The 57340-nt window shown below is 69.5% G+C and carries 53 protein-coding genes and 1 riboswitch (1 of these 54 cut by a window edge); of the genes, 27 read left to right on the top strand and 26 right to left on the bottom strand.

Annotated elements, in window-relative coordinates:
- Positions 1 to 748, top strand: the 3' portion of a protein-coding gene (locus GT030_RS29320; protein ID WP_161203668.1) for a hypothetical protein. Its footprint begins 113 nt before the window's first position; 748 of the gene's 861 nt are visible here — the last part of the coding sequence; its start codon lies off the left edge, out of view; its stop codon occupies positions 746 to 748.
- 24 nt (positions 749 to 772) lie between these two features.
- Here the strand turns inward: GT030_RS29320 and thiC are convergent, their stop codons facing one another.
- The gene (thiC, locus tag GT030_RS29315) at positions 773 to 2578 is read right to left on the bottom strand and encodes a phosphomethylpyrimidine synthase ThiC (RefSeq protein ID WP_161203667.1); all 1806 of its coding nucleotides are present in this window, start codon (positions 2576 to 2578) and stop codon (positions 773 to 775) included.
- A riboswitch (TPP riboswitch) is annotated at positions 2571 to 2743 on the bottom strand. Its footprint overlaps the gene before it by 8 nt.
- A gap of 71 nt (positions 2744 to 2814) precedes the next feature.
- Here thiC and GT030_RS29310 point away from each other — a divergent pair.
- Entirely contained in the window at positions 2815 to 4263 is a 1449-nt protein-coding gene (locus GT030_RS29310; RefSeq protein ID WP_161203666.1) for a YibE/F family protein, read from the top strand.
- 101 nt (positions 4264 to 4364) lie between these two features.
- Here the strand turns inward: GT030_RS29310 and GT030_RS29305 are convergent, their stop codons facing one another.
- From GT030_RS29305 to GT030_RS29290, 4 genes are all read right to left on the bottom strand, one after another.
- Positions 4365 to 4802 carry an SsgA family sporulation/cell division regulator gene (locus GT030_RS29305; protein ID WP_030806138.1) on the bottom strand — a complete coding sequence of 146 codons (438 nt, stop codon included), beginning with the start codon at positions 4800 to 4802 and terminating at the stop codon, positions 4365 to 4367.
- Positions 4803 to 4899: 97 nt separating this feature from the next.
- Complete coding sequence (locus GT030_RS29300; protein WP_202460701.1) at positions 4900 to 5757, bottom strand: IclR family transcriptional regulator C-terminal domain-containing protein; 858 nt, start codon at positions 5755 to 5757, stop codon at positions 4900 to 4902.
- Between the two features lie 215 nt (positions 5758 to 5972).
- Positions 5973 to 6185, bottom strand: coding sequence for a DUF5326 family protein (locus GT030_RS29295; protein ID WP_161203665.1), 213 nt, complete (start codon positions 6183 to 6185; stop codon positions 5973 to 5975).
- Positions 6186 to 6315: 130 nt separating this feature from the next.
- Positions 6316 to 6633, bottom strand: a complete 318-nt coding sequence (locus GT030_RS29290; RefSeq protein WP_161203664.1) for a cupin domain-containing protein — start codon at positions 6631 to 6633, stop codon at positions 6316 to 6318.
- Between the two features lie 60 nt (positions 6634 to 6693).
- On the opposite strand from GT030_RS29290, the gene GT030_RS29285 reads away from it, so the two are divergent.
- The 5 genes from GT030_RS29285 to GT030_RS29265 all read left to right on the top strand — a co-directional run bounded on the left by GT030_RS29285 (position 6694) and on the right by GT030_RS29265 (position 10396).
- On the top strand, positions 6694 to 7071 hold the full coding sequence (locus GT030_RS29285; protein WP_161203663.1) for a phage holin family protein: 378 nt from the start codon (positions 6694 to 6696) through the stop codon (positions 7069 to 7071).
- A 7-nt stretch (positions 7072 to 7078) separates the two neighbouring features.
- The gene (locus GT030_RS29280; protein WP_161203662.1) at positions 7079 to 7570 is read left to right on the top strand and encodes a low molecular weight protein-tyrosine-phosphatase; all 492 of its coding nucleotides are present in this window, start codon (positions 7079 to 7081) and stop codon (positions 7568 to 7570) included.
- Positions 7567 to 8724, top strand: coding sequence for a cystathionine gamma-lyase (locus tag GT030_RS29275; protein ID WP_161203661.1), 1158 nt, complete (start codon positions 7567 to 7569; stop codon positions 8722 to 8724). The genes GT030_RS29280 and GT030_RS29275 overlap by 4 nt, the downstream gene beginning before the upstream one ends.
- Positions 8725 to 8918: 194 nt before the next feature.
- Positions 8919 to 9824, top strand: coding sequence for a LysR family transcriptional regulator (locus tag GT030_RS29270; protein WP_161203660.1), 906 nt, complete (start codon positions 8919 to 8921; stop codon positions 9822 to 9824).
- 89 nt (positions 9825 to 9913) lie between these two features.
- Positions 9914 to 10396: an NUDIX hydrolase gene (locus GT030_RS29265; protein ID WP_030806115.1), complete on the top strand. Its 483-nt coding sequence runs from the start codon at positions 9914 to 9916 to the stop codon at positions 10394 to 10396.
- A gap of 10 nt (positions 10397 to 10406) precedes the next feature.
- Here GT030_RS29265 and GT030_RS29260 read toward each other — a convergent pair whose 3' ends face one another.
- Positions 10407 to 11834: a globin domain-containing protein gene (locus GT030_RS29260; RefSeq protein WP_237522885.1), complete on the bottom strand. Its 1428-nt coding sequence runs from the start codon at positions 11832 to 11834 to the stop codon at positions 10407 to 10409.
- A gap of 93 nt (positions 11835 to 11927) precedes the next feature.
- Here GT030_RS29260 and GT030_RS29255 point away from each other — a divergent pair, with 93 nt between their 5' ends.
- Entirely contained in the window at positions 11928 to 12794 is an 867-nt protein-coding gene (locus GT030_RS29255; protein WP_161203658.1) for a GNAT family N-acetyltransferase, read from the top strand.
- A gap of 61 nt (positions 12795 to 12855) precedes the next feature.
- Here GT030_RS29255 and GT030_RS29250 read toward each other — a convergent pair whose 3' ends face one another.
- Together GT030_RS29250 and GT030_RS29245 are read right to left on the bottom strand one after the other, a co-directional pair.
- On the bottom strand, positions 12856 to 13275 hold the full coding sequence (locus GT030_RS29250; RefSeq protein WP_161187285.1) for a heme-binding protein: 420 nt from the start codon (positions 13273 to 13275) through the stop codon (positions 12856 to 12858).
- 93 nt (positions 13276 to 13368) lie between these two features.
- Complete coding sequence (locus GT030_RS29245) at positions 13369 to 14574, bottom strand: MFS transporter (RefSeq protein ID WP_161203657.1); 1206 nt, start codon at positions 14572 to 14574, stop codon at positions 13369 to 13371.
- Positions 14575 to 14717: 143 nt separating this feature from the next.
- Here GT030_RS29245 and GT030_RS29240 point away from each other — a divergent pair, with 143 nt between their 5' ends.
- Entirely contained in the window at positions 14718 to 15176 is a 459-nt protein-coding gene (locus tag GT030_RS29240; protein WP_161203656.1) for a MarR family transcriptional regulator, read from the top strand.
- A 10-nt stretch (positions 15177 to 15186) separates the two neighbouring features.
- Positions 15187 to 15651, top strand: coding sequence for a GNAT family N-acetyltransferase (locus GT030_RS29235; protein WP_161203655.1), 465 nt, complete (start codon positions 15187 to 15189; stop codon positions 15649 to 15651).
- Between the two features lie 52 nt (positions 15652 to 15703).
- Here GT030_RS29235 and GT030_RS29230 read toward each other — a convergent pair whose 3' ends face one another.
- On the bottom strand, positions 15704 to 17092 hold the full coding sequence (locus GT030_RS29230; RefSeq protein WP_161203654.1) for a serine hydrolase domain-containing protein: 1389 nt from the start codon (positions 17090 to 17092) through the stop codon (positions 15704 to 15706).
- 219 nt (positions 17093 to 17311) lie between these two features.
- Entirely contained in the window at positions 17312 to 18793 is a 1482-nt protein-coding gene (gene dnaB, locus GT030_RS29225) for a replicative DNA helicase (RefSeq protein ID WP_030806092.1), read from the bottom strand.
- A 460-nt stretch (positions 18794 to 19253) separates the two neighbouring features.
- Here dnaB and GT030_RS29220 point away from each other — a divergent pair, with 460 nt between their 5' ends.
- Positions 19254 to 20591, top strand: coding sequence for an MATE family efflux transporter (locus GT030_RS29220; RefSeq protein WP_161203653.1), 1338 nt, complete (start codon positions 19254 to 19256; stop codon positions 20589 to 20591).
- A gap of 126 nt (positions 20592 to 20717) precedes the next feature.
- On the opposite strand, the gene rplI is transcribed toward GT030_RS29220, so the two are convergent.
- From rplI to rpsF, 4 genes are all read right to left on the bottom strand, one after another.
- Positions 20718 to 21164, bottom strand: coding sequence for a 50S ribosomal protein L9 (gene rplI, locus GT030_RS29215; RefSeq protein WP_030806085.1), 447 nt, complete (start codon positions 21162 to 21164; stop codon positions 20718 to 20720).
- Between the two features lie 17 nt (positions 21165 to 21181).
- Positions 21182 to 21418 (bottom strand): 30S ribosomal protein S18, encoded by a 237-nt coding sequence (rpsR, locus tag GT030_RS29210; RefSeq protein WP_003949403.1) that lies wholly within the window; start codon positions 21416 to 21418, stop codon positions 21182 to 21184.
- A 40-nt stretch (positions 21419 to 21458) separates the two neighbouring features.
- A complete protein-coding gene (locus GT030_RS29205) occupies positions 21459 to 22046 on the bottom strand; it encodes a single-stranded DNA-binding protein (RefSeq protein WP_161203652.1) in 588 nt (195 codons plus the stop codon).
- Positions 22047 to 22123: 77 nt separating this feature from the next.
- Positions 22124 to 22414, bottom strand: a complete 291-nt coding sequence (gene rpsF, locus GT030_RS29200) for a 30S ribosomal protein S6 (RefSeq protein ID WP_003975025.1) — start codon at positions 22412 to 22414, stop codon at positions 22124 to 22126.
- Between the two features lie 275 nt (positions 22415 to 22689).
- Between rpsF and GT030_RS29195 the strand changes: the two genes are divergently transcribed.
- From GT030_RS29195 to GT030_RS29185, 3 genes are all read left to right on the top strand, one after another.
- Entirely contained in the window at positions 22690 to 23007 is a 318-nt protein-coding gene (locus tag GT030_RS29195) for a hypothetical protein (protein WP_161203651.1), read from the top strand.
- A 182-nt stretch (positions 23008 to 23189) separates the two neighbouring features.
- Positions 23190 to 24311, top strand: a complete 1122-nt coding sequence (femX, locus tag GT030_RS29190; protein WP_030806071.1) for a peptidoglycan bridge formation glycyltransferase FemX — start codon at positions 23190 to 23192, stop codon at positions 24309 to 24311.
- Between the two features lie 135 nt (positions 24312 to 24446).
- Complete coding sequence (locus GT030_RS29185; protein ID WP_086692036.1) at positions 24447 to 25478, top strand: alanine racemase; 1032 nt, start codon at positions 24447 to 24449, stop codon at positions 25476 to 25478.
- An 86-nt stretch (positions 25479 to 25564) separates the two neighbouring features.
- Here GT030_RS29185 and GT030_RS29180 read toward each other — a convergent pair whose 3' ends face one another.
- The gene (locus GT030_RS29180; RefSeq protein ID WP_202460700.1) at positions 25565 to 27070 is read right to left on the bottom strand and encodes a glycosyltransferase 87 family protein; all 1506 of its coding nucleotides are present in this window, start codon (positions 27068 to 27070) and stop codon (positions 25565 to 25567) included.
- 126 nt (positions 27071 to 27196) lie between these two features.
- A complete protein-coding gene (locus tag GT030_RS29175) occupies positions 27197 to 29833 on the bottom strand; it encodes a transglycosylase domain-containing protein (protein WP_161203649.1) in 2637 nt (878 codons plus the stop codon).
- Positions 29834 to 30197: 364 nt separating this feature from the next.
- On the opposite strand from GT030_RS29175, the gene GT030_RS29170 reads away from it, so the two are divergent.
- The 3 genes from GT030_RS29170 (at position 30198) to GT030_RS29160 (ending at position 33411) form a co-directional block, all read left to right on the top strand.
- Entirely contained in the window at positions 30198 to 30881 is a 684-nt protein-coding gene (locus GT030_RS29170; RefSeq protein ID WP_086692027.1) for a PadR family transcriptional regulator, read from the top strand.
- A gap of 43 nt (positions 30882 to 30924) precedes the next feature.
- On the top strand, positions 30925 to 32007 hold the full coding sequence (locus GT030_RS29165) for an inositol-3-phosphate synthase (protein WP_161203648.1): 1083 nt from the start codon (positions 30925 to 30927) through the stop codon (positions 32005 to 32007).
- Positions 32008 to 32100: 93 nt separating this feature from the next.
- Positions 32101 to 33411, top strand: coding sequence for an MFS transporter (locus GT030_RS29160; protein WP_161203647.1), 1311 nt, complete (start codon positions 32101 to 32103; stop codon positions 33409 to 33411).
- 34 nt (positions 33412 to 33445) lie between these two features.
- On the opposite strand, the gene GT030_RS29155 is transcribed toward GT030_RS29160, so the two are convergent.
- Positions 33446 to 34891: a CCA tRNA nucleotidyltransferase gene (locus tag GT030_RS29155; protein WP_161203646.1), complete on the bottom strand. Its 1446-nt coding sequence runs from the start codon at positions 34889 to 34891 to the stop codon at positions 33446 to 33448.
- A gap of 260 nt (positions 34892 to 35151) precedes the next feature.
- Between GT030_RS29155 and GT030_RS29150 the strand changes: the two genes are divergently transcribed.
- The 7 genes from GT030_RS29150 (at position 35152) to trxA (ending at position 44855) form a co-directional block, all read left to right on the top strand.
- Complete coding sequence (locus GT030_RS29150; protein WP_161203645.1) at positions 35152 to 37524, top strand: DUF6049 family protein; 2373 nt, start codon at positions 35152 to 35154, stop codon at positions 37522 to 37524.
- A 46-nt stretch (positions 37525 to 37570) separates the two neighbouring features.
- Positions 37571 to 39862: a murein biosynthesis integral membrane protein MurJ gene (gene murJ / locus GT030_RS29145; protein ID WP_161203644.1), complete on the top strand. Its 2292-nt coding sequence runs from the start codon at positions 37571 to 37573 to the stop codon at positions 39860 to 39862.
- Positions 39863 to 39980: 118 nt separating this feature from the next.
- Positions 39981 to 41699, top strand: coding sequence for a protein kinase family protein (locus tag GT030_RS29140; RefSeq protein ID WP_161203643.1), 1719 nt, complete (start codon positions 39981 to 39983; stop codon positions 41697 to 41699).
- 26 nt (positions 41700 to 41725) lie between these two features.
- Complete coding sequence (gene sigM / locus GT030_RS29135) at positions 41726 to 42454, top strand: RNA polymerase sigma factor SigM (protein ID WP_161203642.1); 729 nt, start codon at positions 41726 to 41728, stop codon at positions 42452 to 42454.
- Entirely contained in the window at positions 42451 to 43338 is an 888-nt protein-coding gene (locus tag GT030_RS29130) for a zf-HC2 domain-containing protein (protein ID WP_161203641.1), read from the top strand. The genes sigM and GT030_RS29130 overlap by 4 nt, the downstream gene beginning before the upstream one ends.
- Positions 43339 to 43509: 171 nt before the next feature.
- Complete coding sequence (gene trxB / locus GT030_RS29125; protein WP_161203640.1) at positions 43510 to 44481, top strand: thioredoxin-disulfide reductase; 972 nt, start codon at positions 43510 to 43512, stop codon at positions 44479 to 44481.
- A gap of 41 nt (positions 44482 to 44522) precedes the next feature.
- A complete protein-coding gene (trxA, locus tag GT030_RS29120; protein WP_030806038.1) occupies positions 44523 to 44855 on the top strand; it encodes a thioredoxin in 333 nt (110 codons plus the stop codon).
- Positions 44856 to 44945: 90 nt separating this feature from the next.
- Here the strand turns inward: trxA and GT030_RS29115 are convergent, their stop codons facing one another.
- The 9 genes from GT030_RS29115 to rpmH form a co-directional block, all read right to left on the bottom strand.
- On the bottom strand, positions 44946 to 45563 hold the full coding sequence (locus GT030_RS29115) for a GNAT family N-acetyltransferase (RefSeq protein WP_161203639.1): 618 nt from the start codon (positions 45561 to 45563) through the stop codon (positions 44946 to 44948).
- 161 nt (positions 45564 to 45724) lie between these two features.
- Positions 45725 to 46819, bottom strand: a complete 1095-nt coding sequence (locus GT030_RS29110) for a ParB/RepB/Spo0J family partition protein (protein WP_161203638.1) — start codon at positions 46817 to 46819, stop codon at positions 45725 to 45727.
- Positions 46816 to 47889, bottom strand: a complete 1074-nt coding sequence (locus tag GT030_RS29105; protein WP_161203637.1) for a ParA family protein — start codon at positions 47887 to 47889, stop codon at positions 46816 to 46818. The genes GT030_RS29110 and GT030_RS29105 overlap by 4 nt, the downstream gene beginning before the upstream one ends.
- Positions 47890 to 48222: 333 nt before the next feature.
- On the bottom strand, positions 48223 to 48939 hold the full coding sequence (gene rsmG, locus GT030_RS29100; RefSeq protein ID WP_161203636.1) for a 16S rRNA (guanine(527)-N(7))-methyltransferase RsmG: 717 nt from the start codon (positions 48937 to 48939) through the stop codon (positions 48223 to 48225).
- Between the two features lie 117 nt (positions 48940 to 49056).
- On the bottom strand, positions 49057 to 49569 hold the full coding sequence (locus GT030_RS29095) for a R3H domain-containing nucleic acid-binding protein (protein WP_161200303.1): 513 nt from the start codon (positions 49567 to 49569) through the stop codon (positions 49057 to 49059).
- 15 nt (positions 49570 to 49584) lie between these two features.
- Complete coding sequence (yidC, locus tag GT030_RS29090; RefSeq protein ID WP_161203635.1) at positions 49585 to 50874, bottom strand: membrane protein insertase YidC; 1290 nt, start codon at positions 50872 to 50874, stop codon at positions 49585 to 49587.
- A 3-nt stretch (positions 50875 to 50877) separates the two neighbouring features.
- Entirely contained in the window at positions 50878 to 51240 is a 363-nt protein-coding gene (gene yidD, locus GT030_RS29085) for a membrane protein insertion efficiency factor YidD (RefSeq protein WP_086691980.1), read from the bottom strand.
- On the bottom strand, positions 51237 to 51608 hold the full coding sequence (gene rnpA / locus GT030_RS29080) for a ribonuclease P protein component (protein WP_161200305.1): 372 nt from the start codon (positions 51606 to 51608) through the stop codon (positions 51237 to 51239). The genes yidD and rnpA overlap by 4 nt, the downstream gene beginning before the upstream one ends.
- Positions 51609 to 51629: 21 nt before the next feature.
- A complete protein-coding gene (rpmH, locus tag GT030_RS29075) occupies positions 51630 to 51767 on the bottom strand; it encodes a 50S ribosomal protein L34 (protein WP_003975051.1) in 138 nt (45 codons plus the stop codon).
- Between the two features lie 405 nt (positions 51768 to 52172).
- On the opposite strand from rpmH, the gene dnaA reads away from it, so the two are divergent.
- The 3 genes from dnaA to gnd all read left to right on the top strand — a co-directional run.
- Positions 52173 to 54137 (top strand): chromosomal replication initiator protein DnaA, encoded by a 1965-nt coding sequence (dnaA, locus tag GT030_RS29070; protein ID WP_161200306.1) that lies wholly within the window; start codon positions 52173 to 52175, stop codon positions 54135 to 54137.
- A 1045-nt stretch (positions 54138 to 55182) separates the two neighbouring features.
- Positions 55183 to 56313: a DNA polymerase III subunit beta gene (gene dnaN, locus GT030_RS29065; protein ID WP_030806004.1), complete on the top strand. Its 1131-nt coding sequence runs from the start codon at positions 55183 to 55185 to the stop codon at positions 56311 to 56313.
- A 167-nt stretch (positions 56314 to 56480) separates the two neighbouring features.
- The coding region (gene gnd / locus GT030_RS29060) for a phosphogluconate dehydrogenase (NAD(+)-dependent, decarboxylating) (RefSeq protein WP_161203634.1) at positions 56481 to 57340 on the top strand (860 nt) is incomplete at its 3' end.

The raw sequence follows: 57340 nt of genomic DNA, 5'->3' as shown, positions 1-57340 counted from the left end.
CGGACAGCGGCTCAACCCCGAGCAGTTGCGCACGATGGCGCTCAGCGCCACGGCCCTCATCACGGCGGCGGCCGCCGCCGAGTACCAGCACTACGTCAAGGCCCGCGAGGAGCTGCGCCATCCGGCCCCTGCCGCCGAGACGGCCGTCGCCGGAACCGCCCCGGCGGAGCCGGAGTCGGGCACCCTCGGACTCGCCGCCGCCCTCGGGGAGACGGCCGAGGGCGCCGGTGCGGGCGCCAGCGCGATGGTCGCCGTGCTCGCCCCCGTGCTCGCCGGGACGGCCGCCGTGATCTTCCTGCTGGTCGGCTACATCCTGCGGATGGTCGCCCCCGGCCAGCAGTTCGGCCGGACCATGGTCACCGTCGGCTGGGTCTTCGGCGCCGTGGCGGCGGCGGCGATCCTGGCCGCCGGCGTGGCGCTGCTGCTCACCGCGCTGCGCAACAGCTCCTCCGCCGAGGCCGCCGCCCAGGCGGAGGCCCGTGAGGCGGTGGCACGGGCGGGCGAGGAGTGGCGGGACGCCCTGCTGGAACGCGGCATCCTGCCCTTCCTCCGCGACGCCCTCGCCCAGCCCGGAGCCCCCGCCGCCCAGCCCCTGCCGGCCCCCGGCCCGAGCCGGATGCCCCGCCTGGGCTACGGCCGCCCCGGCTTCACCAGCCCCGACGACGGCACGGCCACCGACCGGCCCCGCTTCAGCAGCCCCGACTACTCGAGCCCGGACTTCGGCGGGCCGGAACACCAGCCGGACTGAGCATCCGGCCGGCGTCCCGTACGACTAGGGCCGGTCCTCCGCGATCGGCAGGTAGACCCGATTGCCCGTGGCCGCGAACTCCAGGGACTTCCTGGCCATGCCCTCCTCGATCTCGGCCCGGTTGCCGCCGTGTTCGCGCCGGATGTCCTGCGAGATCTTCATGCTGCAGAACTTCGGCCCGCACATGGAGCAGAAGTGGGCCGTCTTGGCGGGCTCGGCGGGCAGCGTCTCGTCATGGAACTCCCGTGCCGTGTCCGGGTCCAGGGCGAGGTTGAACTGGTCTTCCCACCGGAACTCGAAACGGGCGTCCGAGAGCGCGTCGTCCCACTCCTGGGCGCCGGGGTGCCCCTTGGCGAGGTCGGCCGCGTGGGCGGCGATCTTGTAGGTGATGACGCCGGTCTTGACGTCGTCCCGGTTCGGCAGGCCCAGGTGCTCCTTGGGCGTGACGTAGCAGAGCATCGCCGTGCCCCACCAGGCGATCATCGCGGCGCCGATACCGGAGGTGATGTGGTCGTAGGCCGGCGCGACGTCGGTGGTCAGCGGGCCGAGCGTATAGAACGGAGCCTCGTCGCAGATCTCCTGCTGAAGGTCGATGTTCTCCTTGATCTTGTGCATCGGGACGTGACCGGGGCCCTCGATCATCGTCTGGACATCGAAACGCCGGGCGATCCCGTTGAGTTCCCCGAGCGTGCGCAACTCCGCGAACTGCGCCTCGTCGTTGGCGTCCGCGATGGAGCCGGGCCGCAGGCCGTCACCGAGCGAGTAGGTGACGTCGTAGGCGGCGAGAATCTCGCAGAGTTCCTCGAAGTTCTCGTACAGGAACGACTCCTTGTGGTGCGCCAGGCACCAGGCGGCCATGATCGAGCCGCCGCGCGAGACGATGCCCGTCTTCCGGTTCGCCGTGAGCGGGACGTAGGGCAGACGCACACCGGCGTGCACCGTCATGTAGTCCACGCCCTGTTCGGCCTGCTCGATCACCGTGTCCTTGTAGATCTCCCAGGTCAGCTCCTCGGCCCGCCCGTCGACCTTCTCCAGTGCCTGGTAGAGCGGCACGGTGCCGATGGGCACGGGGGAGTTGCGCAGCACCCACTCGCGGGTGGTGTGGATGTTGCGGCCGGTGGAGAGATCCATGACCGTGTCCGCGCCCCAGCGGGTCGCCCACGTCATCTTCTCCACCTCCTCCTCGATCGAGGAAGTGACCGCCGAATTGCCGATGTTGGCGTTGACCTTCACCAGGAACCGCTTACCGATGATCATCGGCTCGATCTCCGGGTGGTTCACATTGGCGGGCAGCACGGCGCGGCCCGCCGCGATCTCGTCGCGGACCACCTCGGGAGCGACGTTCTCCCGGAGAGCCACGAACTCCATCTCCGGCGTGATCTCCCCCTGGCGGGCGTACGCGAGCTGGGTGACCGCCCGGCCCGCGCGTCCGCGCCGGGGCTGCCGGGGCCGTCCCGGAAAGACGGCGTCCAGGTTGCGCAGCCCGCCGCGCGGCGAGGTGTGCTTGAGCCCGTCGTCCTCGGGGCGGGCCGGACGGCCCGCGTACTCCTCGGTGTCGCCGCGGGCGACGATCCAGTTCTCCCGAAGCGGGGCGAGCCCCCGGCGGACATCGGTGTCGGCTTCCGGATCGGTGTACGGGCCGGAGGTGTCGTACAGCGTGACCGACTGCCCGTTGGTGAGATGTACCTGACGGACCGGCACGCGCAGGTCGGGGCGCGAACCCGCGACATACGCCTTGTGCCAGCCGATGGACTTCCCGGCCTCCTCGCTCGACGAGTTGTTCGTCGCGTTCTGCGTGGAGGCAGGCGTGCGTGCGTCCTTGTTGGTCATGAGACCTACTCCCTACGCCGGCATTACCCGGTAACAGGTTCGGCGGTCGACGCAGCGATTCCCGTCCGCTGATGTTCACGGGGAACCACGTTCCACGTGAAACATCGCAACGACGGAGGTCAGCGCCCTCTCAGCCCGGTGCTCCGAGCTCCCGCGTGTGCAAAGGTGCCTCCACGCTAGCGCCCCATGTGACGGGATGAACAGTGGGCCTCCCCCGTTCTTGCAATGATCGGGCCGTGACCACGACGCAGCAGCCTCCCTACCCTCCTCCCGGCCAACCCCACCGGCCCGGCCCCGGACCAGGTCCCGACGACGGCGGTGGACATGGGCACGGGCACGGTGGGCACGGGCACGGTGGGCATGGGCACGGCTCTGGGGGCGGTCACGGCCACTCCCACAGTCACGGCCCCGCCGCGCCGGTGTCCAAGCATCTGCGCAAGGTCATCGCGGCCATCCTGATCCCGTTCAGCGTGGCCGTCGTGGTGGGTCTGGTGGTGCTCTGGCCCGGAGGTGCGCCCCCGCACCAGCGCACCGGCGTGGGCTTCGACCGCCAGACGCAACAGGCCACCGTGACCACCGTGACCTCCGTGAGCTGCCAGGTCGGCGGGGCCGGCGGGCAGGCCCCCGTCGGCGATCCCTCCGCCACGGGCGGCGCCCCGGCCGCCCAGGAGGACAAGAAGGGCCCCTGCAAGAAGGCCACGGTCCGGGTCGACACCGGCAAGGACAAGGGCCGCACCTTCACCGAGCTGGTGCAGCCGGACCAGACCCGGCAGTTGCACCAGGGCGACAAGGTCGTGGTCGCCTACGAGCCCAAGGCGCCGAGGGAACTCCAGTACGCGGTCACGGATCTGGACCGCAAGTTCCCCATGGCCCTGCTCGCCGGAATCTTCGCCGTCGCCGTCGTGGTGGTGGGCCGGCTGCGCGGCGTCATGGCGCTGGTGGCCCTGGCGGTCAGCTTCCTGGTGCTGACCCTGTTCATCCTGCCCGCGGTGCTCCAGGGCTCGAACCCGCTGCTGGTGGCGGTGGTCGGGTCGAGCGCGATCATGCTCATCGCCCTGTACATGTGCCACGGCCTCTCGGCGCGGACCTCCGTGGCGGTACTCGGCACGCTGGTTTCGCTGCTGCTGATCGGCGTCCTCGGCTCGCAGTTCATCGGCTGGGCCGCCCTCACCGGCAACACGGACGACAACACCGGCCTGATCCACGGGCTCTACCCGTCGATCGACATGAGTGGTCTGCTGCTCGCGGGCGTCATCATCGGCTCGCTGGGCGTGCTGGACGATGTGACGGTCACCCAGACCTCGGCCGTGTGGGAGCTGCACGAGGCCAACCCCTCGATGGGCTGGCGCGGGCTGTACCGGGCGGGCATCCGCATCGGCCGCGACCACATCGCGTCCGTCGTCAATACCCTCGTCCTCGCCTATGCGGGCGCCGCGCTGCCCCTCCTGCTGCTGTTCTCCATCGCGCAGAGCGGGGTGGGCACGGTGGCCACCAGCGAGCTGGTCGCGGAGGAGATCGTGCGCACGCTGGTCGGCTCGATCGGCCTGGTCGCCTCGGTGCCGGTCACCACCGCGCTCGCCGCCCTGGTCGTCTCGGCGGACCGCCCCGCGACCGGTACGGCGGCTCCGGCGGGCGCCCAGCCCGTCGCGGCATCGGGCGGCCGGGGCCGGCGCCGGAAGCGCTGAGACGGGCGCCGGGGGCGTCGGAGCCCGACCCCTTGCAGAAGCGTTTCTTCAAAGGTTCACGGAGCCCGGTCGAGCGCCTGGCCCCCCTTGGCCCCGCCACTTCAGCCCGCGCTCTGCTCCTCGGCCAGGATGCGGCCCAGCGCCTCGTCGAGGTGGGTGTCGAAGTCGGCCAGCGCACCCTCCTGCCCGAGCGGCACCAGCTTGTCGGTGCGGTCGAGGAACGCCACGAGCGGCGGCGTGGAGGAGCGGAACAGCGCCTGGTCGCCGCCCACCTGAAGCCGGATCAGCACCTCGCCCAGCACCTCGCAGTCGACGGGGGAGATGTGCACATCCCCCTCGCCGCACGGCCGGCCGACCCCGTCGATCATCAACTCCCGGCCGAAGACCCAGGTCACCGGGGCGTCACCGGGCAGATGGAAAGTGAGCCGCACCGCGTAGGGATCACTCGTCTCGTAGCGCAACTCCACCGGAATACGGAAGGAGAGCTCCTCCGAGACGAGAAAGCTCATCATGACTTCTGCCTGTACGGACTCGCGCATCGCCTACCCCGTCATAAGACATCGACTGGCCGGGTTTAATCCCTGACTGGGGTCAAATCTAGCTGAACGTGCATGGCAGATCACAAGGAGTGAGTTTTCAGATGCTGATAGAGAGCGCCAGCGCGCCCACGTGACGCCCCATTTCCGCCTGCAACCTCCTTGTCATGGACGGGAGTTGATCCGCCTGATGGGCCGGGAGCGAAATCGCCATCGTCGCCGCGGTTGTACCGACAGTGATCGGCACCGCCGCGCAGACCGCGCCAAGGGCGTACTCCTGCCGCTCCACCACCGGTTCCATGCGGCGGGTCCTGGCCAGCCGCCTGAGCAGGGCATCGTTGTCGCGGACCGTGTACGGGGTGAGGGAGCGGACCGGGTAGCGCGCGAGGTGGTCGCGGCGGGCGTCGTCGTCCAGTTGGGAGAGCAGGCATTTCCCGACGGCATGGGCGTGTCCCGTCTCGCGGAAGTCGGCCCACTCCGCGACCGCCGGCGTCTCCCGTGAGTCGGCCACGCACATGACCTCGATCTCGCCGTCCCGGTACATCGCGTAGTACACCGGGGTGCCGATCGCATGACGCCAGTGCGCGAGGGTGTCGGCGACCGTGCTGCGACGTTTCTGCTGCGCTCCGCTGCTACTGAGCCGGTCCGCCGCGTCGCCGAGGAAGAACCGCCCCTTGTCCCGGCGCAGATAGCCCTCGTGCACCAGGGTGCGCAGCAGGTGGTACGCCGTGGGGAGCGCGAGGCCCGTCTCGCGGGCGAGTTGCTTGGCGGGGGCGCCGTACTCGTGTGCGGCGACCGTCTCCAGCAGGCGCATCGCGCGCTGGACGGAACCGATGAGAGTCGCCGAGTGCTTGTCGGGGGCGCTGGCGGCGGGTGGCCGCTGCATCGGGGGCGCGCAGGACCGCGCAGGAGCCGGGGGTGCGTGGGGTCCTGCCGGGGCGGTGTCGACCGTGGCCAAGGATTTACTCCCGAAGCGCGGAGGTGGGGGCGGCCCGTGCGGGGTGGACACGGGTGGGGTGCGTGCCGCCCGTGGGGTTCGGGGCCCCACGGGAGTTCCGGACTCTAACCGTCCACCACCGCGCGCGGACGGCCTGCCGGGGAAACTTCCCTCCCCCGAGGGAACCGGCGTTCCGTGTTACCGCCCCGTGTGCCGCTCCCCGTCGCCCCCGCGCGTCACCACTCGCCGCGCGAGGAGGAACCCGCCGTGAACTTCCGCACCACGTAGATGAGTCCGCCGACCAGGGCGACGAAGAGCAGGAGCTTGAACAGCAGGCCGATCAGGAAGCCGACCACGGTCGCTATCAGGCCGCCGAACACCACCAGCGCGATGACCGGCACCGCGACCCACTTCACCCACCACGGCAAGCCCGTGAAGATCTCTCGCATCGCCCTGTCCTTTGCGCTAGCGGTTCTTGATGTCCCGCTTCGATGCTAGGGCCGGGGAGGGCCTCCGTGGGGGTCTCGCACCCCTTGTCGTCCCCTGATCCATCCCCTAGGGAACCCTGAGGTCCGACCCTCAGCCCTCGGGGGGAGAGAACACCACCAGGACCCGCAGATCCTCGCTGATGTGGTGGAACTTGTGGGACACCCCGGCGGGCACGTAGACCACGCTGCCCCGCGCGACCTCAGTGGTCTCCAGTCCGACCGAGACCGAGGCCCGGCCGCTGACCACGAAGTACACCTCGTCCTGGGCGTGGGGGTTCTGGGGGTCGTGGGAGCCGGCGTCGAGCGCGTACAGGCCGACCGACATGTTCCGCTCCCGCAGGAACTGGAGGTAGGCCCCGTCGTTCGCGGCGCGCTCCGCCTCCAGATCGTCCAGCCGGAATACCTTCATCGCCGTCGTCCGCCCTCGCCGCGCCGCCCACTCTGATCCTGGTCTGCAACGATCAGACACATGAAGAATCTCCTAGTCAAGACGATCGCCAACGCGGGCGCCCTCGCGGTCGCCGTGTGGCTCCTCGACAAGATCACCCTCACCGGTGGCAGCACGGGCAAGAAGGTCGGCACGCTGATCGTGGTCGCGCTGGTCTTCGGGCTGGTGAACCTTCTGGTCAAGCCGGTGGTGAAGGTGCTCACCTTCCCCCTGTTCATCCTGACCCTCGGCCTGATCACCCTGATCGTCAACGCGCTGATGCTGCTGCTGACCTCGTGGGTATGCGGGCAGCTCGACCTGAGTTTCCACGTGGAGGGGTTCTGGACGGCCGTGCTCGGCGGTCTGATCATCTCCATCGTCTCCTGGGCGCTGAACCTCGTCCTGCCCGACGAGGACTGAGCCGGTCATGGCCTACCGCGTCTGTTTCGTGTGCACCGGCAACATCTGCCGCTCCCCGATGGCCGCGTCGGTCTTCCGGGCGCGCGTCGCCGAGGCCGGGCTCGACGGCCTGATCGAGGCCGACAGCGCCGGCACCGGCGGCTGGCACGAGGGCGACGCCGCCGACCCGCGCACCGTCTCGGTCCTCGACGAGCACGGCTACGGCACCGAGCACATCGCGCGGCAGTTCCAACCGTCCTGGTTCGGCCGGCTCGACCTCGTGATCGCCCTCGACACCGGCCACCTCAAGGCCCTGCGCCGCCTCGCCCCCACCGAGGAGGACGCCCGCAAGGTACGCCTGCTGCGCTCGTACGACCCGTCGGCCGGCGCCGACCTCGATGTCCCGGACCCTTATTACGGGGGCCGCGACGGCTTCGAGGAGTGTCTTGAGATGGTGGAGGCGGCGAGCGCCGGACTGCTCGACTCCGTACGCGAACATCTGGAGGAACGGCCCGTATGAACGACACTGCCGCGCACCCGGACTCCCCCGGCGACGGCACGCGCGCCGTTCGCGCCGGCCTTCCCGAGCCGGTGAAGCACGAGCCCACCCTGCCGGGGCCCGTCTTCGCCGCGCACTTCCACCTGCCCGGCGATGTGAGCGGCCCGTACTCCTACGGCCGCGACGGCAACCCCACCTGGACCCTGCTGGAGCGGGCCATCGGCGAGCTGGAGGCGCCCGGCGCCGACGACGCCGAGACGCTGGTGTTCGCCTCCGGCATGGCGGCGATCTCCGCGGTGCTCTTCTCCCAGCTCAAGACCGGCGACACCGTGGTGCTGCCCTCGGACGGCTACCAGGCGCTCCCCCTGGCCCGGGCCCAGCTCGAGGCGTTCGGCATCGAGGTGCGCACGGCGCCCACCGGTGGTGACGCCCAGCTCGACGTGCTCGACGGGGCGAAGCTGCTGTGGATCGAGTCGCCGTCCAATCCGGGGCTCGACGTGTGCGACATCCGGCGGCTGGTGGAGGAGGCCCACGCCCGCGGGGCGCTGGTGGCCGTGGACAACACCCTCGCCACGCCGCTCGGGCAGCGTCCGCTGGAGCTGGGCGCCGACTTCGCCGTGGCCAGCGGCACCAAGCAGCTCAGCGGGCACGGGGATGTCCTGCTGGGGTACGTCGTCGGCCGCACGGGTGAGCCGATGGACGCGGTGCGCCGCTGGCGGAAGATCGTCGGGGCCATCCCCGGCCCGATGGAGGCGTGGCTCGCCCATCGCTCGATCGCCACGCTCCCGCTCCGCGTGGACCGCCAGAACGCCACGGCGCTCGCGGTGGCCGAGGCGTTGCGCGGCCGTCCCGAGGTTTCCGGCCTGCGGTATCCGGGGCTGCCCGACGACCCGTCGCACGAGGTCGCCGCGCGGCAGATGCGCCGCTTCGGGTGCGTGGTCTCCTTCACGCTGCCCACACGCGAGCGCGCCGAGCGGTTCCTGGAGGCGTTGCGGCTGGTCGAGGACGCGACGAGCTTCGGCGGGGTGCGGTCCACGGCGGAGCGGCGCGGCCGCTGGGGCGGAGACGCGGTGCCTGATGGGTTCATCCGCATGTCGGTCGGGGCCGAGGACGCCGAGGACCTGGTGGCGGACGTGCTGCGGGCCCTGGACAGGTCCGCCGAGTCCGCCGGCTGAAAGCGGTGCGGACGGTCCGAGCCTCCCCCCTCGTGGCTCGGACCGTCCCCGGTTCCGCGCGTGAAGAACCGCGCGAACAACGTTAGTTGACTGTACGTCAGTGTCCAATCACGGTAACGACAGAGACCTATCGACTTATTTATAGTTGGGGCCTGCCCGACCTGCCCGAGGAGGCAGGGAAAGGGGGGCCCGCCATGGACCTGGCCCTGCTGCGGACCTTCGTCACCGTGCACCGGGCCGGCTCCTTCACCCGCGCCGCCGCGCTGCTGGGCCTATCCCAGCCCGCCGTCACCTCCCAGATCCGCACGCTGGAGCGCCAGCTCGGCCGCCCCCTCTTCCTGCGTCAGGCACGCGGGGTGACCCCCACGACCATCGGTGACGAACTGGCCCACAAGGCCGCGCCCCATCTCGACGCCCTGGTCGAGATAGCCGAGAGCGGCCTGGACGACGAGTTCTCGCTGCGCACCCTGCATCTGGCCGGACCCCCGGAGTTCACCACCGAGCGCGCCCTGCCCGCTCTGACGGAGCTGACCGGCGCCGACGGCCAGGGCTTCGCCCTCCGCGCCTCCTTCGGCACGGCGGAGGAGGTCCTGGAAGGGCTGGCGGCGGGCCATCACGAGCTGGCCATCAGTACGGTCCGGCCGCGTGGTGCCCTGCTGAGCGCTAGCGCACTCTGCGACGAGGAGCATGTGCTGGTCGCCGCCCCGCGCTGGGCCGAGCGGCTCGGGTCGGACGCGCTGCGGGGGACGGGGGCGGCCGCGCTGAAGAACCTGCCAGTGGTCGAGGTCCACGAGTCGCTGCCTTTCGTCTCGCGCTACTGGGCCTCCGTGTTCGACACCCGTCCGGGCGCCTCGGGGACGGTCATCGTGCCGGACCTGCGCGCGGTGCTGGCCTGCGCTGCCTCGGGGGCGGGGCTCGCGGTGCTGCCCCGCTATCTGTGCGCCGCCGCCCTCGACCGGGCCGAGCTGGTCCTGTTGCACGACCCGGCCGTGCCGCCGCTGCGGACCTACTTCCTGGTGGTGCGCACCGGCTCGCTCGCGCTGCCGCATGTGGCGCGGGCGCACGAGTGGCTGCGACGGGCCGCCTCACGGTGGTGCTGAGCGGGCATTCCTCCGCGAATGTCTCCCCGCGAGGAGTCCGGGGCCGCCCGCGAGGTTTCACGTGGAACCGGCCGGGCCACATTGTTCCCATGACCGTCCGACCCGTGGTCAAGCGCACCGCCCGCGCCGTCCTGCTGGACGGTGACGACCTGATCCTGATCAAGCGCACCAAGCCCGGTGTCGATCCCTACTGGGTCACCCCCGGTGGCGGGGTCGAGCCCGAGGACCCGACCGTCGTCGACGCGCTGCACCGCGAGGTGTACGAGGAACTCGGCGCCAAGATCTCCGATGTCGTGCCCTGCTTCGTGGACACCGTGGAGCACATCGGCGAGGACGGCGGCGCGACCGGCGTGAAGGTCCAGCACTTCTTCGTCTGCCGCCTGGAGTCCATGGACCCCTCGCTCCGCCACGGCCCCGAGGTGGAGGAACCGGCCGGGGAGTACGAGATCGTCCGCATCCCGTTCAACCGGGTCGGCATCGCCTCCGTCCACCTCGTCCCGCTGTCGCTGCGGCACTATCTGGACGGCAACATCGAAGGCGTCCGCGCGATGCACGCCCCCGACCTCGGCTGACCGGGGCCGCTCAGGAGCCGGTGACCACCAGGTCCTCGACCGGGTCGTGGCGTATGCGGGGTGCCGGTACGCCGAGCGCCTGCAACACGGAGACACCGCTGCGGATCATGTCCGGCGGGCCGGAGAGATAGGCGTCGTAGTCCCGCCAGGGGCCGCTCGCCCGCACGGCGTCGTGCAGATGGCAGTCCTCCCGGTCGATGACCGAGCGGACGGATATCCACGGGTGGGCCTGCCGCAGCCGGAGCAGAGTGTCGATGTCGTACAGGTCGTGGTCGTTGCGGGCGCCGTAGAAGACCTCGACCGGGCGGCGAGTGCCGTGCTCGGCGACCTCCTCGACCATGGCCTTGATCGGGGCTATGCCGGTGCCGCCGCCCAGGCAAAGCAGGCCGCTGTCGGTGGCGTGGTCGACGCTCATCGAGCCGACCGGCGGCCCGAGACGCACCACGTCACCGGGGCGGGCGCGGTGCACCAGGGCATGGGAGACCCAGCCCGCCGGAACCGCCCGCACATGGAAGGTGAGCAGGCCGTCGGCGCGGGGCGCGGAGGCGAAGGAGTAATGCCGCCACACACGCGGCCACCAAGGCGTCTCGACGCTCGCGTACTGCCCCGCCAGGTAGGGGTACGGCTGGTCGGGACGCAGCGTGATCACGGCGACGTCGGGAGTGCGCAGGTCGTGGGTCACGACCTCGGCGTGCCACCAGGGCGGAGCGTCCCGCCCGTCCGTCTCGGCGGCCTGGATCATGACCTGGGAGATGGTCGCGTAGACCCGGCCCCAGGCCGCCTCCGTCTGTGGGTTCCAGGTGTGGGTGGCGTACGCGCTCAGGGCGCCGATCAGACACGCACCGACGGCCGGGTAGTGCTCGGGCTGGGTGCCGTACTTGCGGTGGCCCCGGCCGAGGTTGCGCAGGTAGTCGACGAGTACCGGGGTGTTGTCGATGTGTTCCGCCGCGGTGAGCAGGGCACGCAGCAGCCGGTCCCGCTGGGTGTCCATCGCGGGCGGGAACAGGGGGCGCAGCTCCGGGTGGCGGACAAAGAGCAGGGCGTAGAAGTAGGAGGTCACCTTGTCGGCCAGGGGCGCGATCTCTGCCATCGTGCGGCGGATGAGCAGCGCATCCCAGGATGCCTGCGCGCGGGAAGGCGCCGTAGCGTGCCGTGGCCGTCGGTCGACGCCGTCGGCCGTGCCGTCGTCCCCCGATGGGGTGGCCGGAGCTTCCATGTATGCCCTCGCTCGCACTCCTGCGGCGGTCTGCGCTCTCCCGCTCGGAAGCGCGTGATCCCCGCCGGGCGGGATGACCGCAGCACTCGTTCCGCAGCGTGGCACCGTGGGCCGGTATCGCGTCCCATTACCCGGAAAGACAGCTCCGGCGGGCTTCGTCCGATTACGCTGTAGGTCGCCACGACCGGCCGACGTTTCACGTGAAACAGCGCCGGCCGTCAGTGGTTTGCCCCAAGCGGAGAAGCTGGCCGGAACCGGTAAGAGGTCTCCGAATCCGGTGGACGTGAGAGGCGCGGTTCGGACAACCTGACCGGCGTGCCGATCTCTTCACTCGCCGCGCTGCCCATCCGCCGTCTGACTCCGCGCGATCTCACCGCCTGCGCCGATCTGTCCGAGGACCGGGGCTGGCCCCGCGAGGAACACAAATGGGGCCTGCTGCTCACCGCCGGCCACGGCTACGGCATCGACGACCCAGACGGTGGCCTCGTCGCCGCGTGCGTCGTCACGGAGTACGGCTCCGGACAGCGGGTGGAACTGGGCGCGATCGGCATGGTCCTGGTCGCCGAGCGTCACTCCCGCAAGGGCGTGGGACGCCGCCTCATGCGGCACGTCGTGGCGGCCAAGGACGGTACCCCATTGACCCTGCACGCCACCCCGCTGGGCCGCCCGCTCTACGAGGAGATCGGCTTCAAGACCGTGGGCCAAGCGGAGATGCTCATGGGGCGCTTCAGGCCGGACGGGTCGGAGCCGTCGGTGCCGACGCGGGCCGCGACCGCCGAGGACCTTCCGTCGCTCCTCCGTCTCGACGCGGAGGTCTTCGGTGTCGACCGCACCCCGATCCTCGTCCGGCTGCCCGCCTTCGCCGACCAGGTCCGCGTGGCGGAGGAGGACGGCCGGATCGTCGGGTACACCGCCGCGTGGCCCAACATGCGGACCCATGTCGTCGGCCCCCTGATCGCCCGCGACACGGAGACGGCCAAGGCACTCGTCGAGTCGCTGGCGGCCCACACCGACCGCCCGCTGCGCACCGATGTGGATGTGCGCCACGAGGAGTTGCTGGTCTGGGCGAAGGAGCGGGGGCTGGCTCCGGTGATGTCGAACGCGGTCATGATGCTCGGCGCGCCCGATCTGCCGGGGGACTGGACCCGCAGGTTCGCACCGCTGACGGTGGCCGCGGGCTGAATCCCGGCATGACGAAGGCCCCCGTGGTGCCACGGGGACCTTCGTCATGTGTGCGGCTCGCTCAGACCAGAGCGGTCACGGCCTCGGTGGCGAAACCGTGGTCCTGCTCCGGCGCACCGCCGCCGACGCCGATCGCGCCGATCAGCCGGCCGTCGCGGTGGACGGGGACGCCACCGGCGATGAACAGCAGCGGGCGGTCCAGCGCGGTCGGCAGCGTGTGGAAGAGGCCGCCGGGCTGCACGGCGTCGACCAGATCGGCGGTCGGCGCATTGAGCTGAAGCGCGGTGTACGCCTTGCGGGTGCTGGTCTCGCCGGAGATCAGCACGGCCCGGTCGTCCCGGCGGAAGGCGAGCAGGTGGCCACCGGCGTCCAGGACGGTGACGCTGACGGTGACACCCGCGTCCTCGGCCGCGCGCCGGGCGGTGGCGATGAGCAGCTCGGCGTCCTCGATGGTGAGCGGGGCAAAGGTGGTGGTGCTCATGGTGGGTGTCTCCTTGGAATTTCCTGAGGTGGGGCCGCCCGCGCCGGGGTTCGTCACCGGCGCGGACGGGGTTCGGGAGATGCAGGGCCGGCCTCAGTGGCGGGCGGGCTCCGGCATGGCGGGCGCGTCGGCGGTGAGCGCCGCGCCGGTCTTGGTGCCGCGGCGCTCCAGGGCGGCCGACAGGACGGCGAGCAGCAGGGCCGCCGCGGCGAGGACGGCACCGACCCAGTTGGGGGCGGTGTAGCCGAACCCGGCCGCGATGACCATGCCGCCGAGCCAGGCGGACAGGGCGTTGCCCAGGTTGAAGGCGCCGATGTTCACGGCCGAGGCGAGCGTCGGGGCGCCGTGTGCCTGGTCGAGGACGCGCTTCTGGAGCGGCGGGACAGTGGCGAAGCCGAGGGCACCGATGAGGGCGATGGTCACGGCGGCCGCGATCTTGTTGTGCGCGGTGAGAGTGAAGAGCGCGAGGACGACGGCCAGGGCGCCCAGCGAGACGTAGAGCATCGGCATCAGGGCGCGGTCGGCGAACTTGCCGCCGATCAGGTTGCCGCCGACCATACCGAGGCCGAACAGCACCAGCAGCCAGGTGACCGAGCCGTCGGCGAAACCGGCGACGTGGGTCATCATCGGCGCGATGTAGGTGATGGCGGCGAAGACTCCACCGAAGCCGAGCACGGTCATCGCCATGGCGAGCAGGACCTGGGCGTTCTTGAAGGCGGCCAGCTCATGCCGCAGATGCACGCCCTCGGGCTTGGGCACCTCGGGTACGAGCTTGACGATGCCCGCGAGGCCGATGACGCCCAGGACGGCGACGATGCCGAAGGTCACCCGCCAGCCGATCTGCTGCCCGATGAGCGTGCCCAGCGGGACGCCGACCACGTTGGCGACGGTCAGCCCGGTGAACATCATGGCGATGGCGCCGGCCTTCTTCTGCGGTGCCACCAGCTCGGCCGCGACGACCGACCCGATACCGAAGAAGGCACCGTGGGCGAGGGACGCGACCACCCGGCCGATCAGCATGACCGCGAAGACGGGGGCGACGGCGGAGAGCAGGTTCCCGGCGATGAACAGGCCCATCAGCACCATCAGCATGCGCTTGCGCGAGACCTTGGTGCCGAGCACGGTCATCAGCGGGGCGCCGATCACCACGCCCAGGGCATAGCCGGTGACGAGCAGGCCCGCGGTGGGGATGGAGACGCCGAAGTCACCCGCGACCTGGGGCAGCAGACCCATGATCACGAACTCGGTGGTGCCGATTCCGAAGGCCCCGATCGCCAGGGCCAGAAGCGCGAGAGGCATGAGGGGGTAGACCTTCCCAAACGATTGCAGGAGCGCTTTGCGTGCCCTCACAATAGTTGCAGACGCGGGTTAAATGCAATCGCTGGATATTGCGGGCGTGCTCTACCCTGGAAGCCGGCCGCTCCGGAACGGAGGAACACCCAATGACAGCGACAGACCCCGCGCTCACCGCCCTCGCGCAGGGCTGGTGTGCCCTGTCTTTGCTGCACGGGAGAATCGAGACGCAGATCGAGCGCGCCCTCCAGGCGCAGCACGAGCTGAGCGTGCGCGAGTACTCCCTGCTCGACGTGCTCAGCAGGCAGCACGACGGTGACGGCGGCCACCTCCAGATGAAGCAGGTCGCCGACGCGGTCGTCCTCAGCCAGAGCGCCACCACCCGGCTGGTGACCCGCCTCGAGGACCGCGGGCTGCTGGAGCGCTATCTGTGCCCCACCGACCGCCGTGGCATCTACACCAACGTCACCGAGGCCGGGCTGGAGCTGCTGGAGAAGGCGCGTCCGACCAACGACGCCGCGCTGCGCGAGGCGCTGGACACAGCGGCGCTGAACCCCGAACTCGCGCCGCTGGTCAGGGCCGTGGAGTCGCTGCACGCCCCCGCATAGGCTGCAGACCATGACCGACCTCGCCATAAGGCCCGCGGCCCCGGACGACATCCCGGCGATCGTGGCCATGCTCGCCGACGACCCCCTGGGCGCCCGGCGCGAGTCACCCGACGACCTGACGCCGTACCTGGCGGCTTTCGAGCGCCTGGACACCGACCCGAACCAGCATCTCGTCGTGGCGGTCCGCGACGGCCGGGTGATCGGGACGCTCCAGCTCACGATCATTCCGGGGCTCTCCCGCAGGGGCGCGACCCGTTCCCTCATCGAGGCCGTACGGATTCATGCCGACGAGCGCGGCAGCGGGCTGGGCAGCGAGCTGATCGAGTGGGCCGTCGACACCTCCCGCCGTCTCGGCTGCCATCTGGTGCAGCTCACCTCGGACAAGACGCGCACCGACGCCCACCGCTTCTACGAACGGCTGGGCTTCACCGCCTCACACGAGGGCTTCAAACTGGGCCTCCGACAGGGCGATTGAGGGAGCAAAGGGCCCTGTTTCACGTGAAACAGGGCCCTACGTCTATGGCTTGCTACGGCTGGGCGATCCCCCGCCAACCCTCCGGGTCCACCCCACCGGGCACCGGCGCACCCTCCTCGTACGGTCGGCGCGTGAACACGAACGACCCGAGGTCCAGGTGGCTCACCGTTCCGTCCGGGCGCCGTACCGCCTCCAGCGACTCCCCGGCGTAATAGCCCTCCAGCCCCGTCCAGGTGCCGTCACCGTTCGGCCGGAACCGGGTACGGCGGCCGCCTCCGGCCAGCGGCCCCAGCGTGATGCCTTCGGCCAGGACCCGCAGGATGTAAGGGTGCGTGCCCCAGTACCAGGGCCCGGCCAACTCCATCACCGTCGGGTCGACTTCACTCAAGGGGCGCCACGGCTCGGGGATGCGCGGTTCGGCCTCGGCGACGATGCGGACGAGGTCGGCACCCACCGCGCCGACCGCGGGGCCGCTGGTGCAGTTGGCCAGCACCACCGCCGCCACGTCGTCCGCCACGTTGAACGTGAGGGTCGCCAGGAAGCCCGGCAGCGACCCGGAGTGCCCGGCGAGCAGCCGGCCGTCCCGGTGCTGGATCTGGAGCCCGAGACCGTACGTAACGCCGTCCACCACGTCCGCGGGCTCGGCGGGGGCGGCAGGTGTACGCATCTCTCGTACCGACTCAGCGCTCAGCACCCGGTCGTCCCCCTGGACCAGGAAGGCGGCGAAGCGGGCCAGGTCGCCCGTGGTGGACCAGAGTTGGCCGGCGGGGGCCATCAGACCGAGGTCCTCCAACGGCTCGGGCAGCAGTGCGTCGGCCCAGGGGTGCACCGCCCAGCCGCCCGCGTGCGGTGGCTCGGGCTGGGCGCTGGTGCGGTGGAGGCCAAGAGGCTGGAGCACCTCGGCGCGCAGCACCTGCTCCCAGGGGGCGCCCCGGAGTTCCTTCACCAGGGCCCCGAGCAGGGTGTAGCCGGGGTTGGAGTAGTGGTGGCGCCGCCCGGCCGGGTGCAGCAGGGGCTTGTCGCCGAGCACGTCGCTCAGCTCGGGGCGCGTCGAGCCCGGTGTCCGCTCCCACCAGGGCGCCGGTGACTCGGCGGCCAATCCGGCGGTGTGCGCCAGCAGCTCGGCGATGGTCGCCTCACCGGCGCCGGTGCCCGGCAGATGCTTCTCCAGCGGGTCATTGAGGTCGAGCACGCCCTCGTCCCGCAGCCGCAGCACCAGAACGGCGGTGAAGGTCTTGGTGATGGAGCCGATCCGGTACTGCACGTCCTCGTCCGGCCCGTGCCCGTCCACCGAGGTCCGCGCCCCGTGCCACACCGCCCGGCCCCCGCGCACGACCGCGGCCACGAGCGAGGGTGCCCGCCCCTCGGCCTGCGCGACGGCGATCCGGTGCGTCAACGCCCGGCGCGTCGCCGGAAGCAGCTCTTCGTCCCATGTCGTCATGTGCCCAGTCCACCCGCTGGGACGGGCCACGTCGAGCGCATTCCGTCCAGGGGGTGTCCTGTCGGTCAGGCCCGATCAGGGAGCAGCGTCCGGTGCCGTGCATCGCAAGGCGGAGGAGGGAGTCGATGCGGAGCATCGGGGACCGCCGACAACGCGGCGAGGTGCGGCACCAGGCGTCGCGAGCCCGGCGTGATCGACAAGACACCCCCAGGGCGTGGATCAGGTCTGGGCCATGTCCACGAAGCGGGAGTAGTGGCCCTGGAAGGCGACGGTGATGGTGGCCGTGGGGCCGTTTCGGTGCTTGGCCACGATCAGGTCGGCCTCGCCCGCGCGGGGGGACTCCTTCTCGTAGGCATCCTCGCGGTGCAGCAGAATGACCATGTCGGCATCCTGCTCGATGGAGCCCGACTCACGCAGGTCGGAGACCATGGGCTTCTTGTCGGTGCGCTGCTCGGGACCACGGTTGAGCTGGGAGAGCGCGATGACCGGGATCTCCAGCTCCTTGGCGAGCAGCTTGAGGTTACGGGACATGTCCGAGACCTCCTGCTGCCGGCTCTCGGCCCGCTTGGAGCCACCGGACTGCATGAGCTGGAGGTAGTCGATGACGACCAGTTTCAGGTCGTTGCGCTGCTTGAGGCGACGGCACTTCGCGCGGATCTCCATCATCGACAGGTTCGGGGAGTCGTCGATATAGAGCGGCGCCGCCGACACGTCCGGCATCCGACGGGCCAGGCGCGTCCAGTCCTCGTCGGTCATCGTGCCGGAGCGCATGTGATGCAGGGCGACGCGGGCCTCGGCGGACAGCAGACGCATGGCGATCTCGTTGCGGCCCATTTCGAGCGAGAAGACCACGCTCGGCAGATTGTGCTTGATCGACGCGGCCCGCGCGAAGTCCAGCGCGAGCGTCGACTTGCCCATGGCGGGACGGGCGGCGATGACAATCATCTGGCCGGGGTGCAGGCCGTTGGTCAGCGAGTCGAAGTCGGTGAATCCGGTGGGCACGCCGGTCATCTCGCCGCTGCGCGAGCCGATCGCCTCGATCTCGTCGAGGGCGCCCTCCATGATGTCGCCGAGCGGCAGATAGTCCTCGCTGGTGCGCTGCTCGGTGACCGCGTAGATCTCGGCCTGGGCGCTGTTGACGATCTCGTCAACATCGCCGTCGGCCGCGTATCCCATCTGCGTGATGCGCGTGCCGGCCTCCACCAGGCGGCGCAGGACGGCACGCTCGTGGACGATCTCCGCGTAGTACTCGGCGTTGGCCGCGGTCGGCACCGTCTGGACGAGGGTGTGCAGATAGGCGGCGCCACCCACCTTGTTGATCTCGCCGCGCTTGGTGAGTTCGGCCGCGATGGTGATGGGGTCGGCCGGCTCGCCCTTGGCGTAGATGTCGAGGATCGCCGTGTAGATCGTCTCGTGGGCCGGCTTGTAGAAGTCGTGACCCTTGAGGATCTCGACCACGTCGGCGATGGCGTCCTTGGACAGCAGCATGCCGCCCAGCACCGACTGCTCGGCGTCCAGATCCTGCGGGGGCACCCGCTCGAAGGCGGAACCCCCGCCTTCCCAGCCGCCGTTCTCACGGCCGCGCTCGTGCTGCTCGTCACGGCCGCCGCGGCCGGAGTCACCGCGGCGCCGGGAGGCGGGGAGACGATCGCTGGGACCGCTGTCGGCCCACGGATCGTCCAAGGGCTCGGAAATGCTCACCGAGCCACCTCCTCCCGTCCGCCGGAGCGGACCTCGCCGTGTCCCCTGTTCTACGGCACGGCACTGACAAAATGAGAGGCCCAACTCCGGTTCCGGCGCGTCGGATATGTGACGTTTCCATGGCCGGGAGAGGGAGCGGGCGCCGGACCACGGTAGGCCCCCCGGCACCGTCAGCCAATCTGGTTATCCACAGGCCATGTGGACGACGGTCCATATGCTGTGGAGAACTCCCCGAAACCTGTGCACGACCCGGTGGACAGCCCTGTGAACAAGACCTCGCCCTCGTCACCTGGATGCCACTGACCTGCATCTTTACCGTCCACCGGCTGTGCAGAAGAAAAACTTTTCCAGTCGGACCAAGATCACCTCGAACGCCGCCCGAAACCTTGCCAGCCTGAAACGAGAGTAAGGGGCACAGGCCAGTTGTATCTCTTACCTGTGGAAGATTAGATTGGTGCGCATGACACAGGCTCCCGCGATCCCCAAGGCCACCCGGCGACGCCATGACCGCGAGATCGTGGCACTCGCCGTGCCGGCCTTCGGCGCGCTGGTCGCCGAGCCCCTCTTCGTCATGGCCGACAGCGCGATCGTCGGCCATCTCGGCACCGCCCAGCTCGCCGGTCTCGGCGTGGCCTCCGCGCTCCTCACCACAGCGGTGAGCATCTTCGTCTTCCTCGCCTACGCCACCACGGCGGCGGTCGCCCGCCGGGTCGGCGCGAACGATCTGCGGGCCGCCATCCGCCAGGGCATGGACGGCATCTGGCTGGCCCTGCTCATCGGCGCCGCTGTGATCGCCGTCGTCCTGCCCCTCGCACCCGACATCGTGGACCTCTTCGGCGCCTCCGCCACCGCAGCGCCCTACGCCACCACCTATCTGCGTATCTCCGCCCTCGGCATCCCGGCCATGCTGGCCGTCCTGGCCGCCACCGGCGTGCTGCGCGGACTACAGAACACCAGGACCCCGCTGTACGTGGCGATCGGTGGCTTCATCGCCAACGCCGCCCTCAACGCCGTGCTCGTCTACGGCGCCGGACTCGGCATCGCGGGTTCCGCCTGGGGCACCGTGATCGCCCAGTGCGGCATGGCCGTCGTCTATCTCTGGGTGGTCGTCCGGGGTGCGCTGCGCCATGGAGCCTCCCTGCGTCCTGACCTCGCCGGTATCCGCGCCTCGGCACAGGCCGGCGTACCGCTGCTGGTCCGCACTCTGTCCCTGCGAGCGATCCTCATGATCGCCACCGCGATGGCGGCTCGGCTCGGGGACGCCGACATCGCCGCACACCAGATCGTGCTGTCCCTGTGGAGCCTGCTGGCCTTCGCCCTGGACGCGATCGCCATCGCCGGACAGGCGATCATCGGCCGCTATCTCGGCGCCGACGACGCACCCGGCGCCCGCGCGGCCTGCCGCCGCATGGTGCAGTGGGGCATCGCCACCGGGGTGGTCCTCGGGCTCCTCGTCGTGGCCGCACGGCCGCTGTTCCTGCCGCTGTTCACCAGTGACGCCGGGGTCAAGGACGTGGCGCTGCCGGCGCTGCTGGTGGTCGCCCTGTCCCAGCCCATCTGCGGCATCGTCTTCGTGCTGGACGGGGTACTGATGGGCGCCGGTGACGGCCCCTACCTTGCCTGGGCCATGGTGGTCACCCTGGCGGTCTTCACGCCGGTCGCGCTGCTCGTGCCCACGCTGGGCGGCGGTCTCACCGCGATCTGGGCGGCCATGACGCTGATGATGACGGTCCGGATGGTGACCCTCTGGCTGCGTGCCCGTTCCGGCCGCTGGATCGTGACGGGCGCGACCCGCTGACCGTTTCACGTGAAACGTGCCGTGGGTTCCGCCCCCAGTCAGGTCCCTGAACACATGAGAAAGGGGCCGCATCCTCGAAAGGATGCGGCCCCTCACCAGCTCAAACGAGCCGAGCGGTCACGGCGATCAGGCCGCGACGACCTCGAGGGTCACCTTGGCGGCAACCTCGGGGTGCAGACGCACGGACGTCTCGTGGGCGCCCAGGGTCTTGATCGGAGCGGTCAGCTCGATGCGGCGCTTGTCGACCTCGGGGCCACCGGAAGCCTTGATCGCGGAAGCGATGTCGGCCGGGGTGACGGAACCGAAGAGACGACCGGCGTCGCCGGAGCGGACGGCCAGACGGACCTTGACACCCTCGAGCTGGCCCTTGATCTGGTTGGCCTGCTCGATGGTCTGGATCTCGTGGATCTTGCGGGCGCGACGGATCTGCGCCACGTCCTGCTCGCCACCCTTGGTCCAGCGGATAGCGAACTTCCGCGGGATCAGGTAGTTGCGGGCGTACCCGTCCTTGACGTCGACGACGTCGCCGGCGGCACCGAGGCCGGAGACCTCGTGGGTGAGGATGATCTTCATGTGTAGGTCACCCTTCCTTAGCGCGCGGTGGACGTGTAGGGCAGCAGCGCCATCTCACGGCTGTTCTTGACGGCCGTGGCGACGTCACGCTGGTGCTGCGTGCAGTTGCCGGTCACGCGGCGGGCACGGATCTTGCCGCGGTCGGAAATGAACTTCCGCAGCATGTTCGTGTCCTTGTAGTCCACGTACGTGACCTTGTCCTTGCAGAAAGCGCAGACCTTCTTCTTAGGCTTGCGCACAGGCGGCTTCGCCATGGTGTTTCTCCTGTGTGATCAAGAAGTGGGATGCGAGCCCTTAGAAGGGGGGCTCGTCCGAGTAGCCGCCACCGCCGCCGGAGCCGGAACCGCCGCCCCAGCCGCCGCCACCCTGGTTGCCACCGGCGGGAGCGCCGGAAGCCCACGGGTCGTCGGCCTGGGCACCGCCCTGGTTGCCGCCGCCGGAGCCACCGCCCCAGCCGCCACCACCCTGGCCCTGGTTGCCACCGCCGCCGTAACCGCCCTGGCCACTGCGGGCGCCGCCGGAGGTCTTGGTGACCTTCGCCGTCGCGTTGCGCAGGCTGGGGCCGACTTCCTCGACGTCCAGCTCGTAGACCGTGCGCTTGACACCCTCGCGGTCCTCGTACGACCGCTGCTTCAGCCGGCCCTGCACGATGACGCGCATGCCTCGCTGGAGCGACTCCGCGACGTTCTCCGCCGCCTGACGCCAGACCGAGCAGGTCAGGAACAGGCTCTCGCCGTCCTTCCACTCATTGGTCTGCCGGTCGAAGGTGCGGGGAGTGGACGCGACGCGGAACTTTGCGACCGCCGCACCGGAAGGGGTGAAGCGCAGCTCGGGGTCGTCGACAAGATTGCCGACGACCGTGATGACGGTCTCGCCTGCCATGGGGAACCTCTCGGCGGGATTGCTCTGGCTGCTTGGTTGCTGCTACTCGAATCCCGAGATCAGCTGAGCGGAAAAGCTCAGTGCATCTCGGGGCGGAGGACCTTGGTCCGGAGGACCGACTCGTTCAGGTTCATCTGGCGGTCGAGCTCCTTGACGACCGCAGGCTCGGCCTGCAGGTCGATGACCGAGTAGATGCCCTCGGGCTTCTTCTTGATCTCGTACGAGAGACGACGACGGCCCCAGGTGTCGACCTTTTCCACCTTGCCGCCGCCATCGCGGACGACAGAGAGGAAGTTCTCGATCAGCGGGGAGACAGAACGCTCCTCGAGATCGGGGTCGAGGATGACCATCACCTCGTAGTGACGCATGTGGAACCCACCTCCTTTGGACTCAGCGGCCACGGTCGTTCCGTGGCAGGAGGGTCGTGATGCGTGAGCAACGGTATCGGCCGCCACTGACAACCGGAGGTTCCGCGAGGAACCGCCCACAGTGGGCCGCCACGGGCCAGGGCAGACACCGGTGCAGACGTTACAGACTACCCGCCCACCCGCTTCCGGTTGAAATCCGGCCCTGTAACCCCGCAATCTGTACACATCGGGTGTGTAGGGCGCTACAGTGCGCCGCGATCCGCAGGAGGTGCCTCATGACACAGGCAGTGCGACCGACCACCGCCGGCTCCCTCTTCGCCAGTGACGGAAAGCCCCATCCACTCCAGGACACCCTGACGGTGGTGACGCTCGTCCTGGGCGTGCTCGCCTTCGTCACCTGCTTCATCGACGGCCTCCACCTGGTGGCCTCCTGGGCCGGCCTGGTCGGCATGATCACCGGCGCCTACGGCCAGTGGGTCTCGATCACCACGCGGGAGCGCTTCGGCCTGATCGTCGGACTCGGCGCCTCCGGGGTCGGCTTCCTCATCGGCATGGCCAACGGCGGTCTGTTCGGCGGTCTCATCGGCGGCTGACCCCACCCGGCCGCCCGTCCAGGACGGCATCACGAGCACCCGGAATGTTCCGGTCCGCGAGCGGGCCGGAACACCGGTGCTGTACGCCCCATTCGGGGCGCTCGCAGGGCGCAGTAGGCTTCGGCGCGAGAGCCGGAGCCCCTGATCCCATGGGGACACACCAGCCCGAGGAGCGCCCCGACATGAGTCTGACCCTGAGGACCATCAGCCGCGAGCAGCATCTGGCATACATCCAGAGCCTGCCGTCGGCCAGTCACATGCAGGTCCCCGCATGGGCCGACGTTAAGGCGGAGTGGCGTTCGGAGAACCTCGGCTGGTTCGACGAGCGCACCGGCGAGATGGTCGGCGCCGGTCTGGTCCTCTACCGCCAGCTCCCCAAGATCAAGCGCTACCTCGCCTATCTGCCCGAGGGCCCGGTCATCAACTGGTTCTCTCCGAACCTTGAGGACTGGCTCCAGCCGATGCTGGCCCACCTCAAGCAACAGGGCGCTTTCTCGGTCAAGATGGGCCCGCCGGTGATCATCCGCCGCTGGAACGCGGAGACCATCAAGAAGGGCATCCAGAGCCCGGACGTGAAGCGGCTGCGCGACATGGAGGCCGACTTCATCGAGCCGCGCGCCTTCGAGGTGGCCGACAAGCTGCGCCGCATGGGCTGGCAGCAGGGCGAGGACGGCGGCGCCGGCTTCGGCGACGTCCAGCCGCGCTACATCTTCCAGGTGCCGCTGGCCAACCGCTCGCTGGAAGAGGTCCACAAGCAGTTCAACCAGCTCTGGCGCCGCAACATCAAGAAGGCCGAGAAGGCCGGCGTCGAGGTCGTCCAGGGCGGTTACCAGGACCTGGAGGAGTGGCAGCGGCTGTACGAGATCACCGCGGTCCGCGACCACTTCCGCCCGCGCCCCCTGTCGTACTTCCAGCGCATGTGGACGGCCCTCAACACCGAGGACCCCAACCGGATGCGGCTGTACTTCGCCCGGCACAACGGCGTGAACCTGTCGGCGGCCACCATGCTGATCGTCGGCGGCCACGTCTGGTACTCCTACGGCGCCTCCGACAACATCGGCCGTGAGGTCCGCCCCTCCAACGCCATGCAGTGGCGGATGCTGCGCGACGCCTACGCGCTCGGCGCCACCGTCTACGACCTGCGCGGCATCTCCGACTCGCTGGACGAGACGGACCACCTGTTCGGCCTGATCCAGTTCAAGGTCGGCACCGGCGGCCAGGCAGCCGAGTACCTCGGCGAGTGGGACTTCCCGCTGAACAAGCTGCTGCACAAGGCGCTCGACATCTACATGTCGCGACGCTGAGCGGCGGGCGGCCGCCCGTCCCGCCTTCTGGTTCCATAGCCTTCACAAGGCTTCACCGTCACGCGTCCCCGTACACCCCCTCGGGGACGTCCCTCTGAATCCACCGCAGCCACGAGAAAGGTTCCGGGTCCGGCCATGGCGCTCACGCTCTACGTCGACACCGCGCGCTGGCGTGCGCACCACAAGCACGTGCAGGAGCAGTTCCCGGGACTCGTCCCGGTCTGCAAGGGCAACGGCTACGGCTTCGGTCACGAACGGCTCGCGGAGGAGGCCACCCGGCTGGGCTCCGACATGCTGGCCGTCGGCACCACCTACGAGGCCGCGCGCATCAAGGACTGGTTCAGCGGCGACCTGCTCGTGCTGACGCCGTACCGGCGCGGCGAGGAGCCGGTGCCGCTGCCGGACCGGGTGGTCCGCTCGGTGTCGTCGGTCGACGGGGTGTACGGCCTCGTGGGTGCCCGTGTCGTCATCGAGGTGATGTCCTCGATGAAGCGGCACGGCATCAGCGAGCACGAACTGCCGCAGCTCCACCAGGCCATAGAGAACGTCCGCCTGGAGGGCTTCGCCATCCACCTGCCGCTGGACCGCACCGACGGCTCGGACGCCGTCGAGGAGGTCATCGGGTGGATGGACCGGCTGCGCGCGGCGCGGCTGCCGTTGCACACGATGTTCGTCAGCCACCTCAAGGCCGATGAACTGGTCCGGCTCCAGCAGCAGTTCCCGCAGACCCGCTTCCGCGCGCGGATCGGCACCCGGCTGTGGCTGGGCGACCACGACGCCACCGAGTACCGCGGCGCCGTCCTGGACGTCACGCGGGTGACCAAGGGCGACCGCTTCGGCTACCGGCAGCAGAAGGTGGCCTCGGACGGCTTCCTGGTGGTCGTGGCGGGCGGCACGTCGCACGGGGTGGGCCTGGAGGCCCCGAAGGCCCTGCACGGCGTCATGCCGCGCGCCAAGGGCGTGGCGCGGGCCGGCCTCGCCACGGTGAACCGGAACCTCGCGCCGTTCGTCTGGGGCGGCAAGCAGCGCTGGTTCGCGGAGCCGCCGCACATGCAGGTGTCGATCCTGTTCGTCCCCTCCGACGCTCCCGAGCCGAAGGTCGGAGACGAGCTGGTGGCCCATCTGCGGCACACCACGACGACGTTCGACCGGATCGTGGACCGCTAGGACCGCTGGACCGGACCCGAACCAACGGAAAGGCCGTGCACGGAATCTCGTGCACGGCCTTTCTCATGCCCTCGGGGCGCGTTCGCTCAGAGCGAACGACCGTCGTGCGGCACGGGTTCCGGGCCGCCCCAGTCCGTCCGCGACGGCTCCTCGGGCGCCTCGTGCTCCGGGTACCGGAGCCCGCGCAGGACGAAGTGGTCGGCCGCGCCGTCGAGTACGCCGCCTGAGGGGTCGTCGTCCCCGGCCCGGCGCACCACGTCCCGTTCCGGGCGGAGGATGTCCCGCACGACGACGGCGCACAGGTACAGGGTGCCGAGCAGGTGCAGGGCGATCGCCCAGTGGTAGCCCTCGGTGGGCAGACCCTTGTGGGCGTCTCCGCTGGTCGTGTACGCGAGGTAGAACCAGATGCCGAGGAAGTACGCCACCTCGCACGCCTGCCAGATCAGGAAGTCCCGCCACTTGGGCCGGGCGAGGACCGCCAGCGGCACCAGCCACAGCACGTACTGGGGTGAGTAGACCTTGTTGGTGAGGATGAAGGCCGCCACCATCAGGAAGGCCAGCTGGGCGAAGCGCGGCCGGCGCGGCGCGGTGAACGTCAGCGCCGCGATGGCGAGGAACGACAGCACCACCAGGGCGCTGGCGGTGGTGTTCACGAAGTCGATGCTCGGCGGGTTACTGGAGTTCTGGGACCAGATCAGCCAGAACGAGCCGAAGTCGATGCCCCGGTCATGGCTGAACCTGTAGAACTTCGACCAGCCCTCGAAGGCGAACAGCATCACCGGCACGTTCACCACGAGCCAGGCGCCCGCCGCGCCGCCGACCGCCTGGAAGAACTCCCGCCACTTTCCCGCCCGCCAGCACAGCACCAGCAGGGGACCGAGCAGGACGAGAGGATAGAGCTTGGCGGCCGTGGCGAGGCCCAGGAGCACACCGAAGGCGACGGCCCTGCCACGGGACCACATCAGCATCGCGGCGGCCGTCAGGGCCACCGCCAGGAGGTCCCAGTTGATGGTGGCGGTCAGCGCGAAGGCCGGCGCCAGAGCGAGCAGCAGGCCGTCCCAGGGCCGGCGGCGGTGGGTACGGCTGACGCAGACGGCGATGACGGCCGCGCAGACCATCAGCATCCCCGCGTTGACGAACCAGTACCACTGCTCCTGCCGCTGGATACCGCCGCTGCCCGGTGTGAGCCAGGAAGCGACCTCCATGAACACGCCGGTCAGCACCGGGTACTCGAGGTAGTCCATGTCGCCGGGAAGCTTGTCGAAGTACGGCACGAGCCCGTCGGCGAAGCCACGCCCCTGGTAGAGGTGGGGGATGTCCGAATAGCAGGCGTGCGTGTACTGCGAGCTGGCTCCGAAGAACCAGGCGCCGTCGTAGCAGGGAGCCTTCTGGACGAGCCCGAGGGCGAACATGCCGATCGCCACGAGCACGACGACCCGGACCGGCGTCCACCAGGACGTCCCGGTCAGGGCGCGCCGCCCGAGGGGGCCGCCGATCAGCTCGCTGCCGGCCGCGGCGATCTCGTCCTCCCGCGTCGGTCGTACCGTCTCCGGTTCACGCACGCGCGCGGGCGTCGTCTCTGCACTGGGCATGGGGCACATCCTGCCGTACTCGCTCGGGAAAACGCCGAGGGCCGCCGCACCTGGTCCGTGCGACGGCCCGTGTTTCACGTGAAACACCCACGACGGCCGAAAGGAACGCCAATCGGGCAGGCGGCGCTACTGGCCTGCCTGACCTCCGAACAAGCCTCCGCCGTTGCTCCCATTGGCACCGGCATTGCCGTTGCCCTGGACACCACCGTTCCCGGGTGAGGTCGAGTCGCTCGGTGAGGGGCTGGTTCCGCCGTCGGCACCACCGGGCCCGGTGCCGCCGTTGGCGTTGCAGAAGAACCGGCAGGTCTGGCTCTCGCTGGGCGAGGGCGATGCCGTGGACTCGCTCGGCGACGGGCTCGACGACTCGGTCGGCGTCGGGGTGGCCGTGATGCTCGGCTTCGGGGTCGGCGTGGGGGCGCCCACCTCGTTGTGGATCTTGCCGATCTTGATCGGGTCCGGGAAGCCGGGGTCGTTGCTGCCCTTCAGCGCGGCCAGCATGTATTCGGTCCACACCGAGGTCGGGATGTCACCACCGTGGATGGAGTCCGTGCCGGCCGTGCCGTTCATCGACAGCAGACGGTGATCCTTGGGGTTCTCACGGAACATCACCACCGAGGTGGAGAGCTGCTGGGTGTAGCCGACGAACCAGGCCGACTTGTTCTCGTCGGTGGTGCCGGTCTTGCCGGCGGCCGTACGGCCCAGCGCCCTGGCGTTCTGCCCCGTACCGTTCTGGATCACGTTCTCCAGGACGTCGGTGACGTTGTTGGCGATGCTGGAGTCCATCACCTGCTCGGGCTTCGGCTTGGTGAAGCCCCTCAGCTCGCGGCCGTCCTTCTTGACCGCGGTGACGGAGTAGGGGTCCGCCTGCTTCCCGGACGCGGCGAACGTCGCGTAGGAGTCCGCCATGCGGATCGCGCTGGGGGTGGAGGTACCGATGGCGAAGGACGGGTTCAGGTCCTTGGCCATACTGCCCTCCAGGATGCCGGTCGAACGGGCCATGTCCCGGACCTTCGACATGCCGACATCGACACCGAGCTGCACGAACGGCGTGTTGACCGACTGCTCCATCGCCTTGCGCAGGGTGATGTAGCCCCAGGGGTGATCGCTCTCGTTCGCCTGGAAGAAGAACGAGTTGTCCTTGTTGAGGTAGTACGAGCCGTCGGGCCGGCGGACCTTGAGGTGGTCGTTGCCGTTGTACTTGCTCAGCGGCGAAATACCCTCACCGTTGGAGTTGTACGTGCCGTCCTGCATGGCCGCGGCCAGCACGTAGGGCTTCCACGTCGATCCCACCGGGACACCGGAGGTGTCGGCGTTGTTGGTGAAGTGCCCGTTCTCGTAGCCGTCGCCGCCGTAGAGGGCGACGATCGCGCCGTCGTTGGGCACCACCGAGGCCGCGCCGAACTGGACGTACTTGTCCTTTTCCTTGGTCTCCGGCTTCAGCCGCGCCTTCTGGATCTTCTTCACGGCCGTGGTCAGGGCGTCGACCTTGTCCTTCTGGAAGGTCGTGGTGATCTGGTAACCGCCCTGATCGAACTGGGCCTCCGTGATGTTGGAGTGGTTCAGAACGTACTTCTTGGCCGTGTCGACCAAGTAGCTGATCTGGCCGTTCCTGCCCTTGGTCGCCTTGCGACCCTGCGGAGTGGGGTATTTGCTGATCGCCTCCTGGTACTGGGCGTCGGTGAGGTGCTTGTCCTTGTGCATCTCACCGAGAATCCAGCGCCAGCGCCCCTGGGAGCGGGCGGTGTTCGCCGTCTGCGTCGCATTCTTGTCGAGATCCGCGTTGCCGGCCGGGTCGTAGTAGGTCGGCCCCTTCAGCAGGGCGGCGAGCACTGCGCACTGACTTGCCGACAGGTCCTTGGCGTCCTTGCCGTAGTACGTCTGCGCGGCGGCCTGGATGCCGTAGGCGCCTCGCCCGTAGTACGAGGTGTTCAGGTAGCCCTGCATGATCTGGTCTTTGCTGAGCTTCGTGCCCACCTTCAGGGAGATGAACATCTCCGTGAACTTACGAGTGAGCGTCTGGTCCTGGCTCAGGTAGGTGTTCTTGACGAACTGCTGGGTGATCGTGGAGCCACCCTGGGTCTGTCCGCCGCGCGCCATGTTGGTCAGGGCCCGCGCGATGCCCATGGGGTCGACGCCGGAGTCCTTGTAGAAGCTCTTGTTCTCCGCGGAGATCACCGCGTACTGCATGGCCTTGGGGATCTTGTCGATCGTGAGGTTCTGCCGGTTCACACCGGTGCCCGTGGCCACCATCTGGGTTTTTCCGTCGGACCAGTAGTAGACGTTGTTCTGCGACTTCGCGGCGTCGTTCTCGCTGGGAATGTTGACCAGCGCGTAGCCCACACCGGCCATGACGACCAAGCTGCCCATGAACCCAATGCCTAGCCCCGTGGTCAGCCGCCAGGACGGTACCCAGCGCCGCCAGCCGTGCTTGCCCACGCGGGGATAGTCGATGAACCGGGGTTCTGCCGGTGGCCCCTGGTCCCGGCCCCGGCCGCCACCCGGGGGAGCGTTGTCCGCGCCCCGGCGGCGCCCGCCGCCTCTCTGGGCAGCACGGCGCGCCTCGGCACGGCTGCCGTACTCACGCCCATCACCCCCAGAGCCATAGGCGTCCGGTCCCTGGGAATGAGACCCATAGGAGTGGTCGGAGGCCCCGTTGGCGCCTCGCGGTGCCGCGGGACGGCCGGAGGACGGGCCGGGCTGGCCGCGTCGGGCCGCCCGTCCGCCTCCCTGCGGCTGCGGCGGTTTGCGACGGTGCTCGCTCATCGAACGATTACTCCTCGGGCAGGCGCATCCGTGCGCGCCTGGAAACAGCGGCTGGTTTCCGGTCCCCCCGAAGTACGGATGCGGTCGTTGCTGCATTCACCCGTACTGCACCGAGGATCACGACGCTCCCCAAGCGCCCCTTGGTTCCCGGTGTTGTGCATGCCGCACAGACTACGCACCGCCAAAACCCTCCGAGCCCCGAAGTTCACCCCAAAACAGGCAACTTGCCTCGTACGAATCGGTGATGTGATCCCGTTCACCATCGACCCTCTTGTCGCATGCCATGGGTCGTTCTATCGTCGTGATGTATCGAGTCGATACATCAGAGCGAGATAAAAGCGCTGTGTACCGAGAGGAGGCGATCATGAGCCGTCGTTCAGGCATCCTTGAGTTCGCCGTGCTCGGGCTGCTGCGCGAGTCGCCGATGCACGGCTACGAGCTGCGCAAGCGACTCAACACGTCCCTGGGTGTGTTCCGGGCTTTCAGCTACGGGACGCTCTACCCCTGCCTCAAGACGCTGGTCACCAACGGCTGGTTGATCGAGGAACCGGGGAACACCCATGAAGACGCTCTGGCCGCCCCTCTCACCGGACGCCGCGCCAAGATCGTCTACCGGCTGACGGCCGAAGGTAAGGAGCACTTCGAGGAACTCCTGTCGCAGACCGGCCCCGACGCATACGAGGACGAGCACTTCGCCGCCCGGTTCGCCTTCTTCGGGCAGACCTCGCGCGATGTGCGCATGCGTGTGCTGGAGGGCCGGCGCAGCCGGCTGGAGGAGCGCCTGGAGAAGATGCGCGCCTCGCTGGCACGCACTCGGGAGCGCCTCGACGACTACACGCTCGAGCTTCAGCGCCACGGAATGGAGTCCGTGGAGCGCGAAGTGCGCTGGCTGAACGAGCTGATCGAGAGCGAGCGGGCCGGGCGGGACCTGAAGGGTCCCGAGTCCGGGGGGTCCGCTCAGCAGGACACCACATCTGGATCGACGGGCGGCCTGCCCCGTCCCAGGGATCTTCCCGGGACGGATACGCCCGGCGACACCGCCACGTGACGGCCCACCAGGGCCTCACTCGTACACACAGGGAGCAACCGGAATGGGTTCGGTTCGCGTAGCCATCGTCGGTGTCGGCAACTGCGCCGCGTCGCTGGTGCAGGGAGTCGAGTACTACAAGGACGCCGATCCGGCGGCCAAGGTACCCGGCCTGATGCACGTGCAGTTCGGTGACTACCACGTGCGGGACATCGAGTTCGTCGCCGCCTTCGACGTGGACGCCAAGAAGGTCGGCCTCGACCTCGCGGACGCCATCGGCGCCTCCGAGAACAACACCATCAAGATCTGCGACGTGCCCTCCAGCGGGGTCACCGTCCAGCGCGGCCACACCCTCGACGGTCTCGGCAAGTACTACCGCGAGACCATCGAGGAGTCGGACGCCGAGCCGGTCGACATCGTCCAGACCCTGAAGGACAAGCAGGTCGACGTCCTGGTCTGCTACCTCCCCGTGGGCTCCGAGGACGCGGCGAAGTACTACGCCCAGTGCGCCATCGACGCCAAGGTCGCCTTCGTCAACGCCCTCCCGGTCTTCATCGCCGGCACCAAGGAGTGGGCGGACAAGTTCACCGAAGCCGGTGTGCCGATCGTCGGTGACGACATCAAGTCCCAGGTGGGCGCCACCATCACGCACCGCGTCATGGCGAAGCTGTTCGAGGACCGCGGTGTGATCCTGGACCGCACGATGCAGCTCAACGTCGGCGGCAACATGGACTTCAAGAACATGCTCGAGCGCGAGCGCCTGGAGTCCAAGAAGATCTCCAAGACGCAGGCCGTCACCTCCCAGATCCCCGACCGGGACCTCGGCGAGAAGAACGTCCACATCGGCCCGTCCGACTACGTGGCCTGGCTGGACGACCGCAAGTGGGCCTACGTCCGCCTGGAGGGCCGTGCGTTCGGCGATGTTCCGCTGAACCTCGAGTACAAGCTGGAGGTCTGGGACTCCCCGAACTCCGCCGGTGTCATCATCGACGCCCTGCGTGCCGCGAAGATCGCCAAGGACCGGGGGGTCGGCGGCCCGATCCTGTCGGCGTCCTCGTACTTCATGAAGTCCCCGCCGGTTCAGTACTTCGACGACGAGGCCCGCGAGAACGTCGAGAAGTTCATCCGCGGCGACGTCAGGCGCTAGGCGCCGCTCGCCCGACAACGCTCCTGCCAGGGCTGTGAGGGTCCCTGGGGTCTGCCGACCCCGGGGACCCTCCCCATGTGTGAGGCTGTGCCCATGCCCGTCGTCCGTGATCTGCGCCTGCTGCTGCGCGAGCGGGACTTCCGGCGCCTGCTGTACGTCCGCCTGCTCTCCCAAGGCTCGGACGGCGTCTACCAGATCGCCCTCGCCTCGTACGTCGTCTTCTCCCCCGAGAAGCAGACCTCGGCCCCGGCGATCGCCTCCGCGATGGCGGTCCTGCTGTTGCCCTATTCGCTGGTCGGCCCCTTCGCGGGGGTGCTGCTGGACCGCTGGCGTCGGCGTCAGGTCTTCGTCCACGGCAATGTGCTGCGCGCCGTGCTGGCGGCCATCACCTCCGTACTGATGACCGTGCACGCGCCGGACTGGCTGTTCTACGCCTCCGCGCTGTGCGTCACCGCCGTCAACCGGTTCGTCCTCGCGGGCCTCTCGGCGGCACTTCCCCGCGTGGTCGGTACCGAGCGCCTGGTGCTGGCCAACTCCCTCTGCCCGACCGCCGGGACACTGGCCGCCACCCTCGGTGCCGCCCTGGCCTTCGGCGTACGGTTCGTCACGGCCGACTCGGACGCGGCGGTGGTACTGCTCGGCGCGCTGCTGTATCTCTGCGCGGGTCTGACCGCCCTGACCATGGTCCCCTCCCTGCTCGGCCCCGACCGGCCCCCGGTGCCGCCCCGGCTGCGCACCGTCCTCGCCGACACGGCACGCGGTCTTGTTGCGGCCGTGCGGCACCTGGGCGAGCCCCGGCGCAGGGAAGCCGTCTGGGCCCTCGCGGCGATGACCTGCATGCGCTTCTGCTACGGCGCGCTGCTGGTCCTGCTGCTCATGCTGTGCCGCTACGGCCTCTCCAGCTCCCCGGAGCAAGGGCTCAGTCTGCTGGGGCTGGTGTTGGGGGTCTCCGGCGCCGGGTTCTTCGTAGCGGCCGTGGTGACCCCCTGGAGCACGGGACGGCTGGGTGCCGGGCGGTGGATCGCGGTCTGTGCGGGTGCCGCCGCCCTTCTGGTGCCGGCGCTCGGGCTTCCGTTCGCCACGGTGCCGCTGCTGATCGCGGCCTTCCTGCTGGGGCTGATCACCCAGGGCGCCAAAATCGCCACGGACACGATCGTCCAGGGGTCGGTCGAGGACGGCTACCGGGGTCGGGTCTTCTCCGTATATGACGTTCTCTTCAACGTCGCCTTCGTCGGCGCCGCCGGGGTGGCCGCCCTGATGCTCCCGCCGGACGGCCGGTCGGCGCTGCTGGTGATCCTCGTGGCGTTGCTCTATGCCGCCGTCACTGCGGCCATGGCTCGCTTCGAGTGGCGCCGGGAGAGTGAGAGGGGCGGTGTTTCACGTGAAACACCGCCCCTCCGCTGAGTCATGTTTCACGTGAAACACGTCTCGGAAGCGTTCAGCTCTGCTGCTGCGCCCACCATTCCTTGAGGGCCGCGACCGCAGTGTCGTGCTCCATCGGGCCGTTCTCCAGGCGCAGCTCCAGCATGTGCTTGTACGCCTGGCCGATGACCGGGCCCGGTCCGACGCCGAGGATCGTCATGATCTCGTTTCCGTCGAGGTCGGGGCGGATGGAGTCCAGCTCCTCCTTCTCCTGCAGCTCGGCGATGCGCGCCTCCAGCCCGTCATAGGCGCGGGACAGTGTGGCCGCCTTGCGCTTGTTCCGGGTCGTGCAGTCGGAGCGGGTCAGCTTGTGCAGCCGGTCCAGCAGCGGGCCCGCGTCGCGGACGTAGCGCCGGACCGCGGAGTCCGTCCACTCCCCGGTGCCGTAGCCGTGGAAGCGCAGGTGTAGCTCGACCAGGCGGGAGACGTCCTTCACCAGGTCGTTGGAGTACTTCAGCGCCGTCATGCGCTTCTTGGTCATCTTGGCGCCGACCACCTCGTGGTGGTGGAAGGAGACCCGGCCGTCCTGCTCGAAACGCCGCGTCCGGGGCTTGCCAATGTCGTGCAGCAGCGCGGCGAGCCGGAGGGTGAGGTCCGGGCCGTTCTCCTCCAGGTCGATCGCCTGCTCCAGCACGATCAGCGAGTGGTCGTAGACGTCCTTGTGGCGGTGGTGCTCATCACGCTCCAGCCGGAGCGCCGGCAGCTCGGGCAGCACCTGGGCGGCTAGCCCGGTGTCGACCAGCAGGGTCAAGCCCTTGCGGGGGTGCGCGGAGAGCAGCAGCTTGTTCAGCTCGTCCCGGACCCGCTCGGCCGACACGATCTCGATCCGCGCGGACATCTCCGTCATCGCGGTGACCACCGCCGGGTCCACCTCGAAGTCGAGCTGGGCGGCGAAGCGGGCGGCCCGCATCATGCGCAGCGGGTCGTCGGAGAAGGACTCCTCCGGCGTGCCGGGCGTACGCAGCACCCGTGCCGCGAGGTCCTCCAGACCGCCGTGCGGATCGATGAACTCCTTCTCCGGCAGGGCCACGGCCATCGCGTTGACGGTGAAGTCGCGCCGGACCAGGTCCTCCTCGATGGAGTCGCCATACGACACCTCGGGCTTGCGGGAGGTGCGGTCGTACGCCTCGGAGCGGTAGGTGGTGACCTCGATCTGATAGCCGTCCTTCTGGGCGCCCACCGTGCCGAAGGCGATCCCGACCTCCCAGACGGCGTCCGCCCAGGGCCGGACGATCCGCAGCACGTCCTCGGGGCGCGCGTCGGTCGTGAAGTCCAGGTCGTTCCCGAGCCGGCCCAGCAGCGCGTCACGGACCGAGCCGCCGACCAGGGCGAGCGAGAACCCGGCCTCCTTGAAACGGCGGGCGAGGTCGTCGGCGACGGGGGCCACCCGCAGCAGCTCGCTCACCGCGCGCTGCTGCACCTGACTGAGGGCAGCGGGATTGTCATCGTTGGGGTTCGGCACAACAGAAGAGGGTACGTGGCCCGGCCGCCCGGGACCGCACCCGTTTGACCGGCGCTGAGGCTCCCTGCCATACCCCCACAAGGGCTCCCCTAGCGGCGGACACCGGCTCTCCGCTCCTTAATGGATATAGAGGACAGGCGGCCGCTCCGTGGCGATCTTGGGGAACGGTCCGTGGCACTCAGCCTCTGCGGTCATCGTTACCATGCGGGGACGCACATTCCGACGACCACTGATGACGACGACGAGGGACGGGCTAGCGCGTGGCCGACGCGGCTGAAATCCAGGGGCCCAGTGCCTCTCCTGCCCGCCGCCGACTGCGGCGCGCCGGAGCGCTGCTGGCGGGCGCACCGCTGCTGGCCGGGCTGCTCCAGTTGACCGCGGCCGAGCCCGCGCAGGCGGCGCCGGCGGACTCGGTGTCCGTGGCGTTGGACTCACTGACGCCCAGCGCGCCCACCGAGGACGACACGCTGACCGTGTCCGGCACCGTGATCAACAACGGTGGGCAGTCCGTGACCGGCGCCCACGTCGGCCTCCGGGTGGGCCCCCTTTTGAACACCCGCTCCGCGATCGACGGCATCGCCCAGCACCCCGACGATCTCCGCGGCGGTGCCGGCGACGAGCTCGGCGGCAAGTACACGCAGAAGTTCAGCAAGCTGATTCCGGGCGTCGCCGAGCACTTCAGCATCTCCGTGCCCGCGGACGAGCTGGACCTCGGCAAGGACGGCGTCTATTCGTTCGGCGTCTCCGTCTCCGGCAAGACCTCGGCGCGGCCCTGGGACCAGATGCTCGGCATCGAGCGGACCTTCCTGCCCTGGCAGTCGTCCGAGGCCGACACCAAGAGCCGTACGACGTTCATGTGGCCGCTGATCTCCTCCGTTCACATGACCGCCCGCACGGGCGCCGGAGAGCGGCAGACCCCCGTCTTCCAGGACGACGAGCTGGCCAAGGAGATCGCCCCCGGCGGCCGCCTGGCGCAGATGATGGACCTGGGCCGCGATCTCGACGTCTCCTGGGTGATCGACCCGGACCTGCTGGCCGCGGTGGACGCCATGGCCAACGGTTACCGGATCCAGCAGCCCGACGGCACCAGCAAGGCCGGCTCCCGCGAGAACCAGGATGTCGCCAAGCAGTGGCTGGCCGGTCTCCAGACGGCCGTGGCGGACAAGGAGGTCGTCGCGCTGCCCTTCGCCGACCCGGACCTCGCCTCGCTCGCCCACACCGGCACCAGCGTCCCCGGGTCGCTCAGCCACCTCAAGGACGCCACCGACGTCGCCGCCCTCACGGTGAAGACCGTGCTCCATGTGACGCCGACCACCGACTTCGCATGGCCGGTGGACGGCGCCGTCGACCCCTCGATCATCAAGGTGGCCACCTCCGCCGGCGCCGACCGGGTGATCGCGCGCAGCGACAGCCTCCGGGAGTCCACCGGGCTGCCCTACACGCCGTCCGCCGCCCGCCCGATCGGCGGCGGCACCACGGCGGTGGTCGCGGACGCGCGGATGTCCACGGCCTTCGAGGGCGACCTCACCAAGGCGGACACCTCCACGCTCGCAGTGCAGCAGTTCCTGGCACAGAGCCTCGAGGCGAACGTACAGAAGGACGAGCAGCGCAGCTTCGTGGTCGCCCCGCAGCGCACGCCGACCGCCAGCCAGGCGCAGGCGATGGCCACCGCCGTGAAGGCACTCCAGGACGGCAACTGGTCGCAGCCCGAGACCCTCACCGGCGCCGCCAATGCCAAGCCCGACCCGGACGCCGCCACACGCATCCCCTCCACCTCGGCCTACCCTTCCTCGCTGCGCAAGCAGGAACTGCCGAGGAGCGCTTTCGAGCAGGTCGCGGACACGCAGGACAAGCTCGACAACTTCCAGGTGATCCTCACCGACCAGTCCCGTGTGATCACGCCCTTCGGCCGGGCCATAAACCGCGGGATGTCCACGTCGTGGCGGGGCCAGGCCGCCAAGGCGGACGGCTTCCGCACCGACGTGCTGAGCTATCTCGACAACCTCGGCGGCCAGGTCAAGCTGATCGACAAGTCGGAGACCAAGCTCTCCGGGCGCAGCGCCACCATCCCGGTGACCGTGCAGAACAACCTGGTCCAGCCTGTCGGCCACCTGTATCTGCGGCTCAGCTCGACCCAGCCGACCCGGCTGAAGATCGCCGGCAAGGCGTACGACGAGCAGCCCGTCGAGGTCTCCGGCGGCCACAGCCAGTCGGTGAAGTTCACCACCTCGGCCAACGCCAACGGCCGGGCCACGGTCCTCGCCCAGCTCTACACCGAGGACGGCCAGGAGTACGGCGACCCCGTCAGCTTCGACGTGAAGGTCACCGAGGTCACGCCCACCGTCATGCTGGTGATCGGCGGCGGGGTGCTGCTGCTGGTCCTCGCCGGCTTCAGGATGTACACCCAGCGCAAGCGCGCGGCCGCCCGCCAGGCCGAGGAGGAGGGCCCGGACGAGGCGGAGGCGGACTCCGGCGACGACTCCGGGAACCCGGACGACGCCGGGGACCGTCTTCCCGAGGAGTCCGGTTCGTCCGCCGGGGCAGCCGGGCCGGACCAGCCGGGTGACCCTGCACCGGACACCGCACCGGAAAGCACCGACCCGTCCGGCACGGGTGAGAGAGTGGACCGTTGAGCGACGCCGCGGCCCGTGTGGCCAGGGACGATGAGGTGGGGTAACCATGAACGCGCCGTACGACGGTGACCGCGGCCAGGACGCCGCCGACTCGGGCCACCGACCCGAGACCCCGCCCGAGCCCGGCCAGGAGCCGTCGCAGCCCGCGGCGGACATGTACCTCCAGGACGCCTACGACCAGGACCCCTACCGGGCGCGGGACCTCTCCGCCCAGGACCCGGTCGCCGAGGCGCTCTACGACCGCGCCGCGCACCCGCCGCCCCCTCCGGGCAGCTACGAGCCGCGCCGGCCGCTCTACGCACCGCCGTCGCAGTCCTCGTACTCCCCCGACCCGCGCGTGTGGGCCAAGACCCCGGCGCCCGAGCCGGAGGGTGACGCCACCCAGCACCTGCCGTACGGGGATCACCCGCGTACGACCCAGTTCGTGGGCGTGGACGATCTGGTCTCGCACTCCGGCGAGGAGTACCACGAGCCGGACGCCTTCGCGCACCTTCTGCGGGACCAGCAGCACAGCGGCGCCGCCGGCTCCGCCCGCACGGCCCAGGGCGGCGGCTCCTACCCGCCGCCCCACACCCAGCCCCCCGCGCACCACGGCGGAAACCCGTACCAGGCAGCCTCCGGGAACCCCATGCAGCCACCCGTACCCGCCCCGGCCGGTCCGTCCGGTCCCGTGGAGACCCCGGCTCCACCGGCTCCGGCCCCGGCGAAGGGCCGCGCCTCCGGGCTGCTCGGCTCCAGCGCCGTCATGGCCGCGGGCACGATGGTGTCGCGCCTCACCGGCTTCGTCCGCTCCGCAATGATCATCGCGGCGCTGGGCGCCGGCTTTCTTGGCGACTCCTTCCAGATCGCCTACCAGTTGCCCACGATGATCTACATCCTGACCGTCGGCGGCGGCCTCAACTCGGTCTTCGTGCCGCAGCTCGTGCGGTCGATGAAGGAGGACGAGGACGGCGGAGAGGCCTTCGCCAACCGGTTGCTGACCGTCGTGATGGTCGCGCTCGCGGCGCTGACCGCGCTGACGATGCTCGGCGCGCCATATCTGGTGCGTGTGCTGTCGAACTCAGTCGCCTCCGACTCGGCGGCCAGCGACGTGGCTGTCACCTTCACCCGTTACTTCCTGCCCTCGATTTTCTTCATGGGCATCCACGTGGTGATGGGTCAGATCCTGAACGCACGAGGCAAGTTCGGCGCGATGATGTGGACCCCGGTCCTGAACAACATCGTCATCATCGTCACGCTCGGCATGTTCCTGTGGGTCTACGGCTCCGCGGCCGACTCCCACATGACCGTCCACAACATCCCCCCGGAGGGCCAGCGGCTGCTCGGCATCGGCATCCTGCTCGGTCTCGTCGTGCAGGCCCTGGCGATGATCCCGTACCTGCGCGAGACCGGCTTCCGCATCCGGCCCCGGTTCGACTGGCGGGGCCACGGCCTGGGCAAGGCCGCGATGCTCGCCAAGTGGACGGTGCTGTTCGTGCTCGCCAACCAGGCGGGCGCCATGGTCGTCTCCCAGCTCTCCACCGCCGCCGGCAAGGACTCCGGGGTCAAGGGTGCCGGCTTCGCCGCCTACGCCAACGCCCAGCTCATCTGGGGTCTGCCGCAGGCCATCATCACCGTGTCCCTGATGGCCGCGCTGCTGCCGCGTCTGTCGCGCTCGGCCGCCGAGGGCGACGGCGGCGCCGTCCGCGACGACATCTCGCAGGGTCTGCGCACCACGGCGGTGGCCATCGTGCCCATCGCCTTCGGTTTCGTCTCGCTCGGCATCCCGATGTGCACGCTGATCTTCGGCTCCTCCGGCACCGGCTCGGCCACCAACATGGGCTTCATGCTGATGGCCTTCGGCCTCGGCCTGATCCCGTACTCGGTGCAGTACGTCGTCCTGCGCGCCTTCTACGCGTACGAGGACACCCGGACCCCCTTCTACAACACGGTCATCGTGGCGGCGGTCAACGCGGGCGCCTCCGCGCTCTGCTACTTCCTGCTGCCGTCCCGCTGGGCGGTCGCGGGCATGGCGGCCGTTTACGGCCTCTCCTACGCCATCGGCGTCGGTGTCGCCTGGCGCCGGCTGCGCAAGCGGCTGGGCGGCGACCTGGACGGCTCCCGGGTGCTGCGGACGTACGCCCGCCTGGCGATCGCCTCGGTCCCGGCGGCACTGCTCAGCGGCGCGGCCTGCTACGGCATCGGGCACTCCCTCGGACAGGGCGTCCTCGGCTCTCTCGTGGCCCTGGTGGCAGGTGGGGCGGTACTGCTCGGAGTCTTCTTCGTGGCAGCGCGCCGCATGCGGATCGACGAGCTGAACTCGCTCGTCGGCATGGTGCGCGGGCGTCTGGGGCGATGAGCCGAGGGTAGTCGCACAACCATCGTCCCCCTCTGCGTGTCGTGCATAGCGGCGGACTGTGGGCACAATTGGGTTCGGCGTCGGACAGCGTGCAACGGATGGGGAGGCAGGGACGACGGTGGCGGAACGCAGCACGGCTGCCGTCGACGTGGCAGACAACAGCGGTGACGAGCCGCTGACCGCCAAGGCGGATCAGGCCACGGCCGACGGGGTGGCCGAGAACCCGGAGCGGGACACGGACATCGACCAGACGCAGGGGAGAGGCGGCGCGAAGGAGTCCGGCAAGGCGTCCTCGCCCACCGAGTTGCACAGTGGTCACAAGCTCGCCAAGCGCTACCGTCTGGAGGAGTGCGTCACCCGTCTGGACGGATTCAGCAGTTGGCGTGCGGTCGACGAAAAACTGCGCCGTGCCGTCGGTGTGCACATCCTGCCCGCCGACCACGTACGCGCCCGTGCCGTGCTGGCAGCCGCCCGTTCGGCGGCGCTGCTCGGTGACCCGCGCTTCGTCCAGGTCCTCGACGCGGTCGAGGAGAACGACCTCGTCTACGTGGTCCACGAATGGCTGCCCGACGCCACCGAGCTGACCGCGCTGCTGGCTGTCGGCCCGCTGGAGCCGCACGACGCCTACCAGATGGTCAGTCAGGTCGCGGCCGCCATGGCCGCCTCGCACCGTGAGGGCCTCGCCCATCTGCGGCTGAACCCGAACGCTGTCCTGCGCACCTCCTCCGGACAGTGGCGCATCCGCGGCCTCGCCGTGAACGCCGCCCTGCGCGGCGTCGGCTCCGACACCCCGCAGCGCACCGACACCGAGGCGATCGGCGCCCTGCTGTACGCGGCGCTGACGCAGCGCTGGCCCTACGAGAGCGACGCGTACGGCCTGGCCGGGCTGCCCAAGGACATCGGTCTCATCGCGCCGGACCAGGTACGGGCCGGAGTCCACCGGGGGCTGTCCGAGCTGGCCATGCGCGCGCTCGTCAACGACGGCGCCACCGCCTCCCGGCACGAGGCCGCCTGCACCACGCCGGAGGAGCTGGTCAAGGCGATCGGTGAGATGCCGCGCGTACGGCCGCCGGAGCCCGCGTTCAGCGGTCCGCCGGAGTACCAGCGCACGACCTACCAGCAGGGAACCTACGGCCGGCCCTCGGCCCACGCAGGTGTCACCCAGCCCGTAGTTCCCCCGCCGGCCCCGCTCCAGAGCCGCACCGGCAAGGCGCTGAAGTGGGCGGTCTCCGCCCTCCTCATTGCCGCGCTCGGCCTCGGAAGCTGGCAGCTCGCGGACGCCCTGATGGACCGCAGCAAGAACTCCGACGACACCAACACCACCCAGACGCAGGACGACGGCGACAAGGGTGCGGCCAAGGTCGCGCCGCAGCCGGTGAAGATCCAGAGTGCCCAGGAGTTCGTCGCCGTGGGCGGCGCCCAGCACCCGAACGATGTCGCCAAAACGTACGACGGAGACACGTCGACGGCCTGGCGGACCAAGTCCTTCAACAACGGCCCCCAGATCGCCCCCCTGAAGCCCGGTGTGGGCATCGTCTACGACCTCGGCTCGGCAACGGACCTGGACGCCGCCACGATCGGGCTGCGCTACCCCGGGGATCACACCACGGTCGATCTCTACACCTCCGACTCGGCACCCGTGTCGCTGGACTCGATGCACAAGGCCGGCAGCACCACCACCACGAGCACCACCGCCACGGTGAAGCCGAGCAAGCCGGTGAAAGCGCGGTACGTCCTGGTCTGGCTGACCGCCGTTCCCATGTCCGGCTACGACGCTGCCACCTACTCGCAGGCGGGCTACAAGCAGGCCATCACCGAAGTGCATTTCACGGGCTGACGTCCCGTCCGACGCGGAGGGGGACGATGGCAGGCGCCAGTCGGTACGGCGAGGTGCGGGACGAGGACCTGCTCGCCCGTCATGTGCAGGGTGACCCCGATGCCTTCGGTGAGATCGTGCGGAGGCACCGGGACCGGCTGTGGGCAGTCGCGCTGCGGACGCTGGGGGACCGCGAGGAAGCCGCCGACGCGGTGCAGGACGCGCTGGTGTCGGCGTACCGGGCCGCGCACACCTTCCGTGGGCAGTCGGCCGTCACGACGTGGCTGCACCGGATCACGGTGAACGCCTGCCTGGACCGCATCCGCAAGGCCGCCTCGCGGAAGACCGCGCCCGTCGACGACCCCGAACGCCTGGAACAGCTCCTGGAGCCGCACGAGTCGGCCTCCGCCCCGGCCGAGCGCAACGACCTCCACCGCCAGCTCCTGGAGGCCCTCGGCACCCTTCCCGCGGAACAGCGGGCCGCACTGGTCCTGGTGGACATGCAGGGCTACCCCGTCGCCGAGGCCGCGCGGGTCCTCGACGTGCCCACCGGGACGGTGAAGAGCCGCTGCGCACGAGGCCGCGCCAGACTCCTCCCCCTGCTCACCCACCTGCGGCCGGGCGCCGCCGGTGACGGTGGGAAAGAACCCGTGGTGGGACGGAACCGGGTGCACAGGGCATCCGTCCCACCTTCGACAGGATCTGCGGGCGAGGGAACCGAAGACTCCGGGCCGAATGGTTCAGCCGTCGTGAAGGGCGGAGGTGGGCGAGCATGACGTCTTCGACGGACACGACCGGGCACCCGGACGTCGCCGAGATCTCCGAGCTGGCCGAGGGGCTCCTCCCGCCGTCCCGCAGCGCGGAGCTGCGGCACCACCTGGAGGGCTGCCAAGCGTGCGCCGAGGTCCATGCCGCGCTGACAGAGATCCAGGGCTTGCTGGGCGACGTCCCGGATGTACCCCCGATGCCCACCGACATCGCGGAGCGGATCGACGCCGCCCTCGCCGCCGAGGCAGCGGGGCGGACCGAACAGGCGGATTCCGTAGGCCCCGGCCGTCATGTTTCACGTGAAACACCGACTCCACCGGCCCGCCCCGGCAAGCTCTCCCGCTCCACCACTGGCCCCGGCCGGAAGGAGCGCTCTCGAAGCCGTCGCCGGACAGCCGCGTTGGGCGCCGTACTCACCGTTGCCGTCCTCGGGGCCGGCTCTCTGCTCATGCAGTCCCTCGGTAACAACGCGTCCGACAAGCCGGCGCAGAGCACGGCCGCGTCCGCCGTCGGCACGTTCTCCGGGGCCAGTGTGCAAAGCCAGGTGTCGGACCTGCTCACCGCCAGGGAGGGGCTGCAGCGAGGCAGCCAGCACCCGCAGCAGGACGCCGAGACGGACCTCGCCCCCTCGGGGCCTACGCAGAGCGCGAACACTCTGATCCAGACCGAGGTCCCGGTGCCCGACTGCGTGCGGCGAGCACTCCACTCCGGTGAAACGGTTCTGGGGGCGAAGAGCGGCACCTATGACGACAAGAGCGCCTACCTCGTCGTGGTGCCTGACAAGGCCGATGGCAAGCGGGTCACCGCCTATGTGGTCGACGCCTCCTGCACGTCCAAGCGGACCCCCGCCGCCGGAAGCGTGCTCCTCAAGCAGAGTCTCGTCCGTTCTTGAAACGGCGCGGGTGTCGTCTCCGCCCACCTCTCCTCGCCCGTACCGTGTGAGCCGTCGCGTGGCCGGACATCAGGGGAATGTGCGCCCCTTAGGATCGGTTGGGTGGTGTGAGAGTCCCGGCAGGGGCTCCCACCGGTCGGCCGACACAGACCAGAGACGAGGAACCAAGCCGTGAGCGACGTCCGTAATGTGATCATCATCGGCTCCGGGCCCGCGGGCTACACGGCGGCGCTGTACACCGCGCGTGCGTCCCTGAAGCCCCTGGTGTTCGAGGGTGCCGTCACCGCCGGTGGCGCGCTGATGAACACCACCGAGGTGGAGAACTTTCCGGGCTTCCCCAACGGCATCATGGGCCCCGAGCTGATGGACAACATGCGGGCGCAGGCCGAGCGCTTCGGCGCCGAGCTGCTGCCGGACGACATCGTCTCCGTCGACCTGACCGGCGACGTGAAGACCGTCACCGACACCGCGGGCACGGTCCACCGGGCCAGGGCCGTCATCGTCGCCACCGGCTCCCAGCACCGCAAGCTCGCGCTGCCCAACGAGGACGCGCTGTCCGGCCGTGGCGTCTCGTGGTGCGCCACCTGTGACGGCTTCTTCTTCCGGGACCAGGACATCGCCGTCATCGGCGGCGGCGACACCGCGATGGAGGAGGCGACCTTCCTCTCCCGGTTCGCCAAGTCCGTGACGATCATCCACCGCCGGGACACCCTGCGCGCCTCCAAGGCGATGCAGGAGCGCGCCTTCAACGACCCGAAGATCAAGTTCGCCTGGGACAGCGAGGTCGTCGAGATCCTGGGCGAGCAGAAGCTCTCCGGGCTGAAGCTGCGCAACCTCAAGACCGGCGAGCTGTCCGACCTGCCCGTCACGGGTCTGTTCATCGCCATCGGTCACGACCCGCGCACCGAGCTGTTCAAGGGCCAGCTCGACCTGGACGCGGAGGGCTACCTCAAGGTCGAGGCTCCCTCCACCCGGACCAACCTGCCCGGCGTCTTCGCCGCGGGTGACGTGGTCGACCACACCTACCGCCAGGCGATCACCGCGGCCGGCACCGGCTGTGCCTCGGCCCTGGACGCCGAGCGCTACCTCGCGGCCCTGCTGGACGAGGGCGGCCACGCCGAGCCCGAGAAGACCGCTGTCTGATACCCCCTTCCCCCACCGAATGATCAAGTGAGGAGCCCGCTGTGGCCGGCACCGTGAAGAAAACGACTGACGACTCCTTCGACGAGGACGTCCTCAAGAGCGACAAGCCCGTCCTGGTGGACTTCTGGGCCGAGTGGTGCGGCCCGTGCCGCCAGATCGCTCCGTCCCTGGAGGCCATCGCCGCCGAGCACGGCGACAAGATCCAGATCGTCAAGCTGAACATCGACGAGAACCCGGCCACGGCCGCCAAGTACGGCGTCATGTCCATCCCGACGCTGAACGTCTACCAGGGTGGCGAGGTCGTCAAGACGATCGTCGGCGCCAAGCCGAAGGCGGCGCTCGTCCGCGACCTGGACGACTTCATCACTGGCTGACGTTTCACGTGAAACACGGCTCACGAAGGGGCCGGCCCACTCGGGCCGGCCCCTTCGTCATGTCCGTGAGCCGGAGTCCGCGCCGAACCGTCACAGCGGCCGCAGCGCCGGTTCCTTGTGCACCGCGCCCAGCAGCCGGTCGAGAGCCATCTCGACGTCTTCCTTCCAGGACAGCGTGGAACGCAGTTCCAGACGGAGACGGGGGTGGCGGGAGTGCTGGCGCACCGTCTTGAAGCCGACGGCGAGGAGATGGTCGGCCGGCAGCAGGCAGGCGGGCTCTTTCCAGCGGGTGTCGCCGAACGCCTCGATGGCCTTGAAGTTCCGGCGCAGCAGATCCTTGGCGACCGCCTGCACCAGCATCCGACCCAGCCCCTGCCCCTGGTAGCCGGGCATGATGAATGACGTGATGAGCTGAACGGCGTCCGGAGAGACCGGGCTCGTGGGGAACGCCGTCGCACGTGGGACGTAGGCCGCCGGGGCGTAGAGCACGAAGCCGACCGGTACGTCGTCGACATAGGCGACGCGGCCGCAGGAGCCCCAGTCCAGCAGGACGGCGGAGATCCAGGACTCCTTCTCCACCTCCGCGGTGCCCTCGCGCACGGCGGCTTCGGCGGTGACCGGGTCCAGTTCCCAGAACACGCAGGAGCGGCACCGCTGGGGGAGGTCCCTGAGGTTGTCCAGCGTGAGCGGTACGAGCCGACGCCCCATGAAAGCCGTTCCTCGCTTCCTTCGCCGGGTCACATCCGCTCGCATCGTATCCACGATGCGATTGCCTAGATACCGGAGCAAAGCAAAGAGCGGACCGTGTTCCGGTACACACCGGACACGGCCCGCCCCTGCGGCCCTGTGAGGACGCCCCTGACAGGGGGCTACTCCTCGGAGTCGTCCTCCTGCAGCCCCTTCGGCAGGATCGGCCCCTCACCCGGAGCCAGCGTGCCGAGGATGCGCTCCAGATCGTCCACCGAGGCGAACTCGACGGTGATCTTGCCCTTCTTCTGGCCGAGGTCGACCTTCACCCGGGTTTCGAACCGGTCGGAGAGCCGCGTCGCGAGATCGCTCAGCGCCGGGGAGACCAGAGCACCGGCCCGAGGGCCCTTGGCGCGCTGCGCTCGCTGGGGGCGCGAGCCCATCAGGGTCACGATCTCCTCGACCGCCCGCACCGACAGCCCCTCGGCCACGATGCGGTGCGCCAGCCGGTCCTGCTCCTCGGAGTCCTCCACCGACAGCAGCGCCCGCGCGTGACCGGCCGAGAGCACGCCTGCGGCGACCCTCTTCTGCACGGTCGCCGAAAGCTTCAGCAGCCGCAGAGTGTTGGAGATCTGCGGCCGGGAGCGCCCGATGCGGTCGGCCAACTGGTCGTGCGTGCAGTTGAAGTCCTTGAGCAACTGGTCGTAGGCGTGCGCCTCTTCCAGCGGGTTCAACTGCGCGCGATGCAGGTTCTCCAGCAGGGCGTCCAACAGCAGCTTCTCGTCGTCCGTGGCACGGACGATCGCCGGAATGGATTCCAGCTCCGCCTCACGGCTGGCGCGCAGCCGGCGCTCACCCATGATCAGTTCGTAGCGGTCGTCGCCCAGTTCCCGTACGACGACGGGCTGGAGCAGGCCGACCTCCTTGATGGAGATGACCAGTTCATTCAGCGCGTCCTCGTCGAAGACCTCGCGCGGCTGGCGCGGGTTCGGCGTGATGGACTCGAGCGGCAGCTCGGCGAAGTAGGCACCTGCGGGCGGCGCGGGGCGCTCGTCGGCCGGGCTTGCCTGGGCCTCCTCCGGCTCCTGCGGCACCGCCGACAGGGCGCCGCCCCGGCCGATGCCGGTGGGCCTGCGGTCGGGCGACAGAGCCGGACCCGATGCCGAGCCGGCGGACGAGCCGCCGCCCAGCACGGCCGAAGCCGGGATCTTCTCGGTCGGTGCTGCGGGGATCAGTGCGCCAAGTCCTCGGCCCAGCCCCCTCCGTCGATCACTCACTGCATCCCCTCCACCATGTTCGGGTCGTTCTGGGTGCCGAGATGGGCCTGGGTCGGGTCATAGCTGACCCCCACGCCCCTCAGCGCGATCTCTCGGGCCGCCTCGAGATAGGACAGCGCACCGCTCGATCCTGGATCGTAGGTCAGTACCGTCTGCCCATAGCTCGGCGCCTCGGAGATACGGACCGAGCGGGGAATGCTCGTGCGCAGCACCTCGTCGCCGAAGTGGGTGCGCACCTCTTCCGCGACCTGGGAGGCGAGGCGGGTCCGGCCGTCGTACATCGTGAGGAGGATCGTCGACACATGCAGGGACTGGTTGAGGTGGCCCCGCACCAGGTCGACGTTGCGCAGGAGTTGGCCCAGCCCCTCCAGCGCGTAGTACTCGCACTGGATCGGGATGAGGACTTCCTGGCCGGCCACGAGGGCGTTGACCGTCAACAGGCCGAGCGACGGCGGGCAGTCGATGAGGATGTAGTCCAACGGCTGCTCGTACGCCTGGATGGCGCGCTCCAGCCGGCTCTCGCGGGCCACCAGGGAAACCAGCTCGATCTCCGCGCCCGCGAGGTCGATCGTGGCGGGAGCACAGAAGAGGCCCTCGACATCGGGTACGGGCTGGACGACCTCGGCCAGGGGCCGACTGTCCACCAGGACGTCGTAGATGGAGGGAACTTCCGCGTGGTGGTCGATCCCCAGTGCCGTGGAGGCGTTCCCCTGCGGGTCGAGGTCGATCACCAGGACCCGGCCGCCGTGCAGCGCGAGAGAGGCGGCCACATTGACGGTGGTCGTGGTCTTGCCGACGCCGCCCTTCTGGTTGGCGACCACGATGACTCGGGTCTGCTCCGGCCTCGGCATGCCTTCCGCGGCACGGCCCAGGGCGTCGACCGCCACTTGGGCCGCACGACCGATGGGAGTGTCGTCCATCGGAGGCGGTGTTTCACGTGAAACATCCGTCCCCCTCGATTCGGTACGGGGACCGGGGACCGGATCGGTCATCGGTCCCGCGATGTTGGCGTCGGACCGCAAGGATTCACTCTCCTCGACTACAGGCTCGCAATGAACAGAGCCTCCCATGCCTTCGGGGGCGTGAACCAGTGAGCCCTGTCCTTCTGTGGAGAAGTCCACCTCTGTGGACAACTTCGGAACCCCTCCGAGTGAACCAAGAGGCCGCCGGTCGAGGGGTTCTGCCGCGGCGCGACCGCGGCTGATGATGCCATGCAGCAAGGAGCGACGTTTCACGTGAAACACGATGCACAGCCAGGAGGACCGGTGCTCTGCGACACTCCGGCCCGCCCGGCCCACTAGCCCGGCCGGGAAAGAAAAATGCGCCCCCAGCCGTGGCCAGGGACGCACTCTCAGGACTCAAGAGCCCAGGACTCGGCAGCCTGGGGCGGAGAATCTCACGACTCAGCGACGTCGCCGCGTCCGGCTCGTCCGGGCCGCCTTGGCGCGCTTGGCGGCGAAGCGGACGCCGCCGGGGCTTTCCCCGACCTCCACCCGGACCACCGTGGACGGCGGGTCCACCACGCCCTCGCCGACGTGGAGCACCGAGGTGGAGACCGCACCGAGCTTGCTGAGCGCGGTGGACGCCGCCTTCAGTTCCTCCTCGGCGGTGTCGCCCTTGAGCGCCAGCATCTCGCCGTAGGGCCGCAGCAGCGGGATGCCCCAGGTCGCCAGGCGGTCCAGTGGAGCCACGGCGCGCGCGGTCACCACATGGACCGGCGGCACCTTGCCCAGCATCTCTTCCGCACGCCCGCGGACCACGGTGACGTGGTCCAGGCCCAGCAGCTCCACGACCTCGGTGAGGAACGTGGTCCGCCGCAGCAAGGGCTCCAGCAGGGTGATGTTGAGGTCGTCCCGCACCAGGGCCAGCGGAATGCCCGGCAGTCCCGCACCCGAGCCGACATCGCACACCGTCACCCCCTCGGGGACGGCCTCGGAGAGCACCGCACAGTTCAGCAGGTGCCGCTCCCACAGCCGGGGCACCTCCCGCGGGCCGATCAGGCCACGCTGGACACCTGCCTCGGCCAGCAGCTCCGCATAGCGGACCGCGTCATCGAAGCGATCGCCAAACACTTCCCGCGCCTCTTCGGGCGCGGGGGGAAGCTCCGCTGCCTCCGTCACGGGGACCGTCCTTCCGTACCGCGCCGGTGCTTCACGCACCGGCCCTCAGAACTACCAGGCTGACAAAGTTCGGCCCCGTCTGTAGGTCAGACGGGGCCGATGGAACCATGGGGCCGATCAGGCGGGCAGTACGACGACGAACCGCTGGGGCTCCTCGCCCTCGGACTCGCTGCGCAGTCCCGCGCCCTTGATCGCGTCGTGGACGACCTTGCGCTCGAACGGGGTCATCGGCTTGAGCTTGACCGGCTCGCCGGTGCTCTTGACCTCGGCGGCCGCCTTGGCGCCCAGCTCGGCCAGCTCGGTGCGCTTCTGCGCCCGGTAGCCCGCGATGTCCAGCATCAGCCGGCTGCGGTCACCGGTCTCGCGGTGCACGGCCAGGCGCGTCAGCTCCTGAAGGGCCTCCAGCACCTCACCGTCCCGGCCGACCAGCTTCTGCAGGTCGCGGCCCGGCGCGTCGCTGATGATCGAGACGGAGGCGCGGTCGGCCTCCACGTCCATGTCGATGTCGCCGTCGAGATCGGCGATGTCCAGCAGACCCTCGAGGTAGTCCGCAGCGATCTCACCCTCCTGCTCCAGGCGGGTGAGGGTGTCTGCACCCTCGGTGGCGGCGGTGGTGGTGCCTTCCGTCACGGGATGGGCTCCTTCTTACTTCTTGGACGGGGACTTGGGCCGCTGGCCACCCTTGCGCTGCCCGGACTGGGCCTTGCTGCGGGTGCCGGAACCGGGCTTCGGAGTCTGCTTGGGAGGCGCGGGCTTGGCGTCCTGCGGCTCCTCGGACTTGGTCAGCGACGGCGAAGAGGCGGGCTCATCGGCCGGCTCGGCCTCGTGCGGCTGCTTGAGCCCCGACTGGCGCTGGGACTTGCTCTGCCGCTTGGGCTGCTGACGGCGCGGGGCGCCGACGGCCGCGGTGGGCGTGCCGTCCTCGGTCTGGGCGACGGCCTGGCTGTCGCTCTTGACCACGTTGCCGTCGGCCTGGGCCACCAGACCGGCCTTGGTGAGGGAGTTGATGAACTTCCGCTCGGCCTCGTTGCGGTCGCGGCCCTTGGCGACGATCGCCTTGACGATCACCCGGGCGCTGCGGCTGCGGATCTTGCCGTGGTGCGTGACGTGACCGGTCAGGCGCTCCAGGTAGGCGGCCTGCGCCTTGGAGCCCGGAGTCGGGTTGTTGCGGATGACGTACATCTGCTGGCCCATGGTCCACACGTTGGTGGTCAGCCAGTAGACGAGGACACCGACCGGGAAGTTGATGCCGAAGACGGCGAACATGATCGGGAAGACGTACATCAGCATCTTCTGCTGCTGCATGAACGGGGTCTTCACCGAGGTGTCGACGTTCTTCGTCATGAGCTGGCGCTGCGTGTAGAACTGCGACGCCGACATCAGGACGATCATGATGGCGGTGACGACCCGCACATCGGTGACGGTGGCACCGAGGGCGTGCAGGGTGTCCGCGTTGTCCTTGAACTTCGCCGCGAGCGGGGCACCGAAGATGTGTGCCTTACGGGCGCTCTCCAGCAGCGAGTCGTTGATGACGCCGATGGTCTTGCCCGACGCGATGCCGTTGAGCACGTGGTACAGGGCGAAGAAGAACGGCGACTGCGCCAGGATGGGAAGGCACGAGGAGAGCGGGTTGGTACCCGACTCCTTGTACAGCTTCATCATCTCTTCGGACTGGCGCTGCTTGTCGTTCTTGTAGCGCTCCTGGATCTTCTTCATCTCCGGCTGGAGCGTCTGCATCGCGCGCGTCGCCTTGATCTGCTTCACGAAGAGCGGGATCAGGCAGATGCGGATCAGGACCACCAGGGACACGATGGACAGGCCCCAGGCCCAACCCGTGTCAGGGCCGAAAATGGACCCGTACACCGTGTGGAACTGGACGATGACCCAGGAGACGGGTGTCGTGATGAAGCTGAAGAAGCTGGCAATCGTGTCCACTAATCATGCTCCTTGGGCATGGGACGAGGTCTCTGCGGCCGGGCCCGAAGGTGGCTCGGAAGAAAGCTTCGCCTCGGTGGCCGGTTCGGCGGAGTTCCCGCCCTTGCGTGCGCCCCAGGCGTTGCGCAGCATTTCGTGCCACCGCGGGCGCTTGCGCGGCGGGACATGGTCCACACCGCCCAGCGACCACGGATTGCAGCGGAGAATGCGCCAGGCCGTGAGAGCTGTTCCCTTGATGGCACCGTGCCGGTCGATGGCCGTGTAGCCGTAGTGGGAGCACGACGGGTAGTACTTGCACACCGGCCCCAGCAGCGGACTGATCGTCCACTGGTACAACTTGATCAGAGCCAGTAGCGGGTACTTCATCGCGTGCCCCCTCCCAGTAGCCGCTGGATAGCGGCGTCCAGGTCTTGGGCCAGCCGTGCGTGGTCCGCGTCGCCCGATCCGGGCAGCGCGCGTACGACTACCAGGCTACCGGGGGGAAACAGGGCGACTCGGTCACGCATCAGGTGACGCAGTCTGCGCTTGACGGTATTGCGGACGACCGCGTTGCCCACGGCCTTGCTCACGACGAAACCCGCACGCGTCGGGGGAGCGCTCTCCCCAGGCGCGTGCGGGTCCGTGACACCGCTACGAAGGTGGACGACGAGAGTCGGGCGACCGGCCCGGCGTCCTCGTCGTACCGCGGATGCGAAGTCCTCGCGCCGCCTCAGCCGGTTTTCGAGGGGCAGCACGATGTCATGACCTGATCGGGATCAGGCGGACAGACGGGCGCGACCCTTGCTGCGGCGGGTCGCCAGGATGGCGCGGCCGGCACGGGTACGCATACGCAGCCGGAAGCCGTGGGTCTTCGCGCGACGACGGTTGTTCGGCTGGAAGGTGCGCTTGCTCACTCGGGGGCTCCAGAAGAAATCGGTAGTGGCGGGGTGCCGTCCTGGCTGTCACCGTGCGCCCACGAGTAGCTCGCGTCACGCCCGAGTGCACCGCTTCCCGATCACCTGAAGCGATCTGTGCCCATCGGAGGCAGGCGGCAGCAGCCATCGACAACTCGACCTGGTTACGGTACGCGCGGCTACGCCATCCGGTCAAACCGGCGCCCGTCGGGGGAGACTGTCCACAGGCTGGGGACAACAACTTGAACCCTACCGGCTGCGCTGACTACCGTGGCTGGACTCCGATTCGTTCCCTTGTCCCCGCACGACCGGGATTGCCCGGCCCAGTCCGGCCCGTCCACCCGATTTTCATCCCGACCCATCCCACAACCACACGTTCGTGGGACCTGTGAGAGAGCGTGCCCTGTGGCTGACGTACCTGCCGATCTTGCCGCAGTGTGGCCACGCGTACTGGAGGAACTCCTGGGCGAGGGCCGGGGCCAGGGTGTCGAGACCAAGGACGAGCACTGGATCAGGCGCTGCCAGCCGCTGGCCCTGGTCGCGGACACCGCGCTGCTGGCCGTGCCGAACGAATTCGCCAAGAACGTACTCGAGGGCCGCCTGGCCCCGGTCGTCAGCGAGACCCTGAGCCGTGAGTGCGGCCGCCCCATCCGGATCGCCATCACGGTGGACGACTCCGTCGGCGGCCCCCCGGCCCCCCAGCCGTCCGGCGGCCACGAGCAGCCCGACTCCCGTGACCGCGACCAGCGTGACCAGCGCGAACAGGGCGCCCCGCCGCGCTACGAGGAGCCGGAACTGCCCACCGGCCCCTACGAGGGCTACGGCCGCCACCGCGCCGACGACCAGCAGCGCCCGGGCGACGGCCAGGCCGGCCGCGGCGAACGCCCGCCGACCGCGCGCGAGGAGCGGATGCCGACGGCCCGCCCCACCTATCCGTCCGAGTACCAGCGCCCCGAGCCGGGCGCCTGGCCGCGCTCCGGACAGAACGACTACGGCTGGCAGCAGCCCCGCCTCGGCTACCCCGAGCGCGATCCCTACGCCTCCCCGTCCCAGGACTCCTACGGCGGCGCGCCGGACTACCGCGCGCCCGGCCGCGAGCGCCAGGGATACGAGCAGCAGCGTCCCGACTACGACGCCCCGCGCCCGGAGTACGGCGCGCCCCGTGCCGAGTACGACCAGCGCGACCCGGTCCGGCGGGAACGGCCCGAGCCGCCCTCCGACAGCGGTGCCGGGCGGCGCGGCGGCGGGACCGGGCGTCCCGAACTGCCGTCCACCGGCCGCGGCGGCTCCGGCTCGTCCTCCTCCCCGTCGCCGAGCACCGGGGGCCCCGGTGAGCCGACCGCACGGCTGAACCCGAAGTACCTCTTCGACACCTTCGTGATCGGCGCCTCCAACCGCTTCGCGCACGCGGCCGCGGTTGCCGTCGCCGAGGCGCCGGCGAAGGCGTACAACCCCCTCTTCATCTATGGGGAGTCGGGGCTCGGCAAGACGCACCTGCTGCACGCGATCGGGCACTACGCGCGCAGCCTGTACCCCGGTACGCGGGTGCGGTACGTCAGCTCGGAGGAGTTCACCAACGAGTTCATCAACTCCATCCGCGACGGCAAGGGCGACAGCTTCCGCAAGCGGTACCGGGAGATGGACATCCTGCTCGTCGACGACATCCAGTTCCTCGCGGACAAGGAGTCGACGCAGGAGGAGTTCTTCCACACCTTCAACACGCTGCACAACGCCAACAAACAGATCGTGCTGTCCTCCGACCGGCCGCCCAAGCAGCTCGTCACCCTGGAGGACCGGCTGCGCAACCGCTTCGAATGGGGTCTGATCACCGACGTCCAGCCGCCCGAGCTGGAGACGCGGATCGCGATCCTGCGCAAGAAGGCGGTGCAGGAGCAGCTCAACGCCCCGCCGGAGGTGCTGGAGTTCATCGCCTCCCGGATCTCGCGGAACATCCGTGAGCTGGAGGGCGCGCTGATCCGGGTGACGGCCTTCGCCTCGCTCAACCGGCAGCCGGTGGACCTGGGGCTCACCGAGATCGTCCTCAAGGACCTGATCCCCGGCGGCGAGGACTCCGCGCCCGAGATCACGGCCACAGCCATCATGGCGGCCACCGCTGACTACTTCGGGCTCACGGTGGACGACCTCTGCGGCACCTCGCGCGGCCGCGCGCTGGTCACCGCCCGGCAGATCGCCATGTACCTGTGCCGGGAGCTGACGGACCTGTCGCTGCCGAAGATCGGCGCGCAGTTCGGCGGCCGCGACCACACCACCGTCATGCACGCGGACCGCAAGATCCGGGCGCTGATGGCCGAGCGGCGCTCGATCTACAACCAGGTCACCGAGCTGACGAACCGCATCAAGAACGGCTGACGCCGGCCGCGTACGGGCCCATGAGGGCGCTCCGGGAGTTCTCCGGGGCGCCCTTCGGCGTTCTTGCGGGAAGCGTCCACGGGGCGGTTGCCATGGGCTTCTGGAGTGTCTGGCAGCCGCGAGGGTGTGCGCGAGGGGCTGCCGAAAGGAGCCGGAGGTGAACAGCACGTCGGCCGACGCGCGTGGGACCCCATAGGGGGACCGGGAGCCCCGCCCAATCCTCCGATCCGAGCCGCTGGCCCCGTTCCCACCCCCCAGCCCCGTGTCCCACCAGCAACCTTGTGTTCGATTCCCCGGCGGGTTACGGCCTCCCTCCACAGATTTCCCGACTTTCTTTCGCCCACAGGGTGGGGACTGCGAAGTTGTCCCAAGCTGCGTCCACAGGGAGGCTGGGGGTTGGGCATCTGCCCAGCTCAGAGGGCTGTGGATTCGTGGACGAAGGATCTCCACAGGGTGTGGACAAAGACTCCGTCCACACCCTGTGCGTAACGTTGTCCACGGTTGGCCCCACAGGTTGAGGGCGGTTGTCCCCAGCGGAAGCCAGCTTCTCCACATCACTGTCCACTGTTCGGCAACATCACGGGGCCGGTCACTGCGTCGAGTGAAAGCCGTCACACGGAACTGCCAACAGCCCCTGTGGGAAACGGCGCCAAACCTGGGGACGCAGCTGGGGAGAACTCACCCTGTCCTGGGGACGGTGTGTGCAGAACTTTCTGTTCTCCACAGATGGGCCAAGTTGTCCACGGGCTCCACCCACAGGGGCGGTGGATAAAATTTGGGGCCTGACCTGCGAAAACGGGGTTATCCACGGTATCCACAGGCCCTACTACTACTCCCGACTAGAGAGAGCTAGGAATCCGTTTCGAAGCGGGGCCTGTGCACAACTCGCTGTTTCGCCCTCGGCTGCCGCTCGGCCCGACTTGACCCCGACCGGCACCTGCTGTCAGCGCGGTGCGTCAGACTGGTCACCGGTGTCCTTCCCCTCGCAACGGGAGGCGACACCGAGTCGGAGGACTCAGAAGGCAACAGCAGGAGGCGGCTTACGGTGAAGATCCGGGTGGAACGCGACGTACTCGCGGAGGCAGTGGCGTGGGCGGCACGCAGCCTCCCGGCCCGTCCGCCGGCGCCTGTCCTCGCCGGCCTGCTGCTGAAGGCCGAGGAGGGCCAGCTCAGCCTGTCGGGCTTCGACTACGAGGTCTCCGCCCGGGTGGGCGTCGAGGCCGAGGTCGAGGAGGAGGGCACCGTCCTGGTCTCCGGCCGCCTGCTCGCCGACATCTGCCGCGCGCTGCCCAACCGCCCGGTGGAGATCTCCACCGACGGTGTGCGGGCCACCGTGGTTTGCGGCTCCTCGCGGTTCACCCTCCACACCCTGCCGGTGGAGGAGTACCCGGCGCTGCCGCAGATGCCGACCGCCACGGGCACCGTCCCCGGCGAGGTCTTCGCGGCCGCCGCGTCCCAGGTGGCCATCGCCGCCGGGCGCGACGACACACTGCCCGTCCTCACCGGTGTGCGCATCGAGATCGAGGGCGACACCGTCACCCTGGCCTCCACCGACCGCTACCGCTTCGCGGTCCGCGAGTTCCTGTGGAAGCCCGAGAACCCCGACGCCTCCGCGGTGGCCCTGGTCCCGGCCAAGACGCTGCTGGACACCGCCAAGTCGCTCGGCGCCGGTGACAGCGTCACCCTGGCGCTCTCCGGCTCCGGCTCGGGCGAGGGCCTCATCGGCTTCGAGGGCGCCGGCCGCCGCACCACCACGCGGCTGCTCGAGGGCGACCTGCCGAAGTACCGCACGCTGTTCCCGACGGAGTTCAACTCGGTCGCCGTGATCGAGACCGCCCCCTTCGTGGAGGCCGTCAAGCGCGTCGCCCTGGTCGCCGAGCGGAACACCCCGGTGCGGCTGAGCTTCGAGCAGGGCGTGCTGATCCTGGAGGCCGGCTCCAGCGACGACGCACAGGCTGTGGAAAGGGTCGACGCCCAGCTCGACGGCGACGACATCTCGATCGCCTTCAACCCGACCTTCCTGCTGGACGGTCTGAGCGCGATCGACTCCCCCGTGGCCCAGCTCTCGTTCACCACCTCGACCAAGCCGGCGCTGCTCAGCGGCAAGCCCGCGCTGGACGCGGAGGCGGACGACGCCTACAAGTACCTGATCATGCCGGTGCGCCTGAGCGGCTGAGCCGGCCTCCCCGGCACCGGGCCGAGTGCGGGTCCGGTGGCAAAAGCCCAGGTGAGGGCGTACGTATGAGCGCGTATACCCACAGTTGTGCATGACGGGTCGCCGTTAGGCTCGGTGCCGGGCACCCACGTGCCCGGCACGCCACACAGCGACCTAAGGAACAACTGATGGAGCTCGGTCTCGTCGGCCTCGGCAAGATGGGCGGCAACATGCGTGAGCGCATCCGCCGCGCAGGCCACACCGTCATCGGATACGACCGCAACGCGGACCTCGCGGACGTCCACAGCCTCGAAGAGCTTGTGGGCAAGCTCAGCGCCCCGCGCGTGGTCTGGGTGATGGTTCCGGCGGGCGAGGCGACGCAGGCGACCGTCGACCGGCTCGGCGAGCTGCTGGAGCCCGGCGACGTGGTCGTGGACGGCGGCAACTCCCGCTGGACGGACGACGAGAAGCACGCCGAGGAGCTGGCGGCCAAGGGCATAGGCTTCGTCGACTGCGGCGTCTCCGGCGGCGTCCACGGCCTGGCGAACGGCTACGCGCTGATGTACGGCGGTGACGAGGAGAACGTCGCCAAGGTGCGGCCCGTCCTCGACGCGCTGAAGCCGGAGGGCGACTTCGGCTCCGTACACGCCGGCAAGGTCGGCGCGGGCCACTTCTCCAAGATGGTCCACAACGGCATCGAGTACGCCATGATGCAGGCGTACGCCGAGGGCTGGGAGCTGCTGGAGAAGGTCGACTCCGTGGAGAACGTCCGCGAGATCTTCCGCTCCTGGCAGGAGGGCACGGTCATCCGTTCCTGGCTGCTCGACCTCGCGGTCAACGCCCTGGACGACGACGAGCACCTGGACGGCCTGCGCGGCTACGCGCAGGACTCCGGTGAGGGACGCTGGACGGTGGAGGCCGCGATCGACAACGCGGTGCCGCTGCCCGCGATCACCGCGTCGCTGTTCGCGCGGTTCGCCTCGCGGCAGGACGACTCGCCGCAGATGAAGATGATCGCCGCGCTGCGCAACCAGTTCGGCGGCCACGC

The organism is Streptomyces sp. SID1328 (assembly GCF_009865595.1).
GTDB lineage: Bacteria > Actinomycetota > Actinomycetes > Streptomycetales > Streptomycetaceae > Streptomyces > Streptomyces griseoluteus.
The sequence above is the reverse complement of the archived record's forward strand: the minus strand, read 5'-3'. Positions and strand labels throughout refer to the sequence as shown.

Bases quoted from the DNA above. Each gene is read 5' to 3' on its own strand.
- thiC (WP_161203667.1), bottom strand. From the start codon at position 2,578: ATGACCAACAAGGACGCACGCACGCCTGCCTCCACGCAGAACGCGACG.
- GT030_RS29305 (WP_030806138.1), bottom strand. From the start codon at position 4,802: ATGCGCGAGTCCGTACAGGCAGAAGTCATGATGAGCTTTCTCGTCTCG.
- GT030_RS29295 (WP_161203665.1), bottom strand. From the start codon at position 6,185: ATGCGAGAGATCTTCACGGGCTTGCCGTGGTGGGTGAAGTGGGTCGCG.
- GT030_RS29290 (WP_161203664.1), bottom strand. From the start codon at position 6,633: ATGAAGGTATTCCGGCTGGACGATCTGGAGGCGGAGCGCGCCGCGAAC.
- GT030_RS29285 (WP_161203663.1), top strand. From the start codon at position 6,694: ATGAAGAATCTCCTAGTCAAGACGATCGCCAACGCGGGCGCCCTCGCG.
- GT030_RS29280 (WP_161203662.1), top strand. From the start codon at position 7,079: ATGGCCTACCGCGTCTGTTTCGTGTGCACCGGCAACATCTGCCGCTCC.
- GT030_RS29275 (WP_161203661.1), top strand. From the start codon at position 7,567: ATGAACGACACTGCCGCGCACCCGGACTCCCCCGGCGACGGCACGCGC.
- GT030_RS29270 (WP_161203660.1), top strand. From the start codon at position 8,919: ATGGACCTGGCCCTGCTGCGGACCTTCGTCACCGTGCACCGGGCCGGC.
- GT030_RS29265 (WP_030806115.1), top strand. From the start codon at position 9,914: ATGACCGTCCGACCCGTGGTCAAGCGCACCGCCCGCGCCGTCCTGCTG.
- GT030_RS29250 (WP_161187285.1), bottom strand. From the start codon at position 13,275: ATGAGCACCACCACCTTTGCCCCGCTCACCATCGAGGACGCCGAGCTG.
- GT030_RS29245 (WP_161203657.1), bottom strand. From the start codon at position 14,574: ATGCCTCTCGCGCTTCTGGCCCTGGCGATCGGGGCCTTCGGAATCGGC.
- GT030_RS29240 (WP_161203656.1), top strand. From the start codon at position 14,718: ATGACAGCGACAGACCCCGCGCTCACCGCCCTCGCGCAGGGCTGGTGT.
- GT030_RS29235 (WP_161203655.1), top strand. From the start codon at position 15,187: ATGACCGACCTCGCCATAAGGCCCGCGGCCCCGGACGACATCCCGGCG.
- GT030_RS29230 (WP_161203654.1), bottom strand. From the start codon at position 17,092: ATGACGACATGGGACGAAGAGCTGCTTCCGGCGACGCGCCGGGCGTTG.
- GT030_RS29220 (WP_161203653.1), top strand. From the start codon at position 19,254: ATGACACAGGCTCCCGCGATCCCCAAGGCCACCCGGCGACGCCATGAC.
- rplI (WP_030806085.1), bottom strand. From the start codon at position 21,164: ATGAAGATCATCCTCACCCACGAGGTCTCCGGCCTCGGTGCCGCCGGC.
- rpsR (WP_003949403.1), bottom strand. From the start codon at position 21,418: ATGGCGAAGCCGCCTGTGCGCAAGCCTAAGAAGAAGGTCTGCGCTTTC.
- GT030_RS29205 (WP_161203652.1), bottom strand. From the start codon at position 22,046: ATGGCAGGCGAGACCGTCATCACGGTCGTCGGCAATCTTGTCGACGAC.
- rpsF (WP_003975025.1), bottom strand. From the start codon at position 22,414: ATGCGTCACTACGAGGTGATGGTCATCCTCGACCCCGATCTCGAGGAG.
- GT030_RS29195 (WP_161203651.1), top strand. From the start codon at position 22,690: ATGACACAGGCAGTGCGACCGACCACCGCCGGCTCCCTCTTCGCCAGT.
- femX (WP_030806071.1), top strand. From the start codon at position 23,190: ATGAGTCTGACCCTGAGGACCATCAGCCGCGAGCAGCATCTGGCATAC.
- GT030_RS29185 (WP_086692036.1), top strand. From the start codon at position 24,447: ATGGCGCTCACGCTCTACGTCGACACCGCGCGCTGGCGTGCGCACCAC.
- GT030_RS29180 (WP_202460700.1), bottom strand. From the start codon at position 27,070: ATGCCCAGTGCAGAGACGACGCCCGCGCGCGTGCGTGAACCGGAGACG.
- GT030_RS29175 (WP_161203649.1), bottom strand. From the start codon at position 29,833: ATGAGCGAGCACCGTCGCAAACCGCCGCAGCCGCAGGGAGGCGGACGG.
- GT030_RS29170 (WP_086692027.1), top strand. From the start codon at position 30,198: ATGAGCCGTCGTTCAGGCATCCTTGAGTTCGCCGTGCTCGGGCTGCTG.
- GT030_RS29165 (WP_161203648.1), top strand. From the start codon at position 30,925: ATGGGTTCGGTTCGCGTAGCCATCGTCGGTGTCGGCAACTGCGCCGCG.
- GT030_RS29160 (WP_161203647.1), top strand. From the start codon at position 32,101: ATGCCCGTCGTCCGTGATCTGCGCCTGCTGCTGCGCGAGCGGGACTTC.
- murJ (WP_161203644.1), top strand. From the start codon at position 37,571: ATGAACGCGCCGTACGACGGTGACCGCGGCCAGGACGCCGCCGACTCG.
- sigM (WP_161203642.1), top strand. From the start codon at position 41,726: ATGGCAGGCGCCAGTCGGTACGGCGAGGTGCGGGACGAGGACCTGCTC.
- GT030_RS29130 (WP_161203641.1), top strand. From the start codon at position 42,451: ATGACGTCTTCGACGGACACGACCGGGCACCCGGACGTCGCCGAGATC.
- GT030_RS29115 (WP_161203639.1), bottom strand. From the start codon at position 45,563: ATGGGGCGTCGGCTCGTACCGCTCACGCTGGACAACCTCAGGGACCTC.
- GT030_RS29105 (WP_161203637.1), bottom strand. From the start codon at position 47,889: ATGGGAGGCTCTGTTCATTGCGAGCCTGTAGTCGAGGAGAGTGAATCC.
- yidD (WP_086691980.1), bottom strand. From the start codon at position 51,240: ATGAAGTACCCGCTACTGGCTCTGATCAAGTTGTACCAGTGGACGATC.